Below are 57,671 nucleotides of genomic sequence, written 5' to 3'. Positions count from 1 at the left end.
ACGGGCGCCCGCCACCACCTGCGATGATGTTGGCGCCCGATCGCACCTGTTCGAACCTGTGGGGTCTTGATGTTGGAAATCGGCGCAGACGGCCGGACCTGGCTTCTCACGGGGCCCAGGAGCAGTTATGCCCTGCGGCTCACCGAGAACGACGAGCTGCTGCACCTGCACTGGGGTCCCCGGATCACGCTCGCCGACGCCGAGGAGCTGGCCGCCCGGCAGCAGTTGCCGTACTGGCCCTTCGAGGCCCCGCTGGACGGACACGAGGAGTACCCCGTCGAGGGCGGCCCTCGTTTCACCCGCCCCGCCCTCTCCGTGCGCACCGACGAGCGGCGAGGCACGGAGTGGACCTTCCAGGCGTACGAGGCCGAGGGCGACGAGCTGCGGCTGCGGTTCACCGACGGCGGCCTGGGGATCACCCTGCACTACCGGATGCGCGACGACGTGGTAGAGCGCTGGGTCGGCCTCGTCAACGAAGGACCGGCGGTGGAGCTGCTGCGGGCCGACTCGGCGACGTGGACGCTGCCGCGGCGCGAGGACGAGGCCTGGCGGCTGTCCCAGCTGCACGGGCGGTGGGCCGCCGAGTCCCGCCTGGTGCGTGGGGAGCTCACCTATGGCGAGAAGGTCATCGGCAGCCGGCGCGGCCACACCGGGCACCAGCACCTGCCCTGGGTCGCCCTCGACACCGACGCCACCGAGGAGCGCGGTGAGGTCTACGGCTGCGCCCTGGGCTGGTCCGGGTCGTGGCGGATCGCGGTCGCCCAACTCCCGGACGCGCGCGTGCAGATCACCGGTGGCGCCGGTTACGACGAGTCCGGGCTGCTGAGGCTGGGGACCGGTGGGACGTTCACCACGCCCGTCTTCGCCGGTCTGTGGAGCGACGGCGGCTTCGGCGGGGCGAGCCGAGCCTGGCACGCCTATCAGCGGGCGTACGTCATCCCGGACGCCGACCAGGACCGGCCGGTGCTCTTCAACTCCTGGGAGGCCACCGAGTTCGACATCTCGGAGGAGCAGCAGGGGGCGCTCGCGCGGCGAGCGGCGGCCATCGGGGTCGAGCTGTTCGTGGTGGACGACGGTTGGTTCGGGACGCGGACCAGCGACCGGGCCGGGCTCGGCGACTGGACCCCCAACCCGGACCGCTTCCCGAAAGGCCTGAAGCCACTCGCCGACTATGTGCACGCGCTCGACATGCGGTTCGGCATCTGGGTGGAGCCCGAGATGGTCAACCCGGACAGCGAGCTGTATCGGGCGCATCCCGAATGGGCGCAGTTCCAGTCAGGACGAAAGAGGACAGAACTACGCAATCAGCTCGTTCTCAATCTCGCACGCGAGGACGTCCAGGAGTACCTCTGGGAGCGGCTGGACGCCCTCCTGTCCAGCGCGCCGATCGACTATGTGAAGTGGGACTTCAACCGCTGCTTCACCGACGCCGGCTGGCCCGGGGAGCCGTATCCGCAGAAGCTGTGGGTCGAGCACGTGCACGCCTTCTACACCCTGCTGGACCGGCTGCGGGCCGCGCATCCCGGCGTCGCCTTCGAGTCGTGCTCGGGCGGTGGCGGCCGCATCGATCTCGGGGTCATGGCGCGGACGGACCAGGTGTGGACCTCCGACAACACCGACCCGCTCGACCGGCTCGCCATCCAGCACGGCTTCAGCCAGATCCACCCGGCCCGGGTCATGGCCGCATGGGTCACCGACAGCCCGAACAACCAGCTCAACGGCCGGGCCAGCTCGCTGCGGTTCCGTTTCGTCAGCGCCATGGCGGGTGTGCTGGGGGTCGGCGGCGACCTCACCGAGTGGACCGAGGAGGAGCTGGCCGAGGCGCGGGACTGGGTGGAGCTGTACAAGGAGATCCGGCCGGTCGTCCAGCGTGGCGACCTCTACCGGCTGCGTGCGCCGACGGGTGGGCTGAGCGCTGTGCAGTACGTCCACGGTGACGAGGTAGTCGTCCTGGCCTGGCTGCAGGCCCAGCACTACGGCGAGCCGCCGGCCCCGCTCCGGCTGCGTGGCCTCGACCCGACAAAACACTATGAATGCCGAGAAACGGGCGAAGTGTACCGAGGTGGCGTGCTGTTGCATCACGGGCTGCGGACGGGGTTGCGTGGCGACTTCGATGCGACGGTTATCCGCCTGTGTCGCAGATGAGTGAACTGTCCGAAATTGAGCGGTAATTCCAACAAGCCCTGAAATAAAGCCTACTGGCGCGTAGGTGCGTGAGCAGCGTCATATTCGTGACCCTCTGTCGCCGCCATGTCCACGTAATTCGTAGGTGGTTCCAGGGCGGTTGGAAAACGCCGAAGACCGGTCTTTTACGGAGCGTCATCATGAATTGAGGTAAGGATCAGAGGAAAAGACGCACAGGAAGTCCCAATGGTTGTCTCTGTAGGCACAAGTCGCTTACGTTCTGCGTCAATCCGGACGGACGCCCAATCCTGCCGCCGACCGGAGCCGCGTACCGACCCGATCCACGGCAGGAGCGGGGGACCCACAGGTAGTACCGCCTGTTCCGGTTCCCGGAACGGCTAGGGGTATAGCCGTGCGCAAGCACGGCCGGGCATCTCCAGCCCGCACCCGACAGCTCACCTCGCAGGCGCCGGAGAGGAATTCGTCATGCCCGCGAAGGGTAAGCACCGCCGTCCGAAGTCCCAGCGTTTCACCCGCTCGATCGCCGCGGCCGGCACCGGTGGCGCGGCACTCGCACTGCCGTTGATCGGGGCCGCCGGCGCCCATGCCGCGACCCCGACGGCCGCGGTCTCCGACGTCTCCGAGAAGACGGCCGCGGTGGCGCCCGAGAAGGCCGTGGCCCAGGCGGGCGCGCGGATCGAGCAGGCCGAGAAGGCCGCACAAGCGCAGAGGACCGCCACCAAGAAGGCGACGACCAGGACCTACTCGGTGAAGGTCGGCGACTACCTCTCGAAGATCGCGGACGAGCAGGACGTCGAAGGGGGCTGGAAGCGGCTCTACTCGGACAACCGTGAGGCCATCGGCTCCGACCCGTCGCTGATCCACCCGGGCCTGAAGCTCACGATCGGTGGCCAGGCCCCGTCGAGCGGCACGTCGAAGGCGCCGACGACCGGGTCGTCGCAGTCCTCGAAGTCCTCCCAGTCGTCCCAGTCCTCCCAGTCGTCGAAGTCCTCCGGCTCCTCGACGCAGAAGGCGAAGGACACCCAGGCGTCGACCTCCACGTCGAACAACCAGTCCTCCTCGTCCAACGGCTCCGGCTTCAGCTCGCCCATCCAGGGCGCCACTGTGGGCACCGCGTACAAGATCGCAGGCAGCATGTGGTCCAGCGGTTACCACACGGGTGTCGACTTCGTGGCTCCGACCGGTACGAGCCTCAGGGCCGTGGGCGCGGGCACCGTCGTCTCGGCCGGCTGGGGCGGCGCGTACGGCAACCAGGTCGTCGTCAAGCTCGCCGACGGCTACTACGCCCAGTACGCCCACCTCTCGTCGATCTCCGTCTCCGCGGGGCAGTCGGTGAGCGGCGGCCAGCAGATCGGCCTCTCCGGGGCGACCGGCAACGTCACCGGCCCGCACCTCCACTTCGAGATCCGCACCACGCCGAACTACGGCTCGGACATCGACCCGCTGGCCTACCTGCGGTCGAAGGGCGTCGGCGTCTGACGCGTCCGTCCGCACCACCGTTCGCCCCGAAGGCCGGGCCCCGTGATCCCCGGGGTCCGGCCTTCGGCGCGGGTGCCTCGGGGTGCGGGTCGTGAGGGCTGTGTCGCGGTTCTGTGGCTTGGCCGACCGGGGGCTCGACAGTGGGGTGTCAGTAGGGACACAGTGATCGCCGAAAGCGCTTTCTTCGATCTTTTGATCCCTGGAGAAGGAGTCTCATGACCACACGCAGAGCCTTCGGAGCCGTAGCCGCCGGTGCCGTCGTCGCGGCGCTCGCTCCCCCCGGGGCCGCGCGTGCGGCTTCGCGCCGGGGGAGGCGGCGGCTGTTCGCGGCGGACGACTTCCGGTGCGGACTGAGGCAGTGGGCCGTGGAGTTGGAGCGGGGTGGCTCGGTCACCGCTGCGGGCGGGGTGCTGGACGTCGATGTGCCGGCCGGGGCCACGGTGTGGTTCCGGCGAAGCCTGGAAGGGCCGTACGTCGTCGAGTACACGGCCACGCCGGTCTCCGAGGGCGGCGTCAACGACCGCGTCTCCGATCTCAACAACTTCTGGAACGCCGTCGACGTGCGCTCACCCGAAGATCTTTTCGCCACTCCGCGCGGTGGCGCACTCGCCGAGTACGACTATCTGAAGACGTACTACTCGGGCTACGGGGCCAACTACAACACCACGACACGGCTGCGTCGTTACGTCGGCGAGGCAGGGGTGCGGCCGCTGATCCACGACTACACCGAGCCGCTGCTCGTCGCCAACGAGCCGAACCAAGTCCGGATCGTGTCGGACGGTTCCACCGTGCGCTGGTGGAACAACGGGCGGCTCGTTTTCGACTACGTGGACCAGCAGCCGTACACACGGGGGCACTTCGCGTTCCGGACCACGTGGAGTCACTTCCGGATACAGGACTTCCGGGTCTGGACCTGGGGTATTCCAAGTTGACCAACACTTGACACGTGGTTTATCTCACCGTCCGTCAACCCCTTATTACGGTCGCGTAGGTCACATCCCACGGTGAATCATGGGGCGATGTGGCAGACGATTCGAATGACAGCAGATCAATGATCGGGTCGTACGTGGCGGTGGGGGACAGCTTCACCGAGGGCGTCGGCGACCCCGGGCCCGATGGGCGGTTCGTCGGCTGGGCCGACCGGTTCGCGGTGCTCCTCGCGGACCGGGTGCCCGAGGGCGGCTTCGACTACAGCAACCTCGCCGTGCGCGGAAAGCTCCTCGACCAGATCGTCGAGGACCAGGTGCCGCGTGCCCTGGAGCTCGCACCGGACCTCATCTCCTTCTGCGCGGGCGGCAATGACATTATCCGGCCCGGCACCGATCCGGACGAGGTCGCCGAGCGGTTCGAACGTGCGGTGTCGAAGCTGACCTCGGCCATCGGCACCGTCATGGTGACCACCGGGTTCGACACCCGTGATGTGCCGGTGCTCAGGCATCTGCGGGGCAAGATCGCCACGTACAACGGGCATGTGCGGGCCATCGCCGACCGGTACGGCTGCCCCGTGCTGGACCTGTGGTCCCTCAAGACCATTCAGGACCGGCGGGCCTGGGACCACGACCGGCTGCACCTCTCGCCCGAGGGGCACACGCGGGTCGCCCTGCGCGCCGGTCAGGTGCTCGGCGTCGAGATCCCGGCCGATCCCGACCAGCCGTGGCCTCCGCTGCCGCCGCGCGGCACGTTCGAGATGCGCCGCGACAACATCCAGTGGGCGCGGGAGTTCCTGGTGCCGTGGATCGGGCGCCGGCTGCGGGGCGAGTCCTCCGGGGACCATGTGTCGGCGAAGGGGCATCTGTCGCCGGGCGACATCAAGATGCGGATCGAGTCGGTCGCCTGAGCGGAGCCTGGTTGCCGCGGCAGGAAACGTTTGCCCGTCAAGGAGCGGTGTCCGGTGCGTGCTCTCGGCGTGCCGGTGCAAGCCCTCGTACTGGATGTGCTCGGGCTTGTGCCGGCGGTGGGAGCCGCTCCCGCTCGAGCGCAGCCGACACCGGGGGAGCATGCCGGGGGTCGCGCCGGAGCGCCCTGATAGCGGAGCCGTTCGGGCGTTTCGGCAACGTGGCGAGCGTGCGTGCCAGGCGTCGTGGGGCAGGCGGGACTTTTCGAAACACGTCCTGGGCCGCGGGGCGGCCGGGTTGCTCGTGGGCGGCCGCGGGTTCGTCACGGACTTGCCGCAGGTTGGTCGTGGGGGTGACGTCATGGCACGGGGTTCTGGGGGGCGTCAGCCCGTTGGCTGGTGTCCGACCGCCCTGAGGCCGGCGGGCCCAGCGCAAGGACGAGCACGTGGGATTGCCGCCGTCAGCGGGTCGCGGCTATCAGGGCCGCGCGGTCCAGGCCCAGTTCTCGGGCCAGGGCCTCCTCGGCCCATTCCTGGGCGCGGGTGCGGGGGACAGCTCCGTCGTAGGTCGTCAGTTGTACGGCCAGGCCGTCCAGGAGGGCGGTGAGGCGGAGGGCCGTCGCCGTGGGGTCCGGGCAGTGGAACTCGTCGGCCGCCACGCCGGCTTCGATGACCTCGGCGAGCGCGGCCTTCCACTGTCGGTCCAGGTCACGGGTGACCTCGCGCAGGGCGGGTTCGCGCAGGGACGCCGCCCAGCCCTCGATCCAGAGCCGCCAGCCCTTGGCCTGTCCGGTCGGGGCGTACCAGCGGACGGCCGTACGGAGTCGGCGCAGGGCGGTCGTGCGGCGGCTCAGTAGTTTGCGGAGACGGGCGAGGTCGTCCTCGGCGGCGTGGCGGAAGGCCTCGGCGACCAGTCGTTCCTTGGTCGAGAAGTGGTAGAGGACCAGCGCGTTGCTCACGCCGAGGACGGCGGCGACGTCGGCGATCCGTACCGCCGCGACGCCCCGCTCCTCGATCTGTTCGATGGTGGCCCGGAGCAGCTCCGCGCGCCGCTCGGCCACGGTCAACCGGACCCTGCCCACGCGGCCACCCTACCTACGTCCGTCGACGGCGCCGGGGTCCTCGCGCCATGCCGGAAGGGCCGGGAACGTGTCCGGACACCCTTAGCGGTGCCGACCGAAGCGTTGCTCGATCAGGGCGAGGCGGTCGGCGGCGACGGTGTGGGCGGCCGCCCGGGGGGTCGTGCCGTCGGTCTCGGCGCGGGCAAGGGTCAGCTCCACCAGGGTGCGCATGGAGCGGCGGACGTGGGTGAGGGCCTCCTCGGCGGCGGGACCGATGTCGCCGAAGAGGGTCCACCACCACCAGGCGTTCGTGCCGGAGTTGACCATGACGTCCGGAAGGACGGTGACTCCGCGTGCGGCGAGCAGTTCCTCGGCCTCCGGCAGGACGGGCATGTTGGCCGCCTCCGCGATCAGCCGGGCGGTGATGTGGCGCTGGTTGGCGGTGTCGATCGCGTAGGAGACCGCCGCGGGGACCAGTACGTCGACGTCGGCGGCGAGCCACGCGTCGCCGGGCGTCTCGTGGTCGTCGGGGCGCAGGACGGAGCGGTCGACCGTGCCGTGTGCGTCGCGGGCGGCGAGCAGCGCCTCGATGTCCAGGCCCGCGGGGTTGGTCACGGTGCCCTTGATGTCGGCGACGGCGACGATCGTGAGCCCGGCGCGCGAGAGGAAGCGGGCGGTGGCTCCGCCCATGGTGCCCAAGCCCTGCACGGCGACCCGTGTCCCGGCGTACGGCGTTCCCGCCCGGTCCAGGGCCGTGAGCACGGACTCGGCGACACCGCAGCCGCCGACCAGTTCGTCCAGGCCGATGCCGTCCACCTCGATCCGGAAGGCGTCCGCGAGCCTCTCGCGGGCCGTCTTCTCGTCGTCGAGGAGGGGGTACACGGCCTGGATCGTCGACACCAGGCCCGCCTCACGGGCCGCGCGGTCCACCAGGTCCTGGGTGAGCCCGAGGTCCTCGCCGGTCGCCCAGAAATGCTCGACGTAGGGGCGCACCGCGCGCAGGTAGCGGACCAGGACGCCGTACGCCTCCGGGTCCCGGGGGTCGCAGTCGATGCCCCCCTTGGCGCCGCCCAGCGGGACGTAGCGGCTCTCGGGGTCGTAGTGCAGCGCTTCTTTCATGGTCATGCCACGGGCGAGGCCGGTGACCTCGTCGAGCGTGCAGCCCGGCCGCATCCGTAGCCCGCCGCTGCAGACCCCGCGCACCAGCCGGTCCACGACGAGATGGCCCCGCTGCCCCGTGAGGGGATCGGTCCAGGTGAGCGACACGAAGGGGGCGGTGGTCATGAGAGGGCTCCTCGGGGTGGCCTGGTGAGGCGGAGAGGGCGAGGGCTGCGGGAACACAGAGGTCTACTGAATCGTTGGTCAGTATGGCATCGCTCGGCGACGGGTCGGACCCGGCGGTGTCGGAAGGGCGGACCATAATGGGATGCCTGAGCGAATCACCAGGAGGTGCCGTGTCCGGTCACGGATCCCGTTCTCTGAGCTCGGGGCTGCGCGCAGCGCGCCCCGCCGCCTTCGGCGCGGACCCGAGCGGTGCCCGGCTCGAGCGGATCCGTAGATCCCCGCACTTCGCGAACGGGGTCTTCGTGAACCCGGTCGGCGCCCGGATCCGTCCCTCCGGCAGCGCCGCGGCGGGGATGGCGAAGAGTCTCTTCCGCAAGGACGAGCGCGTAAGACGCGCCCCGGCCGGGTTGGTCCCCGTGCACTCCACGACCCTCGCAGACCTGGCCAAGCCGCCGGCGAGCGGTCTGCGGATCAGCTGGATGGGGCACTCCAGCGTGCTCGCCGAGATCGACGGACATCGGGTGCTCTTCGACCCGGTCTGGGGCGAGCGCTGCTCCCCGTTCGCCTTCGCCGGGCCCAAGCGGCTGCACCCCGTGCCGGTTCCGCTGGCCGCGCTGGGCCCGGTCGACGTCGTCGTCATCTCGCACGACCACTACGACCACCTGGACATGCCCACGATCAAGCAGTTGGCCGGCACGGACACGCTCTTCGCCGTTCCCCTCGGCGTCGGTGCCCATCTGGAGCACTGGGGCGTCTCCGAGGACCGGATCCGCGAGCTGGACTGGCACGAGGCGACGAAGGTCGGCGGCCTCACCCTCACCGCCACGCCCGCCCGGCACTTCTGCGGCCGTGGCCTGCGCAACACCCAGCACACGCTGTGGGCGTCCTGGGTCGTCGCCGGTGACGACCACCGGATTTACCACAGCGGCGACACCGGGTACTTCGAGGGCTTCAAGGACATCGGCGCCGAGCACGGCCCCTTCGACATCACGATGATCCAGGTCGGCGCCTACTCCGAGTTCTGGCCCAAGAATCACACGGACTATACGCCGCTGCCTGGAGCCTGGCCGGACATTCACATGTCGCCGGCCCAGGGGGTGCAGGCCCATCTTGACCTGCAGCGAGGCGGTCCGGGTGGGGTGCTGTTGCCGATCCACTGGGGGACCTTCAACCTGGCGTTGCACGCGTGGGCGGAGCCGGGGGAGTGGACGAAGTACGAGGCCGAGGAGGCTGGTCAGGCGGTGGCGTTCCCGCGGCCGGGTGAGCCGTTCGAGCCGGCGGGGAGGCTGCCGGTGGAGGCGTGGTGGCGGGCGGTGTCCGGTCCGATCGACCGTCCGTGGCGCCGTCCCCGACGTGCTGAGGGTGCGGCCGAGACGAGCAGGGGTGATCTCGACCTCGCGGGTGATCGATGACAGCGAGCGAGGTGCGGTTTCGTGATCTCTCCAGCAGATCCGTTGGTGGATCGTCGTCGGTAGTGGCTGCGTCGGGTTGTTGCCCGGTGGCGTCTGCGCCAGATCGACCAGTGCGGCAGCCTGGTCGTGGACGTGGACGGTGAGTTGAGGGCGACGGGGAGTAGGTGGCGGATCTCCGGGACGGTCAGGAAGGCCGGGGCGAGCATGGATACGTCTTCTTGACCAAGCCAAGAAGACGTATCCGACCATCGCCGAGAGCTGGGTCCATACCGGCTCCAAGAACGCCGTCATCGAGCACTGGCGCACGTCTCGGAATCGACGTGGAAGTTCTCAACACAAGCCCCCGGAGTTCGTGGGCGGTGATGTCAGCCGAGGCGCCACCGCTGGTTGCTGCCGCCGTTGCAGTCCCACAGTTGGGCCTGTGCGCCGCTGGCGGTGGAGGCACCGGTCACATCCAGGCACAGGCCTGACTGGACACCGGTGATGGTGCCGTTGGCGTTGAGGGTCCACTGCTGGTTGCTGCCGCCGTTGCAGTCCCATATCGCGACTTTGGCGCCGGCCCCGCTGCCGGCCGCGTCGAGGCACTTCGCGCCGCCGTAGACGGTGAGCTGCTTGGTCGACGTGCTCGTCCAGGTCTGGTTCGTCTGGCCGTTGCAGTCCCAGATCTGCGTCTGGGTGCCATTGGTCCGCGAAGAGCCGGGCACGTCCAGGCACTTGCCCGAACCGATGGCGTGGACCGGTCCTGTGGTGGTCCCGCCGTTCCCGCCGGAGCCGTCGAGTCCGAAGAAGGCGATGGCCCGGGCAGCCATACCGCTTTCGGGCAGGCTGTGTCCGACACCCTGGAAGCTGTTCGCCTCGACCGGTGCCTGCGCGCCGGCGGAGCCGTAGCGGGTGCGGGTCCAGTTGGACTGCGGGGAGTCGGTGAAGACCGGGGTCTGGCTCACCCCGAGCACGTTGGTCCACTGCTTGATCTCTTCACCGAAGTTCGGGTAGCGCAGCGCTTCGTCCTCGGTACCGTGCCACAGCTGCATCCGCGGCCGGGGGCCGGTGTAGCCCGGGTAGGCGTTGCGGACGAGGTCGCCCCACTCCTGCGGGGTCTTGCTGATCTGGCCGGTGGCGCAGGCAGTGTTCCAGCCGGAGCCGTCGGTGGTGGCGAAGCAGCCGAACGGCACGCCCATGAAGGCCGCCCCGGCCTTGAACAGGTCGGGGTACGCGCCGAGCATGACATTGGTCGTCATCGCGCCGGACGAGGCGCCGGTGACGTAGACCCGGTCGGGGTCGGCGTTCATGTTCTGCAGGGTGTACCGGACCATCTGGGCGATGCTCGTGGGGTCACTGCCCCCGTCATGCCTGAGCGCCTGGGGCGAGGAGACGTCGAAGCACTGCCCGCTGACGTTCGCGTCCGGGTAGACGACGATGAACCCGTGCTGGTCGGCCAGGCGGGCGAACTCCGTGTTGGAGTAGAAGGTGGGCCCCGTGCCGGTGCAGTAGTGCGCTGCCACCAGCACCGCCGGGCGTGCCGGAGCGCTGTCGGGCTTGTAGACGTACATCCGCAGGTTGCCGGGGTTGCTGCCGAAGTTGGTCACCTCGGCCAGTGACGCGGCCGACGCGGTGGTGGCCGAGGCGCCGGTCAGTACGAGCGCCGCGAATAGCGGCGAGATCCCCATCAGCAGGTTTACCAGTACATCCCTGACGCTTCTCTTCTTGGACTTGCGGAACATGACGCTGTCCTTTCTGGAATCCGGCGCGGCCGGGGCGATGCTCCCGGCCAGCCCCCCCCGAACGGAGGGGGCAGGCACGGTGGTTGATGTGGGTAAGGGCGTACGACGTCTCCGCAGCACGATCCGGGGACGGCCGCACCCGGGAAGCACACGTTCCAAGGAAGCAGCGACACGGGTGCCGTCTGTCCTCGGCCTTGCCCCGCCACCAAGTTCTCCCGGGAGCTGAGCCCGGAAAGGGTTCAGTTCCCGGGAGCGGGGTCATCCGGCGGTCAGAGTGGTCCACTTCTGGTTGGAGCCGCCGTTGCAGTCCCACAGCACGAGCTGCGTGCCGTCGGCCGTGGAGGAGCCCGGAACGTCGAGGCAGCGGCCGGAGGCGAGATTGCGGTAGCCGCCGTTGTGGGGCTGCCAGACCTGGTTGGCGCCGCCGTGGCAGGCCCAGATCTGCACCTTGGTGCCGTTGGCCGTGCTCCCGCCGGCGGCGTCGAGGCACTTGCCCATGGAGCGCAGGGTGCCGTCCGTGTAGGCGGACCACACCTGGTTGGCATTGCCGCTGCAGCTCCAGGTCTGGACAGCGGTCCCGTCGGCCGTGTTCGCGCCGTTGACGTCCAGGCACTTGCCGGCCACGCCGGACTGCACGCGTGCGGGGGCGGGGGCGGGGTTCTTCAGCCATCCGGCGTTGTCAGCGGCCTGGATGCCGCGGTGGAAGGCGTCGGCCATCTTCCGGTAGCCCGCGTCGTTGGGATGAAGAGGGTCGTCCAGGTCGGCCGTGGTCAGGCTGCTCATGTCCACGTATGCGACGCGTTTGCCCGCGGCCTGTGCGTCGCTCACGATCTGAGGGATGGCCCGGTTGTACGCGGGCCGGTGCTGCTCCTCCGAGGGGCTGGTGGACACGACCAGGGAGGCGACGAGGACGGTTGCGTCGGGGACGTCGGCGGTGACCTGGTTGACCAGCGACCTCAGCCGGGCGATGGCCGTGTTGGCCTCGGAAGCCCCCTGGAGGTCGTTGGTACCGATGTGCAGCGTCACTACGTTGGGCCGGTAGCGGGTCAGCGAGGCGTCGGCGAGGGCAGCGATCTGGTCGATGCGGTATCCCGAGTGGCCTTCGTTGTCCGGGTCGGACATCGAACCGCCCCGCACCGTGCCCACGAAGTCCAGCGGATGGCCGTCCGCCACAAGCTTGTCCCACAACGGGGCCCGGTAGCCGTTGCCCGTACTGCTTCCCACACCCCAGGTGATCGAGTCACCCAACGGCATGACCCGCAAGGGCGTGTCGGAGGCGGCCGAGGCAGGGGCCGCACCAACCGCTGTCACCCCGAACGCGGTGGCGACAACTGTGATCAGGGGTAGAATCCAAGACTTTCTCATGGGGTTTCCTGTCTTTTACGAGTGATTGCTGAATCAGCGAGGCTGATCGCCGCCAGGCCGTACGAGGGGGTGATGTATGACGACGACCCGTTCGGCGTTCGGGTCACCGAACGCGGGGGTGCCGGAGGTGAAGCAGTCCAGGGCCTGGGTCGAGTTTGCGCACGGAGTGGGGCAGGCGGGGCGGCACGATGTCGTCCCGGGTCTCCTCCGGCCACTGCTCCGGGTCGCGCGGATGGGGCATCAGACGGGTTCTCCGTACTGCACGCCGCGTCCGTTGGTGGAGACGTAGACCCGGCCGTACACGCGCGGGTCGCCGGTGATGGCGGCTCCGGTCCAGCCCCACTGGTGCTGGTCGTCGTTGATCCGCACCCAGGTCTTCGCCTCGTCGTCGGAGCGGTAGATGGCGTTGAAGCTCTCGATGGCGCCGACCATGTAGATCGCCGGGTAGGAAGCGCCCCTGGCGGCCTTGCCGAAGCCCAGGGTGTGCGAGGCCTGGCAGCTGCTGACCTTGGTGTAGGCCGCGCCCCCGTCGGTCGAGCGGTACAGCCCGTTCCCCTTGAGGCTGAGCCACAGGTCGCCGGTGCGGCCCGGGGCGGCCGTCAGCTGGAACTCGCTGTCGCCCGAGCTCAGGCCGGCGGCCCCCGCGGTGAAGGTCCGGCCGCTGTCGGTGCTGGCGAACACCGTGCCGGTCGTGGTGTCGAAGGCGTAGAAGCGGGTCGGGTCGACGGGGTCCGCGACCGGGGCGGCGCCCTTCGGGAAGGAGGCGACCTCGGACCAGGTGGCGCCGTTGTCGACCGAGCGGTATCCCGGGTTCGCCGTGCCGAAGGACCACAGCAGCACGCTGCCGTCGGCGTTGGTGGCGATCGGCCCCGGCGCGTCCTTGGCGACGGCGGGCTGCGCCTCGAAGGGAGCCCAGGTCTTACCGCCGTCGTTCGAGTAGGCGCCGTTGCCGTCGTTGCCCCAGCCCGCCCGGACCACGTACGACGGCTTGGCCGCGGCCAGCGACAGGCCGGTGGAGGTGCCGAACACCGGGTTCGACGCCATGCCGCGCGACGGGGATGCCGTGAGCCGCTCGTGGTACATCACACCGATGTCCCCGGACCCGCTGAGCAGGTGTGCCTCACCGGTCGGAGGCGAGACCAGCTGGCGGATGGACGCCTCCTCCAGACCGCGGATCTGCGGGGCCCAGCGCTTGAGGTCGCGGGTGCCGTAGATGGTCGCGCCGGTGCCGTAGACGATGTGCTTGGAGTCGTACGGGTCGAGGGCGAGGGCCTGGATCCACCAGCCGAACTTTGCCTTGTCTCCGCCCCACTTGAGGTACGGGGTCTCGGAGACGTCGAGGACGGCCCTGTCCTTCAGGGACGTCCAGGTGCGGCCGCCGTTCGTGGAGCGGAAGACGGTGTCGATCTCGGCCCACCGGTTGTTCGTGGAGACGACGAGCGTGCCGGGGTGGCGGGCGTCGACGGCCACACCGCCGTAGCCGAAGGTGTCGGCCGACCCGTCCGTCGCGGTTCCGCCCGGCTTCACCGGGGTGACATTCGTCCACCTGCCGTTGACGGTACGCAGTTTGTGGACGCTGCCGTCCGACTGGCCGTTGGGTCCGGGTGCGTTGGCGTACGTCACGTACAGCTCGCGCGTGTGGCGGTCGTACGCGGCGCGGATCGGTACCTTGGCGGCGGTGCCGGTGGGCCGGCCGGGGACGGGCTTCCAGGTCTTCCCGTCGAAGGTGCGGTACAGGTTCGGCTGGTCGGCCGTGCCGTCGGAGTCACCCCAGCCGGCGTAGACCGCACGGCCCGCGGCGACGAGGAGGGTGACGCCCTGGCCGGTGGCGCTCGGGACGGCCGGAAAGTCAGCGGGTTGCCACGTGGCGCCACGGTCGGTGGACTTGAGCAGCCCGTCGTGCCGGGTGCCCAGCCACAGGGTGTCGCTGTCGCGCGGGTCGACGAGCAGCCGCTCACCGGCACCGCGCCCGTCCTCGTTGCCGCCCAGCTTCACGGTGAGGTCGGTGCGCTTCCAGGTGGCACCGCGGTTCTCGGACCGCAGCACGGCCCCGTTGCCGGCCCAGGACTGCGTGTACGCGCCGAGGGTCAGGTACACCCGGTTCGGGTGGGCCGGGTCGACGGCCATGGCCTCCACACCGAGCAGGTTCCAGTCGTCCCAGCCGAGGTGGTCGGTCAGCGGGATCCAGCGGTCGGTCCGGTCGTCCCAGCGGTAGGCGCCGCCGATGTCGGTACGGGCGTAGGCCAGGCCACGGCAAGAGGGGTGGAAGAGGAGGCCGGTGACGAATCCGGTGCCGCCCTGGACGGCGTTGCGCCAGCGGTAGGCGGGGGCGGCGGTCTCGGTGCCGCTGTCGGCGGCCTGCGCACGTCCCTGGAGGACCGGCAGGGTGGCGACCGCGGCGGTGGCAGCGGTCCCGGCGAGTACAGCTCTTCTGCTGAGGGGGAAGGTGCGCATGACATACCTCTTCTTCCGCAGGACAAAGGGAGGGTGACGCCCACAGGGGCGCGGGGTGGTATCGCTGTGCGGCTCCGCCGCGTGGGCGCGAACAACGACAACGAGGTCGCGGACCCAGGACCGGCGGTTCTACGGCGCGGCGCGGCGCGGGGCGGGGCGGGGCGGGGCGAGGCGAGGGGGTCAGCCCTTGACCGCGCCCGTGAGCATGCCCTTCTTGAAGTGCCGCTGGACGAACGGGGAGGCGATCGTGACGGGGATCAGCGCGAGGACCATGACGGCCATCTGCAGTCCCAGCGCGGAGAGTTCGCCGGTGCGGACCGCCTGCTGGAGGCCCGTCGGGGCTTCGGTGTTCTTCTGGACCAGCTGGATGAGCACGTTCTGCAGGGGCATCATCTGCTGGTCGGTGAGGTAGATGGAGGCGTTGAACCATGCGCTCCAGTAGCCGACCGCGTAGAACAGGGAGATGACGGCCAGCACCGCGCGCGACAGCGGCATGATGACGGTCAGCAGGATGCGCAGGTCGCTGGCCCCGTCGATGCGGGCGGACTCGGTGAGTTCGGGCGAGATCCCCATGAAGAAGGCCCGCAGAACCAGGATGTTCAAGACGCTGACCGCGCTCGGCAGGATCAGCGACAGATAGGTGTCGGTGAGGCCCAGCGACTGCACCAGCAGGTACGTCGGAATGAGACCGGCGCCGAAGAACATCGTCGCCATCATGGTCATCAGGAAGAACCGGTGCCCCAGACTGCCCGGCCGGGACAGCCCGTAGGCCGCGAGCACCGACACCGTCATCGAGAACAGGGTGCCGACGAGCGTGACGCCGACCGAGACCAGCATCGCCCGGCTGACCTGGCCGCCGCTGAGCAGTTCCGTGTAGTTGACGAAGGTGATGCCCTGGGGGAGCACGACGAGTCCGCCGACCCGGTCGATCACCGGTTTCGGGGAGAGACTGGTGACGATCACGATCCACAGCGGACCGAGCACGCCCAGGCAGCACAGGACCAGGAAGCCGCCCTTCGCGGTGAGTCCGGTCTTGCTGGGCGGCTCCTCCCACACAGGGCGGGCGGGAGCCTTGAGGCTGCGGATGAGCTGCGTGTTGAGGCTCACTTCTTGTACACCCCCTGCTCGCCGAGCAGGTGCGCGACCTTGTTCGCGCCCAGGACGAGACACACTCCGATGGCTCCCTTGACGAGGCCGACCGCGGCCGCGTAGCTGAAGTCGCCGTTCTGGATACCCATGTTCCACACGTAGGTGTCGAGGACCTCGCTTGCTCCCGCACCGACGGCGTCGCGCTGGAGCAGGAACTGCTCGAACCCGACGCTCAGCGCGTCGCCCACCCTGAGGACCAGCAGCAGCGCGATCACCGGGCGCAGCGCGGGCAGGGTGACGTGCCACATGCGTCGCCAGCGCCCCGCGCCGTCCATGGCGGCGGCCTCGTACAGATCGGTGCTGACCGCGGCCAGCGCCGCGAGGAAGACGATGATGCCCCAGCCGGCGTCCTTCCAGACGGCCTGCGCGGTGACCAGGTACTTGAAGAGGTCCGCGTTGGTCATCAGGTCGAAGCCGCTCCACCCGTGGTCCTCCAGGGTCTGGGCGATGATGCCCGCGCCGCCGAAGATCTGCTGGAACACGGTGACGACGAGGACCCAGGAGAAGAAGTGCGGCAGATACATGATCGCCTGCGCCACGGCCCGCACCCTCGGCCGGATCACGCTGTTGATGAGCAGCGCGAGGGCGATGGGGACCGGGAAGAACAGCACCAGCTGGAGCACGAACAGCACGATGGTGTTCTTGGCCGCGCTCCAGAACAGCGGGTCGTCGACCATTCGCGAGAACTGCTCCACCCCGACCCAGGGGCTGTGGAAGATCGCCGCGACACCGTTGCTGGAGACGTACGGGTCGTAGTCCTGGAAGGCGACGACGTTGCCCAGCAGCGGGACGTAGTTGAAGAGCAGGAGCAGGACGATGACGGGCAGCGTCAGCAGGATGAGCGCGCGGTCACGGCGCCACCGGACCCGGAAGGGAACTTTTCCGGCCTTGCCGGCCCTGCGCGGCACGCTCTCCTTCGCGGTGGCTGAGGCGACCGCGGCCGTCGGCTCCTCGACGGCCGCGGGGGGACGGGGCCCGCCCGGCCTGCTCCCGGCCGTGAGGGACATCAGTTGCCACTGCCGTTCTTGTCGATGAGCTGCTTGTACCAGTCGCGCAGCTTGTCGCCGCCGGAGGACTTCCAGGTGGAGATGGCCTGCTGTATGTCGGACAGCTTCTTGTTGCCGCGCACGAAGTCGATCTCCAACTGCTCGAACTGGCTGGAGAGCGTGGCGTAGCGGCTCGGCTCGACGATGTTCATGCCGTAGGTGGACGTCTTCTTCATGAAGGCGCCCTGCCGCTGCTGCCACTCGACCTGCTTGCGGGCGATCTCGGGGAAGTCGGGGTGGGCGAGGTAGGGAGCCGGGGCCGCGAGCATCCCCCAGGCGTTGTTCACCTCTTGGTTACCCCGGTCGTTCTTGACCGGGACGCCGTCCCTGACCGAGTAGTGGGTGCCCTCGACGCCGTAGTCGACGGACATCCGCTCCTTGGTGCCGTACGGTGCTGCCGCGAAGTTGGCGGCGGCCAGCGCGTTCTCGATCGTCGCCTTCGAGGCGCCCTTGCGGATCATCGACCATATGGTGGCGGGCTGGCCCGCATACAGTGTCGGGTTGCCGCCGTCGGCGCCGAAATAGTCCATGCCCTCGATCTGGAACTCCGGGTTGGACTGGGCCTGTTCGGAGGTCTTGGCGTACCAGTCGGACATGTTCTGGTTGTAGACCAAAATCTGCCCGGCGGTGAACCGCTGGCCGGGATCGCCCGTGTTTGCTTTGTCGTCGGGGTGTACCACACCGGCGGCGAACAGCTTGCGAACCCACTCCAGATGTTCGAGGTACTCAGGATGCTCGATGCGGTACGTCAGCTTGCCGTCGTCCCCGATGTTCCAGCCGGGCGTCCCGGCGGGGAGGAGGCCGAAGATCGCCCCCGCCGCCCACCTCATGTCACCACAGGCCCACACCTTGGCCTTGGCACTGGTGGCCTCCTTGGCCCAGCTGAGGAACTCGTCGGGCGACTTGGGGACGGTGTAGCCCTTCTTGTCGAAGATGTCCTTGCGGTAGAAGGGCACGATGTTGGGTGCGGCGGCGGCTGGCATCGGGATGCCGCGCAGAGCGCCGCCGAAGATGGACATGCGCCAGGAGTCGGAGGGGATCGCGGCCAGGTTCGGGTACCTCTTGACCTTGTCGCCCGCCAGGTAGGGGCCGAGATCCATGAACTTCGCGGTGACCGCGCTCGCGATCTTGCCGACCAGCTCCCAGCCGGGCACGACCACCATGTCGGGTATGGAGCTGGAGGCGAGGACCGCGCCGAGCTTCTCGCCGTAGGTGTTGCCGTCCTGGTTCTGCCAGGTGATCTTGGTGCCCGCCGCCGCGTCGAGTGCCCTGTAGTAGGCGCAGTCGGGCTTCGGCGGGGTACCCCACAGCGGGGACATGATCTTCAGGGGTGCGCCGGTGCCGAGCTTGTCCGGGACCGAGGTGGCGAGGGCAGCGAGATCGACCTTGCCGGTATAGCCGGCCGCCGAACCGTTCTTCGCCGGAAGGTCCGGCTGGGCCACGTTGCTGGCGACGTACGTCGGCAGCAGCTTGTCGGCGGCCTTGCCCGATGTGGTGCCCTCGCGCGACCCACTGTCCGACCCGCCGCAGGCGGTGAGCAGCGGCATCCCGCCGGCGACCGCCGCGGTGGCGACCGCCGTGGAGGCGAGGAAGCTTCTTCGACTCGGTCCTGGGGAGGGGGAGGCGGCGTTCGGCGTCATTGCGTCAACCCTTCATTGCACACCTGGACACGCGGCGTGGGCCGTCGGCTGAGGTGTCGTGACTGGAACCGGCTGAGCTGAAAAGCAAACATCCCATCAATGTGACGCGATGCACAGTCGAAGCGCTTCGACGTGGCTGCGAGATTAAAGGAATGCATAGTGGCGCACAAGAGTCGCTTCCAAGATTCCTCCCATGTGTGCGAAAAGCAGCCTCGCTGCACGCCCTACATGGTGACGATGTTGACCTCTTGGCACTCCCCAAGTACAAGTGTCCTGTCGAGGCATCGAAGCGCTTCGAAATCATCCTCGGCTTCACGTCAGGGAATCCCATGTGTCTGCGCCCGCGCCGCACACACCACCGCCGTTCCGTGATCGCAGCTGCCGTTCGCGACGCACATCGCCGACCATCTGTCGCGGCTCGCCCTTGACGAAGGGTCGGATCTCCGCACCAGTTCACGCCCGCCGTCGAGCGCCTGGGCAGCGCTGCTTTCCGCAGCGCGGCCAGAAGGCCCTGCACGGCGTGGCCTGGTCGGGCCAGGCCGCCGTCTGCCCTGCACCTGGCGGTCAGTGGCGACGGCCGGGTGTGGACGCCGCTCAACGACAACAACCCGCACTCACCTGGTCCCTGTGGGGTGACGCCTTCTGCCCCAACGCGAAGTTCGACCTGTGTCAGGGCGACCTGGTGTCGGGGGCGTGGACCAAGGTCGGCCGCCGGTCGTACACCGCCCCGCTGAACGCCAGGTACAACACCGCTTCGCACCGAGCCGTCGCGGTGATTGACCGACAGAGCGCCGACGGGACCCTGGTCCGACCCGGTACTTCATCCAGGCGGAGCTGGATCGCGACGTCCGCCATCCGGACCCCGCCGGGTCTCTACGGGCCGGCGAAGGAGCCGCTCCGTGCGGCGTGACCGACGATCGCGGCTCCGACCAGCCGCCTCTCGAAGGACAGGAGTATCTGTTCGAGATCCGTCGCGTCGAACGACGTCGCATCCGTCCCGAGACTTATTCCGGCGGTCTCGGACATACCCCACACATCGAAGCAGAGCTTTCCGGAGTTCGTGTCGACGGGTTTGGGGAAGCGTCGGTAACGGCTGGATGCCATGGCTCGCTCGAGGTCCTGCTGTGCCCTGTCCGCGCGAGCCCGGATGAGCGTGCCGGGCGCTATGGGGCGGATGTTGACCACGTACGGGTTGTGTGCGGAGCGGCCCAGTTCGGCGGAGACCTCGTCCAGGGATCTGGCGTAGCGGTCGGGCTCTCGCATGCTGACGGAGGAGGATTTCTCGAGTGCCGCGTCGACGGCCCGGCACAGCGCCGGGAACCGGTCACTGCCGAGGGACGTGTCGACCGGGACGAGGGCCCTGCCGGCGATGTGGGCCACCGCCTCGCGGGCGAAGGCGGTCTGCCGGTTGGCCATCACGGTGTTGAACACGCAGGTGCCGATGCCGAGGTGCTCGGCGAGCGCGCACGCGTATGCGGTGTGCAGGACGGCGGCCACGGACGTCCGGTACTGCTTCGCAAGACGGGCTGCCGCGAGCGCGACCGCCGCCGAGTCGAGGCAGACGAAGTTGTAGACGGTGTCCCTGTGGCTCGCGGGCACCTGAAGTTCGGGCATGACGGACTGACGGAGCATGACACGGTCATGGGTGTCCACACGATGGGCATGCCGCAGCCCTGCGGAACTGGCTTCGAAGCTCGCGATCTGCCGCGGCTGCCACCCCGAACCGAGGTGGGCGCCCGGATCGGCGGCCAGTCGGGCTACGTGTTCGGCCACGATCCGGGCGGCCGTCGTGTCCGCCGAGAAATGGTGCAATGACAGCGCGATGTGGACGGGTCTGCCGTCCAGGGTGACGACGGCGGCCCGCAACGGCAGGTCCTCCGGGGCGAATCCGGGCTCGGCCAGTCGGAGGGTGAAGGCGCTCAGCTCGTCGTAGGTCGGCGGGGCGTCGGAGGCGTACTCGTCGACCTGGAGCACACCGGAAGCCACGACGACCGCGCGCGGGTGCCCGTCCGCGTTACGTGGGTACAGCGTGCGCAGCGCCTCGAAACGGGCCATGACCGCGGCGAAGGCACGCAGCACCGCGGCCATGTCGGGTCGGCCGTCAAGTGGCCGCCCCATCCGGACGTTCCTGTTGCGGGGCCCGTGGAGATGGGGGTGGCATCCCTCGCGTGCGTGGGCCTTCTGCGACCAGGTCAGTTCATGCTCTCCGGCGGAGCCGGAGACGAAGACGACTTCATGGCGTGCGATCTGTCGCATACCCGCCCCGGCCCTCCTGCGGTACGTGGAGGCCCCCGATCCTCCACTCCGTGCGGCGGTACGACGACGCGGCCGGAGCCCGGGCGCCCCATCTTCAGGCAGAGAATAGATCCGCGCGGACCACGTGCGTCAATGCTCGGAACACGTGCGTCAGTGTCGGGCGGTGTGGAGCGCGGCGGCGGACCGTTTTCCCACCGCGTCCCACCGGTCGTTCCCCGCGTCCCACCGGTTGTTACCGCGTCCCGCCGGCGATCGCGGCCAAGTGGACACCGCCCCGGAGAACGAGATACAGATCGTGCACCCCGGTCACCTCCGTCGGCAACGGTGCGCTGACCGCGCGCCAGTCGTACCGGCCGTCGGTGTCGGCGGGGACGTGGAGGCCGGCCAGCAGGGTGCCGGTACCGGGGCCGCCGTCGGCGTAGATGTCGACGGTCGCGGCCTCCTCCGTCGCGCGGGACACCTCGGCCGTGATGACGCGCGGTCCGTCTGCCGGGGCGCCCAGGTCGACCGAGCGGTAGCGCAGTCCGCAGTGTTCGTCACCGGTTGCCGGCGTGACCGCCTCTCCCTTCTCCCGGGTGGCGTCGACGAGCGTGCCGCCCACGCACTCGTCGAAGTCGACGGCCTCCAGTCGTCCGCCGATGAGGCTGCGGACGGGGAGGGCCGGCCCCGTCACGGTGAAGGGCGCTGTCAGGGCGATGGTTTCGGCCGAGTGCCCGATCAGGATCTCGTACTGTCCCGGGTCCACAGCGAAGGCGCCGGCTGAGACGGACCAATGGGCCAAGGCCGCGACGGGCACACCGAACTCCAGCCGCCGCCGTTCACCGGGGGCGAGGGAAACCTTGCGGAAGTCCGCCAGTCTGCGCCTGGGCGCGCGGTGGCAGGCGGCGAGCGCGCGGGTGTAGAGCTGCACGGTCTCTGTGCCCGGGCGCGTTCCGGTGTTGGTGAGCTCGACGCTCACGGTCAGAGTGTCGTCTTGCGCCGCTTCCCGGGCTGACAGCCGCAGGTCGGAGTAGGCGAAGCCGGTGTAGGACAGGCCGTGCCCGAAGGGGTACAGGGGTGCGGCCTCGTGGTACTGGTACGTCCAGCCGGAGGTGATGATGTCGTAGTCAAGGCGGCCGGGCAGCGGATCGTCGCCGCGGTACCAGGTCTGCGGCAGCCGTCCCGAGGGTTCGGCCTCGCCGAGCAGGATCGCGGCGAGTGCGCGGCCCGTCTCCTGCCCGCCGTGGGAGGTCCACAGCACGGCGGGCAGGTGCTCGTCCGCCCATTCGACGGCGTACGGGTAGCTGCTCATCACGACGAGCACCGACTCGGGGCGCTCGGTGGCGACGGCGCGCAGCAGGGCCTCTTGTGCGGGCGGCAGCGAGATGCCGGTACGGTCCTCAGTCTCGCGGCCGTTGATGTGCGGGTCGTTTCCGAGGGCGACCACGGCGACGTCCGCCGAGGCGGCGGCTGCGACGGCTTCGGTGATTCCGTGCCTGACGACCGTTCGGGTCCAGCGTTCCGCCTTCTCGGGGGCTTCGGCGGAGCAGGTGACCCGGCCGGTGGCGGGGTCCACGGCGGCGTAACGGCCGTTGCTGATGTTGCGCAGCAGTTCCGTGCCGTCCGGCTGGGGTTCCAGCCGGACGGTCTCGTGGACGAACCAGCCGTTCGGCTGCGTCTGGTCGGCGGCGAGGGTGAGGTCGCCGTCCTTGAGCGTGACGTAGCGCTCGGTGCGCGCGTTGCGGAGGGTCAACACGCCTTCGCCCCAGTCGAACAGGTCATGGCAGGCGCTGTCGCCGGACTCCTGCTCGTCGGTGGAGGCGCCGGCCACCATCGGCCCGCCGGGGTCGACCGCCGGGACGCGCAGGAGGCCTCCGGTGGATGCGGCTCGCAGGGTGATCCGGTCCACTCCCTCCACACAGACCAGCTCGGCGCCACCCTCCTTGAGCGCCGTCTCCAGGCCGGTGGCGACCGTGATCCGGTACGGCATGGTGCCGCTGTACCAGTCCTCGAAGAGGGTGTCCGCCAGCGGTCCGACGAGCGCCACACGCCGGCCGGCGGCCGGTGTCAGCGGCAGTGCCCCGTCGTTCTTCAGCAGCACCACCGACTCCGTGGCGGCGCGCAGGGCAAGCGCACGGTGTGCGGGGCTGTCCACGACGTCGTCACGGACGCCGGCGTAGGGGTCGAGGCCGGGATCGAACTCGCCGAGGCGGAAGCGGATCGACAGGTGGCGTCGCGCGGCGCGGTCGATGTCGGACTCGGTGAGCAGCCCGCGGTCGACCGCCGTGCGGAGTCTGCCGAGGGTGATGCTGCCGTCCTCGCCCATCTCAGTGATGCTGTCGACGCCGGCGCGTACCGTCGCCGCGTGGGAGGTGGGGTGGTCGTCGAAGTAGTGCTCCGAGTCGACCAGGTTGGTCACGGCTCCGGCGTCGCTGCAGACGAACAGCTCGTGGCCGGTGGGCTCGGCCCAGCGCCGTACCTCGGTCTCGATCAGCGGACTGACATGGCAGGGGCGGCCGTTGATGAGGTTGTAGGCCGGCATGACGCCGGTGGCGGCGCCGGACTCGATGGCCGGGCGGAAGGCGGCGAGGTCGTATTCGTGCAGCACCCTGGGCGGCACCACGGAGGAGGTGAGGTCGCGCTCGTCCTCGTTGTTGTAGGCGAGGAAGTGCTTGAGAAGGGGTGCCGTCCGCAGGTAGACCGGGTGGTCCCCGGCCAGCCCACGGCAGTAGCTGACGGAGAGCCGGCCGGTGAGCAGTGGATCCTCCGCGTACCCCTCCTCGTTGCGGCCCCAGCGGGGGTCGCGCAGCAGGTTCACCACGGGGGCCCAGATCTGGAGGCTGTGCGGGTAGCCGTCGTCGGAGGGGCGCCGGTGGAAGGCGCGGGCCTCGGTGCCGACGGCCGTGGCGACCTCTTGCAGCAGTTCCTCGTCCCAGGTGGCACCCAGGCCTACCGCCTGCGGGAACACGGTGGCCGGCCCCAGCCAGGACACGCCGTGCAGGCCTTCGGTGCCGGTCTTGAAGGGGGCCAGCCCGAGGCGCGGGACCCCTGGTGAGTACTGGTAGAGCAGCGCGATGCGCTCGTCGAGCGTCAGCCGGGAGATCAGGTCGTCGACTCGCTGTGCGAGGGGGAGCGCGGGGTCGCGGAACGGCAGGTCGGTGGTGGTCGGCTCGGAGGGTGTGGCGGCGGTACTCACCTGAGATGTCCCTTGCAGGAGGTCGAAGGAGAAGGCGTGGAAAGCGTGGGCGACTCGGGGCCCGGGGCGGCATACGGCCTTCCTCGATCGCACTGTCGTGCAGTCGAAGCGCTTCGACGTTGGCATGGCGCTGAGTCGCGTGTCAATCACCGGCCGCCCAGCCGTCACAAGTCGTCCTCCAGCGTTGGTGTTCCCCGCTGGTGGTTAGCCCAGAACGCCAGCTCACCTGGGGCAAAGCCGCATGAGGGGCGGGGCGCGCCGCCACCCTCGGCCGTGTCTGTTACCGGAAAGTGACCTGTACGGCCCGTTGCCGCCCCCGGAAACACAGTCTTAGTGTCACCGCAACGTCGAAGCGCATCGATGCTTCGAATTCGGATATGTCCCTCCCTCCCTCCCTCCCTCCCTCCCCCTCCCTGCAGCAGGTCACCGGACGACTCAGCGTCGGCTGCCCGCCGGTCGGATCCACGAAAGCGAAGGGCTGCAACGACATGAGCATGGAGACGAATCGCCGAGCCGCCCTGCGAACAGCCACCGGCGCAGCGGGCGCCGCCTCTCTCACCGCTGCCGGACGCCCGGGGCGGCAGCGCCTCTGGTGCCGGCAAGGACGGCACCAGCAGCAAGAAGGGCCTGGCCGCCGCTGTGCCCGCCCATGTGCCCAGCACGGCCGGCAGTCCGGACATCGCGTCGTCAGACTCCCCGGCAAAGGGGTTGCGGTGGCGGGTTACCTCACTTTTCCCGCGCACCCGAAAGGCAAGGACCCGTCATGACCCATGTCCCGCACCTCTCCCGCCGAGGACTGCTGGCCGCCGGTGCGGCCGCGGCCGCACTCCCTGTGCTCGCCCCGTCCGCTGCCTCCGCCGGCGCGACCGGCAAGGTCTCACGCTTGCCGTACACCTTCCGCAACGCGGAGATGGTCGGCGGCGGCTTCGTCCCCGGCATCGTCTTCAACCAGAGCGAGCCCGGACTGGTGTACGCCCGTACCGACATCGGCGGCGCCTACCGCCTCGACACGGCGTCCCGGCGGTGGATCCCCCTCACCGACTGGATCGGCTGGGACGAGTACGGGCACACCGGCATCATCAGCATCGCCACCGACGAGGTCGACCCCGATCGCGTCTACCTGGCGGCGGGCACCTACACCATGCCCGAGTGGGACCCGAGCATGGCGGCGATCCTGCGCTCGACCGACCGCGGCCGCACCTGGAAGACCACGCCCCTGCCGTTCCGGCTGGGCGGCAACATGCCCGGCCGGGGCATCGGCGAGCGGCTGGTGATCGACCCCAACCGCAACAAGATCCTCTACCTCGGAGTGCGCGGGGGCCACGGACTGTGGCGCAGCACCGACCACGGCAAGACCTTCACGAAGGTGACGAGCTTCCCGAACGCGGGCAACTTCGTCATCGACCCCACCGACCCCGACGGCTACAACGGCGACAACCTGGGCGTACTGCAAGTCGTCTTCGACAAGCGCACCGGCAGAGCGGGCAGGGCCACGCGGACCCTCTACGTCACCGTCGCCGACAAGGACAACATCCTGTACCGGTCCACCGACGCCGGAGCGACCTGGGAACGCGTACCCGGGCAGCCCACCGGCTACATCCCGCACCACGCGGTCTTCGACCACGTCGGCGGCTACCTGTACCTGGCGACCAGCGACACCGCCGGCCCGTACGAAGGCTTCAAGGGCGACGTGTGGAAGCTGGACACCGCCACCGACACCTGGACCCGCATCAGCCCGGTCCCGTCCACCAGCGCCGAGAACGAGTGGGGTTACAGCGGTCTGACCATCGACCGGCAGAACCCGGACACCCTGATGGTGTCCACCCAGCTCAAGTGGTGGCCCGACTGCATCCTCTTCCGCTCCACCGACGGCGGCGCGAGTTGGACCCGCGCGTGGGACATGGACGAGAACTCCGGGCGCACCCTGCGCTACGACATCGACATCTCCGACGCCCCCTGGCTGACCTGGAACGCCTCGCCGTCGCTGCCAGAGATGACCCCCAAGCTGGGCTGGATGATGGAGTCCGTCCAGATCGACCCCTTCGACTCCGACCACTTCATGTACGGAACCGGCGCGACGATCTACGGCGCCGACAACCTGACCGACTGGGACAGCGGCGGCACGGTGCACCTGTCCGTGCGGGCCCAGGGGCTGGAGGAAACCGCTGTCATCAGTGTGATCAGCCCGCCCGTCGGCGCGGCGCACCTCTTCTCCGGCGTGGGCGATGTCGGCGGCTTCCGGCACACGGATTTCCACAAGGCGCCGAAGATGTACGACAGCCCGACCTTCGGCGGCACCCCGGCCCTGGACTACGCGGAGCTGGCGCCCCACACCATCGTGCGGGTCGGCCACCCCACCAGCGGCTGGACGCAGCACTTCGCCATCTCCACCGACAGCGGCGACACCTGGACGCCGTCGCGCAGTGAGCCGGCCGGCGTCACCGGGCCCGGCGTCGAGGACCAGGCCGTCGCCATCAGCGCCGACGGCAGACGGATCGTCTGGTCACCGGCCGGTGCGTCGGTCAGCTGGTCCGACGACCACGGAGCGACCTGGACGGCGTCGAAGGGGCTGCCGGCCGGGGCCCCCGTGCGCTCCGACCGGGTGAACCCGGCGAAGTTCTACGCCTACGACGCCGGCGTCTTCTACCTCAGCACGGACGGCGGCAAGAGCTTCGAGGCCACGGCGGCGACCGGTCTGCCCACCGCGGGGAACGTCCGGTTCAAGCCGGTACCGGGCCACGAGGGCGACATCTGGCTGGCCGGCGGCACCACCAAGCCCACCACCCCCACACCGTACGGGCTGTGGCGGTCGACCGACTCCGGAGCGTCCTTCACCAGGTTCGAGGCGGTGGACGAGGGCGACGTCGTCGGATTCGGCAAGGCCGCACCCGGCGCCAAGTACCCCTCCGTGTACACCAGCTCCAAGATCCGCGGCGTGCGCGGCATCTTCCGGTCCGACGACGCGGGCCGGCGCTGGGTCCGTATCAACGACGACCGGCACCAGTACGCCTGGACCGGCAGCACCATGACCGGAGACCCTCGGGTCCACGGTCGCGTCTACTTCGGGACGAACGGACGAGGAGTCATCTACGGCGACCCCAAGTGAGGTTCGGCTCCGGCTGCCTCGCTCCGCACCCGCCGTCCCGAAGGGGAGACCGACGTGGCCCTGCCACCAGGGCAGGGCGACCGACTGCTCCTCTCCTGTGTGATCCCCCCACTCGGCACACAATCCGGAGGGCTGATGAAATTCCGAATCGGCTGGGCCGCGCTACTCGCGGCTCTGGCTCTCGTCCTCACCCTGCCGAACTCGGCAGTGGCAGCGTCACAGACGTACTGGTTCAAGCACTACTCGACCGGCGGCAACGCCTCGACGTGGTACGCCAACGACAACTCCTGGGGTGTGAACTCCCAGACCGGCACCGGCTTCGTCGCCATGGTCAACGGCAAGGACTGGGGCTGGTCGTCCCCGGTGACCACACTCCCCAAGAAGATCGGCGCCGTAAGCCCCAACAACAACTCGTGGTTCAGCCAGTCGGCGTGGCCGAAGTCGGGCTCGCGCTACAACGCCACGTACGACATCTTCATCGACCCGCTCCCCGAGCCGAACAACCGCAACTCCAAGACCGAGCTGATGATCTGGCTCAACTGGCACAACACGCAGCCGCTGGCCGACCGCTACGACGCGAACGGCGACGCGATCCCGACCGTGACCAACGTCAGCCTGGGCGGCCGCAGCTGGGACATCTACGACTACAGCTGGCCGAACGGCGACCACACCCTCAGCTTCCTGGACAGGAGCAGGTCCGGCTGGTGGTCCGGCAGTCTCACCCCGTTCTTCAACTACGGTCTGAACAAGGGCCTCTACACCAACGACCACTACCTCAACAGCGTCATGGCCGGCTGGGAGTTCGGGCCGGGTGACTACACCGCCCACTCCTGGGGCGCCGTGGGCTTCTGACGCCGCCACAAGCAGAAGGGCGGACCGGCGACCGGCCGCCCTCTGGCCGACAGTGCCGCCCGACTCTCCGTACGGAGAGTCGGGCGGCCCCGGAAGCAGCGCCCGACGCTCCGCAGGGAGGCACCGTCATGACCACACGCAGCATCACCGACCGCCTGGGCGGACTCGCCTTCGGCGGGGACTACAACCCCGAGCAGTGGGACGAGCCGATCTGGAAGGAGGACGACGAGCTCATGCGCCGGGCCAGGGTCAACCTGGCCACCGTCGGTGTCTTCTCCTGGGCCCTGCTGGAACCGGAAGAACGGCGCTACGACTTCGCCTGGCTGGACGCCCACATCGACCGCCTGCACGCAGGCGGCGTGGCCGTCGACCTCGCCACTCCGACGGCCTCCCCGCCGCCCTGGTTCAGCGTGGCCCACCCCGACGCGCTTCCGGTCACCCCCGACGGCAACCGCCTCACCCACGGCAGCCGCGACACGTACTGCCTCACCGCGCCCGCCTACCGCAGTGCGGCCCGCCGGATCGCCTCCGCCCTGGCCGAGCGGTACGGCGACCACCCCGCCCTCGCTCTGTGGCACGTGCACAACGAGTACGGCACGCTCTGCTACTGCGACCACACGGCCGCTGCCTTCCGGGTGTGGCTGCGCGCCCGCCACGGCTCGCTGGACGCCCTCAACGAGGCCTGGGCCACGGCCTTCTGGAGCCAGCGTTACTCCTCCTGGGAGCAGGTGATGCCGCCGCGCGCGACACAGTGGCACAAGAACCCCGGCCAAGCACTTGACTTCCGCCGCTTCTGGTCGGACGAGATCATCGCCGCCTACCGCGAGCAGCGCGACGCGATCCGCGCGCACAGCGACCGGCCGGTGACAACCAACCTGATGCTCCCCGCCTACCAGAACATCGACCTGTGGGTCCTCGCCCGCGAACTCGACGTGGTCAGCTCCGACCAGTACCCCAGCTCACCCGGTCCGGACGCCGCCGCCGACGTCGCCTTCCACGCCGACCGCACCCGCTCCCTGGCCGGCGGCAGTCCCTGGCTGCTGATGGAACAGGGCACCAATACCGTCTACGACCGCGACCGGACCCTCGCCAAGGAGCCCGGGGACATCCTGCGCCACACCCTCGGCCACATCGCCCGCGGTTCGGAGGGCGCCCTGTTCTTCCAGTGGCGGCAGTCCCGGGCCGGCGCCGAGATGTGGCACTCGGCGATGGTCCCGCACGCGGGGCCCGACAGCCGTGTCTTCCGCGAGGTCACGCAGGTCGGCGAGGCGGTCGCCCGGCTCGGGGAACTGGCGGGATCGACGGTCACCGCCCCGGTGGCCGTCCTTCACGACTCGGACGCCTGGTGGGCGCTGAGCATGGACGGCCTGCCCTCCCCCGACCTCGACTACCACGCGGAACTGGGCCGAGCACACCGAGCTCTGTGGAACGCCGGTGCCACGGTCGACTTCGCCCACCCCGAACACGAGCTGGGCCGCTATCTGCTGGTCATCGCACCGGCCCTGTTCCTGATGTCCGACGCGGGCGCCGAGAATCTGCGCCGTTACGTCGAGGGTGGTGGGACGCTGCTCGTCCAGCACGCGAGCGGATTCGTCGACGAGCGCCCGCACGCCCGGCTGGGCGGCTACCCCGCCGGGCCACTGCGCGAGGCGCTGGGCATCCGCGTGGAGGAGTACCGGCCCCTGCGGCGGGCCGAGCGGATCGCCCTGTCGGACGGATCACACGGCACCGTCTGGAGCGAGTCCCTGCGCACCGAGGGCGCGGAAACGCTCGCCACCTACACCCACGGCATGCTCACGGACAGCCCCGCGCTCACCCGGCATCGCTTCGGCACCGGGCAGGGCTGGTACCTCTCAGCCCGCCTGGAGGAGACCGACTACGGCGCCCTGGTCCACCGGCTGTTGAAGGAGGCCGGCGTCGAGCCCGAACTGCCTGGTCTGCCGCCCGGTGTCGAAGCCGTCACACGGCACGCGCCCGACGGGCGCCGCTGGCACGCCCTGATCAACCACCGCACCGCCACCCTGCACCTGCCGGAGCCCGCGCACGACCTGCTCACCGGGGCCGTCGCACACGAGGTCCCGCCTGGTGGCTGCGCGGTGCTGCGCAAGCCCTGACCTGGAAAGGCCACCATGACCAAGGAACAGCAGACCATCCGCTGGGGGCACGAGGCCCTCCAGTTGGAGATCCTCCTCGATGACAACGGCAGCCCGCGCCTGACACACTTCGGGCTGCCCGGCGAGGCGGACAGCAGCCCCGGTACACCCGTGCCCCTGGTTGAGGTGACGGCCGCGGGCCACGGCCGCAGCTGGTCGGGCAGCCGCCTCGTCGACACCGGCCTCGGCGGGCGGCTGCGCCACCGGGCCCACCACGCGACCCGCGACGGCGACTGGCACGCACTGACCGTCCACCTCCACGACCCGGAGACAGGGTTGGCCGCGGAGGTGACCTACCGGTCGCCGGACGGCGTGCCCGCACTCCGCAGCGAGGTGACCCTGCGCAACGAAGGGCAGGCCACGCTGCACCTGGAGTCGGTCAGCTCGCTCGTGGTGGGATGCCTCACCCCGGACGGGCCCGCGGCCATCGACGCCGCGGACCTGCTCTGGGCGGAGAACGACTGGCTCGCCGAGTGCCGCTGGCAGCGACAGCCGATGCGCCGGACCACACCCGCCCTCAGCGGACGCGTGAAGTACGGCCACGGCAAGGCGGGCTTCGCCCTCAACGGGCAGGGCACCTGGTCCAGTTGCGGACACCTGCCGATGGGCGGCGTCACGGACCGCCGTTCCGGCCGCACCTGGGCGTGGCAGATCGAGCACAACGGTGGCGGCTGGCGCTGGGAGTGCCAAGAGCACGACCAGGCGGCCTACGTGGCTCTGTTCGGGCCCACCGACACCCACCACGGCTGGCGGCACCCCCTGGAACCCGGCGCCGCCTTCCGCACCGTACCCGCCGCGCTGGCCTTCAGCGCCGACGGCGGGCCCGACGCCGCGTTCGCCGCGCTGACCCGCTACCGCCGCGTCCTCAGGCGCCCGCACACCGACCACCAACGCCTGCCCGTCATCTTCAACGACTACATGAACTGCCTGATGGGCGACCCCACCACCGACAAGCTCCTGCCGCTCATCGACGCGGCCGCCGACGCGGGCGCCGAGTACTTCGTCATCGATGCCGGCTGGTACGACGACGACAACGGCGGCTGGTGGAACTCCGTCGGCGCCTGGGAGCCTGCCGCCTCCCGATTCCCCGGGGAGAAGGGGATCCACGAGGTGCTGGACCACATCCGCGAGCGCGGCATGGTCCCCGGCCTCTGGCTGGAGCCCGAAGTGATCGGCGTACGCAGCCCCATGGCCGGGTCCCTGCCCGACGAGGCGTTCTTCCGCCGCGACGGCGTCCGCATCGTGGAAGTGGACCGGCACCACCTGGATCTCCGCCACCCCGCCGCCCGTGCCCACCTGGACCGCGTGGTGGACCGCCTGGTCGGCGAGTGGGGCGTCGGCTATCTCAAGCTCGACCACAACATCGACCCCGGCTCCGGCACCAGCGCCCACCCCGGCGAGACCCCGGGCGCCGGCCTGCTCGGCCACAACCGGGCGCACCTCGACTGGCTCGACGGCATCCTGGACCGCTACCCGCACCTGGTGGTGGAGAACTGCTCCTCCGGCGGCATGCGCTGGGACCACGCCCTGCTGTCCCGGCTGCAGCTGCAGTCCACCAGCGACCAGCAGAACCTTCAGCTGTACGCGCCCATCGCGGCCTCCGCCCCCACCGCCGTCACCCCCGAGCAGAGCGCCGTCTGGGCCTACCCGCTGCCGGAGGACTCCCCGGACGAGGTGGCCTTCACCATGGCCAACGCGCTCCTCGGCCGCATCCACCTCTCCGGCCACATCCCGGAACTCGAACCGGAGGCCCGCGCCCTGGTCCACGAGGCGGTCGCCGTGTACAAGGCCATCCGCACCGACCTGCCGCAGACCGTGCCGTCCTGGCCACTCGGCCTCCCCGCCTGGGACGACCCCTGGATCGCCCTGGCCCTGCACACCCCCACCACCACCTACCTCACAGCGTGGCGCCGACCCGGCGCCGCCCCCTCCACAACCCTCCACCTGCCCCACCTGCGCGGCTCGCACATCCGCGCGGACCTGCTCTACCCGTCCGCCAGCCCGGCCACCACCACCTGGAACCCCGCCACCGGCGACCTCTCCCTGGCCCTGCCCACCGCACCTTCCGCCGTCCTGCTCCGCCTCGCCCGCCGGGAGACGAGCGCCGCTTAGTACCCCAGTGCGTTTCGTGATGGACCTGGTGGGGTTCGTCGGCGGACCGTCGTCACCCTCCAACGCGCGGGCTGCACCCTCCTGATGGAGCGCCACAAGGTCCCCGGCGGCTGCGCCACCCCCTTCTGCCGAGGCCGCTTCGAGTTCGAGACGGCGCTGCACCAGCTGCGGTTGCGGGCTCAGGGCGGCCGTCGAGGATGCGGTCCTCCTGGCGCAGTCCGTCGAGGGTCAGGCCCTTGGGCAGGAGGTGTTGCAGGCTGTTCCTGCGCAGAACTCTTGGGGTTCTCGTACTCGCCGTCGACGGAGACGGCGGACTCGCAGCCGGTCGGCGGCTGGGCGGCCTGGCCGCCGGTGGGGGAGCGACTGGACCTCGTGGCGGACAGCGGGAAAACTTGGTGAATTCTCCCGACAGGGTGATTTCTGGATTGACGGAGAGGGCCGGGGCGCGCAAAGCGCCCCGGCCCTCTCCGCTTGTTATCGACCTATTCTGATCAGCTCTGATCAAAATCAGACCGCAAAAGGATTTCGTCAGGAACGTGCGTTCGGAACATTGTCGGACTGTCGCACGAAGCCTCATACCAGAGCGGGACGCATTGCGGTTCTCTTTGTCAACTGCGCGCCGAGCTCGATGCGTTGGCGACTACTGTGAGTCGCCGTCGGACGACGCAGAGCCGAATTCTTCGACTCTCACGACCGACACGCGATGGCGCATGCCCAAGCCGCCCAGCCGCGGCACCCCCCACACCCCAGACGGACCAGTACGAGGACGCTGATGTCTCACCTTCGCGCACCGGCCGCACGCGCAGACCGCCGTGAGGGCGGGCGGCACGGGCGATCGGCCCCCCGCGCCGTCCCCACGCCGCCCGATATCCACATACGGCCACAGTTGCTGCGCCTGGCGGTCCTGCCCCCCACCGCCGTGGCCCTCAGCGCCTGCGCCGCCGTGCTCTTCACCGTCCGGGCCGGCGGAGCCCGCTTCAGCCTCACCCTCTGGGCGGTACTCGCCGGGACCGCCCTGGTGGCCCTCGCCGGCATCGCCATCGCCGCCGTCGCCGCCGACCGCACCGCCAGGTCCCTGCGCGAACGCCTGGGTGCCCTGCGGAAGATCAGCACCAGGAGCGAGGACGACCTGCGCGCCCTCGTCGAGGCACTTCGCCGCGGCGAGCAGCCACCGGCACGCGGGCCGAGGGCCAAGGCCGCGGTGGGCGCCGACGACTTCGAGCAGCTCACCTCCGACCTGACCCGTGCCCACGACAGCGCCGTCACCGCCGTCCTCCAGGCCTCGCAGCTCTCCAGCCACGCAGGCAGCGAACAGAAGCTCGAAGTCTTCGTGAACCTGGCGCGCCGTCTGCAGTCCCTGGTGCAGCGCGAGATCTCCATCCTCGACGACCTCGAGAACGAGATCGAGGACCCCGACCTCCTCAAGGGCCTCTTCCACATCGACCACCTCGCCACCCGCATCCGCCGCCACGCCGAGAACCTGGCCGTCCTCGGCGGCGCTGTCTCCCGTCGTCAGTGGAGCAACCCCGTCTCCATGACCGAGGTGCTGCGCTCCGCGATCGCCGAGGTCGAGCAGTACTCACGGGTCAAGCTGGTGCCCCCGGTCGACGGCACCCTGCGCGGCCACGCCGTCGCCGACGTCATCCACCTCCTGGCCGAACTCGTCGAGAACGCCACGGTGTTCTCCGCCCCGCACACCCAGGTCCTGCTCCGCGCCAACCTCGTCACCTCCGGGCTCGCCGTCGAGGTCGAGGACCGAGGGCTCGGCATGCCCGTCACCGAGCAGAACAAGATGAACGCCCTGCTCGCCGACCCCGACCAGGTGAACGTCGCCAGCCTCCTCCAGGACGGCCGTATCGGCCTCTTCGTGGTCTCCCAGCTCGCCCGCCGCCACGGCATCCAGGTCCGCCTCCAGACCAACATCTACGGCGGAGTCCAGGCCGCCTTCGTCGTCCCCCAGGACCTGCTCGGCACCGACTCCGGCGACGAAACCGCCTCCCAGCCCCACATCCCGCAGATCGGCGGCGCGCGACGTCCCACCGCCGGGCCCCGCCAGGCACAACCCGCCACCGCCCAGCGGGCGTCCGCCCCCGGCCCCGCCGAGCGCCCGGCGACCGACCGGGCCACCCGGACCGCGACCGACCGGCCGGGCCGACCGGCATCCACGCAGCCCACGCGCACCGAGCGCGGCCACCGTCCCACCCCGGCCCCGGCGGCCCCGGCGCGTGCCTCCGTGCCCCGCCAGCAGGGCCCGGTCCGGGCCGGCGGTCAGCAGAGTCCCGGCAGAAGCAGCGGCCCTGCCCCCCTGCCCGTACGCGGCGCCCGCGCGGAGCGGCCCAACCCGGCCGAGGCCGTGCCCGGCATCCGCCCCGACGACCGCCGGACTGTCGCGGAGAACGCCACGACACCCCCGGTCCCACGCGTCGCCGGCGCCGTGCGCGGCACCATGGGCAAGCCGCAACTGCCCCGCCGACGCGCCCAGCAGCACATCGTGCCCCAGCTCCGCGGTGGCCCCCCGCCCGTGTCCCGTCAGGACCCCGACCACTACATCGGCCACGACCCCGGTCTGATGGCCGCCTTCCAGCGCGGCATCGGACTCGCCGAGGCCCGCCAGATGGAGAGCTCCGACTGGGACACCTCGACCCTCGACACGGCGTCCGAGGACCTGACACCCCCGGCCCCGGACGCCGCCTCACGCATCGACACGGGCCGACTGGACACAAGCCGGCTCGACTCGGGTCGGCTCGACTCGGGTCGGCTCGACTCGGGTCGGCTGGACACCGGCGGCCTACCGGCCGCGGCCATGCCACAGGACGGCACGAGCCGCGCGGACGCACTCCACATGGAGCCGGCCCCCATGGACGCGCCCCCCGAGGACGCCGCCCAGCCCCTGGGTGGACACCCCGGGGACGCCGCCCAGCCCCTGGGTGGACACCCCGCGGACGTCGCCCCCACAGCCGTACCGCCGTCGGCCCTCGACGCGGCACGACTCACGCCCCGGCAGGAAGGGAGCACACCGGCCGGATGACCACCCCCCTCACCCCCGCAGCGGTCCCCACCCCCTCCGCTCCCTCAGACCTTCGTACCCCAAGGAGTCGATCCACCATGGCGAGCGATGCGCCGACCGGCCATGTATCCGATCTCGACTGGCTGATGAGCGGCCTCGTCCAGCGCGTACCGCACACCACCAGCGCGGTACTGCTCTCCTGCGACGGGCTCGTGAAGTCGGTCCACGGCCTCGACCCCGACAGCGCCGACCACATGGCGGCCCTGGCCTCCGGGCTCTACTCCCTGGGGCGCAGCGCTGGCGTCCGCTTCGGCGACGGCGGCGACGTCCGCCAGGTCGTCGTCGAACTGGACTCGAGCCTGCTGTTCGTCTCCACCGCGGGCTCCGGCACCTGCCTCGCCGTGCTCGCCGGACGCGAGGCCGACGCCGCCGTGCTCGGCTACGAGATGGCGATGCTCGTCAAGAGCGTCCGCCCCTACCTGGTCACCCAGCCCCGTCAGACCGTCGAACCCTCAGCGATGAGGCCTTGAGCGTGCCCGCGGCCGGCGACGGGCCCCTGTACGACGACGCCGCCGGGCGGCTGGTACGCCCCTACACCGTCATCAACGGCCGGACCCGGCCGACCACCGCGCTCGACCTCCTCTCGCAGGTGATGGCCACCGGGGCGACCCCCCTCGGCTATCTCGGCCCCGAGCACACGACCGCACTCGACCTGTGCCGGGCACCGATCTCGGTCGCCGAGGTCGCCGCCCACCTCAAGCTGCCGGCGGCGGTCACCAAGGTGCTGCTGTCCGACCTGGTCGACTGCGGAGCCCTCACCACCAAGCCCCCGGTTTTCCACCACAACCCGACAGACCGGTCTCTTCTGGAGGCAGTGCTCGATGGACTACGACGACAGCTCTGACCCCTTCCCCACCGCACTGAAGATCTTGGTGGCGGGAGGGTTCGGGGTCGGCAAGACGACCTTCGTCGGCGCGGTGAGTGAGATCGCGCCGCTGAGCACGGAGGAACTGCTCACCACAGTGAGCGCCGCCACCGACAATCTCGACGGCATCGAGAACAAGGTCGAGACGACCGTCGCGATGGACTTCGGCCGCATCACCCTTGATCCGAGGCATGTGCTCTATCTGTTCGGCACCCCCGGACAGCAGCGGTTCTGGTTCATGTGGGACGAACTGTCCGAGGGCGCCCTCGGAGCGGTCATCCTCGCCGACACCCGTCGCCTGGAGGACTGCTTCGCCGCGGTCGACTTCTTCGAGCAGCGCGGCCTCGGCTTCATCGTCGCCATCAACGAGTTCGACAGCTCCTTCCGCTACGACGCCGACGAAGTGCGCGCGGCCCTCGACCTCGACCCGGAGATCCCCGTCGTCTGCTGCGACGCCCGGATCTCCAGTTCGGGCGTGCAGACCCTGCTCACCCTCGTACGGCACCTCCTCGCCCACACCCCGGCACAGCTGCCGAGCCACGGAGCCCACACGTGACGTACGACCCGCCGCGTCCGGTCGGCCGGCTGCTCCTGACGCCCGATGACCGGGACGCCCCCGAGCGGGTGGTGCGGCTGCGGACACTGGGACTCGGTGAGTACGCCGAACCGGCCTTCGACGCCTTCGCGGACCGGCTCGCCGAGGTCGGCGCGGTGCCGTACGCGATGGTCAACTTCATCGACGAGAAACGGCAGTTCTTCGCGGGTCTGCATGTGTCGGCGGTGCCGACGGCGGACACCTCGGTGCTCGGGGTGGACCGTCAGCTCGCCCGGGACCACGGCTTCTGTCCCTACGTGGTGGTCCGCCGCAAGGCCCTCGTCCTCGAGGACGTGCGCGAATACCCGAAGTTCGCGGGGAACCCCGTCGTCGACGACCACGGCATCCGCTCCTACCTCGGCGCGCCGCTCATCGACCGCACGGGCATCGCCCTCGGCACCGTCTGCGTCCTCGACGTGCGGCCACGCCCCTGGGGCAGGGAGGGCCTGCGGACCATCAAGGCGATGGCAGCGGAACTGGCCGCGCGGATCGAGGGGCGGGAGGCGTTCCCGTGACGCCCAGCGCGGTCGGCAGATCATGGCGGATGCCGCGGCCCGGCGGGGTGTGAAGGAAAGCTGCGGCGGAGGTTAAGAAAACCTCGATGGACCCGGGGCGCCGCCGTACGGCAGATTGCTCAGCGATCCCACCCCTCTCCCCGGTACGGGTCTCATCGTCGTGCTCCGCGCCGGGACCTCACCCACAGGAGCCGTAGCGTGAAGGCACTGGTCAAGGAGAAGGCGGAGCCCGGACTGTGGCTCGTGGACGTCCCGGAGCCCGAGATCGGCCCCGGCGACGTACTGATCAAGGTCCTCCGGACCGGGATCTGCGGCACGGACCTGCACATCCGGTCCTGGGACGGCTGGGCCCGGCAGGCCGTCCGTACACCGCTCGTGGTCGGCCACGAGTTCGTCGGCGAGGTCGTCGGGACCGGCCGTGACGTCGCCGACATCCAGGTCGGCGACCGGGTCAGCGGCGAGGGCCACCTGGTGTGCGGCAGGTGCCGCAACTGTCTCGCCGGCCGCCGTCACCTGTGCCGTGCCACGGTCGGCCTGGGCGTGGGTCGCGACGGTGCCTTCGCCGAGTACGTCGCCCTGCCGGCAGGCAACGTCTGGGTCCATCGTGTGCCCGTCGACCTCGACGTGGCCGCCGTCTTCGACCCGTTCGGCAACGCCGTGCACACCGCGCTGTCCTTCCCGCTGGTCGGCGAGGACGTCCTGATCACCGGCGCCGGGCCCATCGGTCTGATGGCGGCGGCGGTGGCCCGGCACGCGGGCGCCCGCAATGTCGTGATCACCGATGTCAGCGAGGAACGGCTCGCGCTCGCCCGCAAGATCGGAGTGAGCCTCGCGCTCAACGTGGCGGAGTCGTCCATCGCCGACGGGCAGCGGGAGTTGGGCCTGCGTGAGGGCTTCGACATCGGCCTGGAGATGTCCGGTCGCCCGGAAGCCATGCGCGACATGATCGCCAACATGACGCATGGCGGCCGGATCGCGATGCTCGGACTGCCCGCCGAGGAGTTCTCGGTCGACTGGTCCAGGATCGTCACCTCCATGATCACCATCAAGGGGATCTACGGCCGTGAGATGTTCGAGACCTGGTACGCGATGACGGTGCTTCTGGAGCGCGGACTCGACCTCGCCCCCGTGATCACCGGCCGGTACGGGTACCGCGACCACGAGGCGGCATTCGCGGACGCGGCGAGCGGCAGCGGCGGCAAGGTCATCCTCGACTGGACTGTCTGAATTTCGGCTCGGTTCGCCTCCGCGGCGCCAAAGCCTGCGTCGGGCGGCCGATCGTGCTCGACCCTCCTCCGTCGGGCCTGCGCGCGTTCGCCCTCTCGACACAGGCGCGCCCCTTCGGCTCACTCGCTCTCTCATCGCACCCTAGGAGCCCTCTGATGTTCGACTCCGTGCGCGACGACCTCCGCGCCACCCTCGACGAGATCCGTGCCGCCGGTCTGCACAAGCCCGAGCGGGTCATCGGCACCCCGCAGTCCAGGGCCGTAGCCGTCACCGCCGGCGGTCGCCCCGGCGAGGTCCTCAACTTCTGCGCGAACAACTACCTCGGTCTCGCCGACCACCCCGAGGTGATCACCGCCGCCCACGAGGCCCTCGACCGCTGGGGCTACGGCATGGCGTCCGTCCGCTTCATCTGCGGCACGCAGGAGGTGCACAAGGAACTGGAGGCCCGGCTGTCGGCGTTCCTCGGTCAGGAGGACACGATTCTGTACTCCTCCTGCTTCGACGCCAACGGGGGTGTCTTCGAGACGCTGCTCGGCCCCGAGGACGCGGTGATCTCCGACGCCCTCAACCACGCCTCGGTCATCGACGGCATCCGGCTGTCGAAGGCCCGCCGTTTCCGGTACGCCAACCGCGATCTGGCCGATCTGGAACGGCAGTTGAAGGAGGCCGACGAGGGCGGCGCCCGCCGCAAGCTGATCGTCACCGACGGCGTCTTCTCCATGGACGGCTATGTGGCCCCCCTCCGGGAGATCTGCGACCTCGCCGACCGCCACGACGCCATGGTCATGGTCGACGACTCCCACGCCGTCGGCTTCACGGGCCCCGGCGGCCGCGGCACCCCCGAACTGCACGGTGTCATGGACCGCGTCGACATCATCACCGGCACCCTCGGCAAGGCCCTCGGCGGCGCCTCCGGCGGTTACGTCGCCGCCCGCGCCGAGATCGTCGCCCTGCTGCGCCAGCGCTCCCGCCCGTACCTCTTCTCCAACACGCTCGCCCCGGTGATCGCGGCGGCCTCGCTCAAGGTCCTCGACCTCCTGGAGTCCGCCGACGACCTGCGCGTCCGCCTCGCCGAGAACACCGCGCTGTTCCGCCGCCGGATGACCGAGGAGGGCTTCGACATCCTCCCGGGCGACCACCCCATCGCCCCTGTCATGATCGGCGACGCGGCGAAGGCGGGACGCCTGGCCGAGCTGCTCCTGGAACGCGGCGTCTATGTGATCGGCTTCTCCTACCCGGTCGTCCCGCAGGGCCAGGCCCGCATCCGCGTCCAGCTCTCCGCCGCGCACTCGACGGACGACGTGCACCGGGCCGTGGACGCGTTCGTGGCCGCACGCGCCGAGCTGGAGGCCTGAGCCGTGCCCGAGCAGGGAAAAGCGCGCATTTGAGAGAATCGATCCCATGATCGAAGCACGGCGGCTCCACATCCTCCGTGCGGTGGCCGACCACCGCACGGTGACGGCGGCTGCCGCCGCGCTCTATCTCACCCCCTCCGCCGTCTCCCAGCAGCTCACCGCCCTGGAGCAGGAGACGGGCCACCGCCTGGTCGAGCGTGGCGCGAAGGGCGTACGGCTGACCCCGGCCGGCGAGATCCTGCTCGGCCACACCAACGCGGTCCTCGCCCAGCTGGAGCGGGCGGCGGCGGAACTGGCCGCGTACGGCTCGGGCGCGGCCGGCACGGTGACGGTCGCCTCCTTCGCCACCGGCATCGCCCAGGTCGTCGCGCCCGCGCTGGCCCGTCTCGCCGACTCCGCGCCCGGCATCCGTATCCGTGTCCAGGACGCGGAGGGGGACGCCAGCCTCCCGATGGTCCTGGACCGGCAGGTCGACATCGCCGTCGCCGTCGAGTACCGGGGCGCCCCGGCCGCCGACGACCCACGCCTGACCCATGTCCCGCTGTACGCCGAGCCCTTCGACGCGGTGGTGCCCGTCAGGCACCGTCTCGCCGACACGGCCGAGGTGCCACTCGCCGAGCTGGCCAAGGACCCGTGGATCGGCCCGTACCCCGGCAACCCCTGTCACGACGTGGTCGTCCTGGCCTGCGAGAACGCAGGCTTCCAGCCTCGCCTCGAACACTCCTCCGACGACTTCCGCGCCGTCGTCGCCCTCGCCTCCGCCGACGCGGGCGTCGCCCTCGTGCCCCGCTCGGCCCTGCGAGCCATGGACCTCACGGGCGTCGTCGTACGCCCCGTCGACGGCGTCGCCCCCACCCGCCGGGTCTTCGCCGCCGTTCGCCGGGGCGCGGAGGGGCATCCGCTGATCCGGCCGGTGCTGGAGGCGTTGGGGGAGGCGGCGGAGTGAGAGCGGCACCCCCCGGGTGACCGACCATGAGGCCGGGCACCGGCCTGCCACCGGGGACTGTCCTGCGGATGCGGTGCGGATGCGGATGCGGATGCGGATGCGGATGCGGATGCGCATGCGGATGGGGGACCCGAGACCTCTACGGCGGGAGCGGCCGGACCTGCACGGGACGATTCCCGGACCACGCGGCGAACCCCATGGGACCCCGAGGCCATGTCGATCCACCACAAGCGGTGGGGCCGGGAAACCTGCCAGGTGATTGTCGGTGGCGACCGATACCGTGCGTCCCATGCCCGATGCAGAAGACGTACGCAGAGTCGCCCTCTCCCTGCCCGACACCACGGAGAAGGTCGCCTGGAGCATGCCCACGTTCCGGGTGGCGGAGAAGATGTTCGCGACCCTGCCGGAAGACGAGACGTCCATGGCCGTGCGCTGCCCGAAGGACGAGCGCGACGAACTGGTCCTCGCGGAGCCCGAGAAGTTCTGGATCGCCGACCACGAGGCGGGCTTCGCATGGGTACGGGTACGGCTGGCCGCCCTGGAGGACGAGCCGGAGCTGCGCGACATCCTCGCCGACTCCTGGCGCCAGGCGGCCCCGCCCCGACTCCTCGACTCATACCCGGAGTTGGGGCTCCCGGCCGCCGACTGACACATCCGCCGACCGGCCCAGGAGCCCGCTGATCCATCAATCCATCCATCAGGAAGGTTCCTGGCCCAGGAACCCACCGATCCGTTCCCGTAGCGAGGCCGCGTCCACCCGTGCGCGGCCACGTGCTCCTCGACCTGCCCGTACCGCCGTAGTTGCCGCCGTCCGACCTTCAGTCCGAGCACGCGGTGCGGTACGTCGGCGAGCGCGTCGTTCGCGGCGGCCGTCGAGGTGCCCGCCAGGTACGGCTCGACGAGGACGACATCCGTGCCCGCCGTCCGAGTGGCCCGGCGCAGCGCGGCCGAGTCGAAGGGCCGGACGGTGGTCTCGTAGAGCACGGTCACCTCCAGCCCCTCCGTGGCGGCGAGGACGGGGTCGAGCATCGGCCCCACGGCGACGACGACCCCGTGCACATCCAGCGTGGACGGGGCCGCCGGCCCGTGCTTCTCGCCACCGTCATCAGGCCCATCAGTCCGGGCAGGTCAGTGAACCCGTATGCACGCTCCGCGGTCGTCGTCATACAGAACACCGTGCAACCTCAACCAAATTTCAGGTCAAGCGCCACCGGTGTGGCGGCCTCCCGCCGCCCCCGTAAACCGGTGCGCGATCACCGGCCCGAGTGCGGTATTGTTTCCGTGCGCGTTCAGCCAGGGGAAACCCCAGGTCAGACGGGCAACGGGACGTGGCGCAGCTTGGTAGCGCACTTGACTGGGGGTCAAGGGGTCGCAGGTTCAAATCCTGTCGTCCCGACTTGCGAAAGCGCAGGTCGAAGGCCGTACCGAAGGATTCGGTACGGCCTTCGTCATGTTTTGTTGCCGGGTCCGTGGGCGGTCCGTGCGCATCACCGACGAGCGAGCGGAACCACTGGCGAGCGCGATGGTGGCGCAGTCGTTCGTACCCTGGCCGGCCGCCGTGAACTGATCCGGCGTCATATCGCGCGGACCCGTTCGGAAATCGACATGCGGGGTGCGACAGAGGACGGGCATGGTCCTGCCCGGCGGCCCGCTCAGTCAGTACCCTCGCCTGAAAAGGCGGCCGAACGGCGGTCGACGTGTTCGAGCACGAGCCGCTGACCGAGACCGGGCGGCCCCGTTGCCGCGGCTGCCGAACACCCTGTGCGCACCGCACCTCGGATTCGTCGGGCGCGGTCACCAGGAGTTCGTCCACGGCGACGCCTCCCACATCACGCGACGCCGGGTCCCCGCGACTGATTTCGAAACTCTCGGCAGGGTCGAACGCCGAGGATCCGGGCACCGATGGATGGACGAGCTCACGAAACCACGGGCGGACGGACCCGACGCCAGGACGTCGGTCGGGACGTCGGCGAGGAGAGAGGAAGAGGCAGACGATGGTCCCATCGGAACGGGAACCGGCAACGGAGGGGGAACCGGCGACGGTCCCCCAGCGGATCGGCATACCCGCCGAGTCCACCGCGGGCGAGACCAGGGTGGCGGCGACACCGGCCACCGTGGGCAGACTCCTCGCCCTGGGGTACCAGGTGGTCGTGGAACCGGGGGCGGGAGAACTGTCCCGTTTCTCCGACGCGGCCTACGAGGAGGCGGGCGCCCGTCTCGGCGACCCCTGGCCGGCGGAGATCGTACTGAAGGTCAACGCGCCCTCGAACGAGGAGGTCGGCCGACTGCGTGACGGGGCGACGCTGGTCGCGCTCGTCGGACCCGCGCTGAACCCGGAACTCGTCGACGAACTGGCGCGACGGCCGATCACCGTGCTCGCCATGGACGCCGTCCCGCGCATCTCGCGCGCCCAGTCCCTGGACGTCCTCAGCTCGATGGCGAACATCGCCGGATACCGGGCCGTGGTCGAGGCCGCCCACGCCTTCGGCCGCTTCTTCACCGGTCAGGTCACCGCCGCCGGCAAGGTGCCGCCGGCCAAGGTCCTCGTGGCCGGTGCCGGGGTCGCCGGACTCGCGGCGATCGGCGCGGCACACAGCCTCGGTGCCGTGGTCCGTGCCACCGACCCGCGCCCCGAGGTCGCCGAGCAGGTGCGCTCGCTCGGCGGGGAGTTCCTGGAGGTACGCCTCGAACAGGACGAACGAGATGAACAGGAGACCAGCACCGACGGGTACGCCAAGGCCACCTCGGACGACTACAACCGGCTGGCCGCACGGCTCTACGCCGAGCAGGCCGCCGACGTCGACATCATCATCACCACCGCGCTGATTCCGGGCAGGCCGGCGCCACGACTCATCACCGCCCAGGACGTCGCGCGCATGAAGCCCGGCAGCGTGATCGTCGACATGGCCGCGGCACAGGGCGGCAACGTCGAGGGGACGGTCGCCGGGAAGGCGGTCGTCACCGACAACGACGTGACGATCATCGGCTACACCGACCTGCCCGGCAGGCTCCCCGCCCAGGCCTCGCAGCTCTACGGCACCAACCTCGTGAACCTGATGAAACTGCTCACCCCCGACAAGGACGGTCGGCTCGTCCTCGACTTCGACGACGTGGTACAGCGGTCGATGACCGTGGTCCGCGACGGCCGGAAAACCTGGCCGCCGCCCCCGGTGCAGGTGTCCGCCGCGCCCGCCCTCACCGGGGCACCGGAGGCCCCCGCGCCCGCCGGGACGGCCGCGAAACCCGCCCGCTCCGCGCGGTCCTCGTACGCTCTCGTGGGCGCTGGAGCGCTCGCGCTCTTCCTGGTGACCGCCTTCTCGCCGAGCGAGCTCATCGGCCACTTCACCGTCTTCGTCCTGGCGATCGTCATCGGCTTCTACGTCATCGGCCAGGTGCATCACGCGCTGCACACCCCGCTGATGTCGGTCACCAACGCGATCTCCGGGATCGTCGTGGTCGGCGCGCTGCTGCAGATCGGGCACGGGAACACCGCCGTCACCGTGCTGTCGTTCGCCGCGATCCTGCTGGCGAGCATCAACATCTTCGGCGGATTCGCCGTCACCCGCCGCATGCTCGGCATGTTCTCGAAAGGCTGATCACGGATGACCACCGCCACGGCCGCACAGGCCGCCTACGTCGTCGCCGCGCTGCTGTTCGTCCTCAGCCTCGCCGGACTCTCGCGGCACCGGACCTCCCGCTCGGGAGTCGTCTGGGGCATCGCGGGCATGGTCATCGCGTCGGCCGCCACCATCGGTCTCGCCTCCCGGAGCCTCACCGCCACCGGTCTCGCCCTGATCGGCGTCGCCACCGCCGTCGGCGCGGGCATCGGACTGTGGCGTGCCCGGGTGGTCGAGATGACCGGCATGCCGGAACTGATCGCCATCATGCACAGCCTCGTCGGGCTCGCCGCCGCGTTCGTCGGCTGGAACGGCTATCTCGACGTCGACGCCGAGCTCAGCGGATCCCTGCTGGGCATACATCACGCGGAGGTCTTCATCGGGGTCTTCATCGGCGCCGTCACCTTCACGGGCTCGGTCGTCGCGTACCTGAAGCTCTCGGCACGCATCGACTCCCGACCGCTCACGCTGCCCGGCAAGCACGTCCTCAACGTCGGCGCGCTGGTCGCGTTCGCCGGGCTCACCGTGGCGTTCGTCGTACGGCCCCACATGGGCCTGCTCATCGCGGTCACCGTGATCGCCCTCGCCCTGGGCGCGCACCTCGTCGCCTCCATCGGCGGTGGTGACATGCCGGTGGTCGTCTCCATGCTCAACAGCTACTCGGGCTGGGCCGCGGCGGCCTCGGGCTTCCTGCTCGCCAACAACCTGCTGATCGTCACGGGCGCACTGGTCGGCTCTTCGGGTGCCTACCTCTCGTACATCATGTGCAAGGCGATGAACCGTTCCTTCATCTCGGTGATCGCGGGCGGCTTCGGGGCCCCGGCCGTGGCGAGCGACGACCGGGATCACGGAGAGCACCGGGAGATCAGCGCGGAGGACACCGCGGAACTGCTGCGCGAGGCCTCCTCGGTGATCATCACCCCGGGCTACGGCATGGCGGTCGCGCAGGCCCAGTACCCGGTCGCCGAGCTGGCGCGCAAGCTGCGCGAGCGCGGTGTCGAGGTGCGCTTCGGCATCCATCCGGTCGCCGGCCGGCTGCCCGGCCACATGAACGTGCTGCTCGCCGAGGCCAATGTGCCGTACGACATCGTCCTGGAGATGGACGAGATCAACGACGACTTCGCCTCCACCTCGGTCGTGCTGGTCATCGGCGCCAACGACACCGTCAACCCGGCCGCCACCGAGGACCCCGCCAGCCCCATCGCCGGGATGCCGGTGCTGCACGTGTGGGAGGCGGCCGACGTCGTCGTCTTCAAGCGGTCCATGGCCACCGGGTACGCGGGCGTGCAGAACCCGCTCTTCTTCCGGGAGAACAGCCAGATGCTCTTCGGCGACGCCAAGCAGCGGGTCGAGGACATCCTGCGCAGCCTCGACGCGACCGAGGCGCCGGCCCCGGCCATGGTCGGCACGGCGCGGTGAGCGGCGCACGGTGGTGATTCCGGGTGTGTCGGGGGTGCTCGGTGGACCGGACGGACCACCGGTCGCTTTGATGGGGAGGGCGCGGTGCCCCGTGCCCCCAGGGTCGCCGGCCACGACGACCGACGGGCGACGACCCTCGACACGCGCCGGAGATGAGCCGCCATGGTGACCGACCGCTACGGCAACCCCCTGCACGAGTGCACCGCCGAGGGCGCGGCGCATCTGGACCGGGCCGTGGAGGGGCTGTTGTTCTTCCGGCCCGAGTTCCCGACCGCCGTCACGGACGCGGTGGCCGCGTGTCCGACCTCGCCGCTGGCGCAGGCGTTCGCCGCCTATCTGGGGGTGTTGGGGACCGAATGGCGTGACGCCGACGAGGCACGCCGCCGGTTCGTGGACTTCGCCGCCGGGCTGGACCGTTCGGCGCTGCCCCGGCGGGAGCGTATGCACATGGCGGCGGCGGAGGCCTGGCTCGCGGGTGATCTCGGCAGGGCCGGGCAGGTGCTGGAGGAGCTGGTCGTGGAGTGCCCTCGTGATCCGCTGGCCCTGGCCGTGGGGCACCAGCTCGACTTCTTCACCGGCGACGCGACACGCCTGCGGGACCGGATCGGCGGCGCGCTGCCCGCCTGGGCGGCGGACGAACCCCACCGCGGCCCGCTGATGGGCATGTACGCGTTCGGCCTGGAGGAGTCGGGACACTACGACCGGGCCGAGGAGGTGGCCCGTACCGCCGTCGAACGGAACGCCGGTGACATCTGGGCCATCCACGCCGTGGCCCATGTGCACGAGATGCGGGGGCGTTTCGCCGAGGGCATCGCCTTCCTCGACGCCCGCCTCGACGACTGGGCGAGCGGCAGCCTACTGACGGTGCACAGTTGGTGGCACTACGCCCTGTACGCGCTGGAGGCCGGTGACACCGGGACGGCCCTGCGGATCTACGACACCGTGCTGCACCACGAGAACTCGACGGGGTTCGTCATGGAACTCCTCGACGCCGCCTCACTGCTGTGGCGGTTCCTCCTGGCCGACCTCGACCAGGACGCCCGCTGGCAGAAACTCGCCGACGCGTGGGCCGCGCGCGAGGACCCGCCGTTCTACGCCTTCAACGATGTGCACGCCGTCATGGCCTTCGCCGGGGCGGGGCGACTGGACACGGCGGACGAGTTCGTCGCCGACCGGCGGCGCTGGCTACGGGCCCAGGACGGGGGCCGGCCGCACACCAACAGGGTGATGACCGGCGAGATCGGCCTGCCCGTCTGCGAGGCGCTGGTGGCGTACGCCCGTGGCGACCATCCGGCGGTGGTGGAGCTGCTGTGGCCGATCCGCCGCCGACTGCACACCTTCGGCGGCAGCCACGCCCAGCGGGACGCCATCCAGCGCACGCTGCTGGAGGCGACCCTCCGCGCGCGCCGTGACGACCTCGCCCGGCTGCTGCTCGGCGAGCGCACCGGCCTGAGCCCCCACAGCCCCTACAACTGGCTCGGCCAGGCCCGTCTCGCCGAGGCGTTGGGCGAGGCGGGCCGCGCCGCCGTCGCCCGCGACACGGCGACCGAACTGGCGGCGCCCGCCGCGGAGACACTGCGGACGGCCACCCGCCGCCCCGCTCACGACAGGCGCCACTCTCGCAACAGGCCCAGCTAGGCCAGGCACCCCACATGGGCCAGCGCCTGCTTCAGCAGGACCCCCTGCCCGCCGGGCATCTCGCTCTGGACGGATGCCGACGCCGCCTCCTGCGGGCTGAACCACACCAGGTCGAGCGCGTCCTGCCGGGGACGGCAGTCGCCGGACACCGGCACGATGTAGGCGAGGGACACCGCGTGCTGACGCGGGTCGTGGAACGGGGTGATGCCCTGGGTCGGGAAGTACTCGGCGACGGTGAAGGGCTGCAGCGAGGCCGGGACACGGGGCAGCGCCACCGGGCCGAGGTCCTTCTCCAGATGACGCAGGAGGGCGTCACGCACCCGCTCATGGTGCATCACGCGGCCGGAGACCAGGTTGCGGCTGACCGCTCCGTCCGGGCCGATGCGCAGCAGCAGGCCGATGCTCGTGACTTCGCCGCTGTCGTCGACGCGCACGGGCACCGCCTCGACGTACAGGATCGGCATCCGGGCGCGCGCCGACTCGAGTTCGTCGGACGGCAGCCAGCCAGGCGTGGTATCGGTCATGTCAGACATTGGCCGATCATACGTTCCACGTCACCGGGAGTGCGCGTCGCTCCGATCACATCTGCCCCGTCGCCCCGGCTCCATGCGCCCTTCCGCGATCCCTTCCGCGACCTCGTCCGGGGATCAGTCGTGGGCGGCCCACAGCCCCCGCACATGACCGAGATGGCGGGTCATCACCGCGTGCACGGCGGCCTCGTCCCGGTCGAGGAGGGCGTCCAGGAGTTCCAGGTGCTCCTTGGCCGAGGACAGCAGCCGGCCGGACTCGGCGAGCGCGGTCAAACCGTAGAGGCGGGCGCGTTTGCGCAGGTCGCCGACCACCTCGACGAGGTGCGCGTTGCCCGCGAGGGCGAGCAGACCGAGGTGGAAGCGGGTGTCCGCCTCGACGTACGCGATGAGGTCCCCGGCGGCCGCCGCGGCGACGATCTCCCGCGCGGCCGGCCGCAGCGCCTCCAGCGAGACCGGGTCGGCGGTCCGGGCAAGTGCGACGGTGGTCGGGACCTCGATGAGCGAGCGGACATGGGTGTACTCGTCGAGCTGTCTCTCCGTGACGGCGGTGACCCGGAACCCCTTGTTGGGCACGGTGTCGACCAGGCCCTCCTTGGCCAGATCCAGCATGGCCTCGCGCACCGGCGTCGCCGAGACACCGAAGCGGCCGGCGAGCGCGGGCGCGGAGTACACCTCGCCCGGCCGCAGCTCCCCGGCGATCAGTGCGGCCCGCAGCGCGTCGGCGACCCGCTCGCGGTAGCTGCTCTTCTTGCCGCCGAGCACCGGCAGGGCGGGAGCCGGAGAAGCGGGGGCGGTAGCCGTCGAGGCGGACGGGGCGCCGTTGCGCTGCGAGGCCATGGGGGACATGAGGTCTCTCCTGGAGTCCCGGAATCCTAGAGGACGAATCCGGAGGGGAACGGGTCGGACGGGTCGAGCAGGTACTGGGCGGTGCCGGTGATCCAGGCGCGACCGGTGAAGCTGGGCAGCACGGCCGGGACACCGGCGACCTCGGTCTCCCCGAGCAGCCGCCCGGTGAAGTGGGTGCCGATGAAGGACTCGTTCACGAACTCGGTGTGCAACGGCAGTTCTCCCCGCGCGTGCAGTTGTGCCATGCGCGCGCTGGTGCCCGTACCGCAGGGCGAGCGGTCGAACCAGCCGGGGTGGATGGCCATCGCGTGCCGCGAGTGCCGGGCGGTGGCACCCGGGGCGTACAGGTGGACGTGGTGGAGACCGCGGATCGACGGGTCTTCCGGATGAACGGGTTCCGCTTCGGCGTTGACGGCGTCCATCAGGGCGAGGCCGGCACGGAGGATGTCGTCCTTGCGGCCGCGGTCGAAGGGCAGACCGAACTGCTCCAGCGGCAGGATGGCGTAGAAGTTGCCGCCGTACGCGAGGTCGTAGGTCACCGTCCGCCCGTCGGCGAGGGAGGCCTTGCGGTCCAGGCCGACCGAGAAGGACGGCACGTTCCGCAAGGTGACCGCCTTCGCCGCGCCGTCCTCCACCGCCACCTCGGCCACGACGACGCCCGCCGGGGTGTCGAGCCGGACGGTGGTGACCGGCTCCACGACCTCGACCATGCCCGTCTCGACGAGCACGGTGGCGACCCCGATCGTCCCGTGGCCGCACATGGGCAGATAGCCGGAGACCTCGATGTAGACGACGCCGTAGTCGCAGTCGGGGCGGGTCGGTGGCTGGAGGATCGCACCGCTCATCGCCGCGTGCCCGCGTGGCTCGTTCATCAGCAACTGCCTGACGTCGTCGCGGTGTTCACGGAACCACAGCCGGCGTTCGTTCATGGTCGCGCCGGGGATCGTGCCGATCCCGCCCGTGATCACCCGGGTGGGCATGCCCTCGGTGTGCGAGTCGACGGCGTGCAGGACGAGTTTGCTGCGCATGACCGGTCTCCCTTCCCGCCGGGCTTACGCGAGCCCCGCCGCGACGGCCTTCTCGGTGGCCGCGCGGATCACGGCCTCCTGCTCCGGCAGCAGCTCCACCCGGGGCGGACGGCAGCGGCCCCCGTGCCGGCCCACGATGTCCATGGACAACTTGATCGCCTGCACGAACTCGACCTTGGAGTCCCAGCGCAGCAACGGGTGCAACTGCTCGTAGAGTGCCTTGGCCGTGGCGAGATCACCGTCCACCGCCGCGTGGTACAGCTCCACCGTCGCGGCGGGCAGTGCGTTCGGATAGCCGGCCACCCAGCCCTTGGCGCCCGCCAGCGCCAGCTCCAGCAGGACATCGTCGGCACCGATCAACAGGTCGAGTTCCGGAGCGAGTTCGGCGAGCTGGTAGGCCCGGCGGACATCACCGGAGAACTCCTTCACGGCCCGGATGCACCCCTCGCCGTGCAGTTTCGCGAGCAGTTCGGGGACGAGGTCGACCTTGGTGTCGATCGGGTTGTTGTACGCCACGACCGGGACACCTGCCTTCGCGACCTCCGCGTAGTGCGCGAGCACGGACCGCTCGTCGGCGCGGTACGCGTTCGGCGGCAGCAGCATCACCGACGCGCAGCCAGCGTCCCGCGCCTGCTCGGCCCAGCGGCGGGACTCGGCGGACCCGTACGCCGCGACCCCGGGCATCACCCGTGTGCCGCCGATCGCGGCGACGGCCGTCTCGACGACCTTGGTGCGCTCCTCGGACGTCAGCACCTGGTACTCGCCGAGCGAGCCGTTCGGTACGACACCGTCGCAGCCGTTCTCGACCAGCCAGGCGCAGTGCTCGGCGTACTTGTCGTAGTCGATCGACAGGTCCTCGCGCAGGGGCAGGGCGGTGGCGACGAGGACGCCACGCCAGGGACGGTTCTCGGAGATCGGCACGGTGGATTCCCTCTCGACGGTGTGTGACATGGCACTGGGTGCGGGGGGCGGCTCGCCGGACTGTGGGGTACCGGCCGCCCGGCCTCGGTCCGGCTGTGGGGTGCCGGCCGCCCGGCCCCAGTCCGGCTGTGGGGTGCCGGCCGCCCGGCCTCAGTCCGGGGACCGGCCCTCCGGATGCTCGGGATCCTCGGCCCGTCCGGCGCCTCCCGCTCGGGCCAGTACCCCCAGCGGCACCGGCCGGGCGAACGGTCGTCGGGCCACGCTCTCCGCGCATCCGGCGACCCCCGCGACCGCGGGTCCGCACATGCGGCCCTGGCACCACCCCATCCCCGCGCGGGTGAGCAGCTTCACCGTCCGGACGTCCCCGGCGCCCAGTTCCCCGACGGCCTCGCGGACCGCCCCGGCGGTGACCTCCTCGCACCGGCAGACGACCGTGCCGTCGGTGACCTGCTCGGTCCAGTGCGCCGGCGGTACGAACACTGCGTCGAGCACACGGAAGAACTCCCGCAGCTCTTCCCGGGACCCGGCGGCCGACGCCCACTCGCCCGTATCCGGTTCCCGGCCCCGGAGCCGGGCGGCGGCCGACCGTCCCGCGATGTGCCCCTCGGTCAGGGAGAGGGCCGCGCCCCCGATCCCGGTGGTCTCACCGGCCGCCCAGACGCCGGCGACGTCGGTGCGCTGCTCGTCGTCGACCCATACGCGTGGGCCGTCGGACTCGACACGGCAGCCGAGGGCTTCGGCCAGGTCGGTGTGCGGGAGCATGCCGTGCCCGACGGCGAGCGTGTCGCAGGGGATCCGCAGCCTGTCACCGGGCCGCACCCGCCCCTCGGCGTCCAGCGCGGCGACGGTCACGGCCTCCAGCCGGTCGCCGCCGTGCGCCTCGACGACGGTGTGCCGTACGAGGGTGGGCACCCGGTGACGCAGCAACCGCGCCGCGTACCCGGCCCCTTCGGCGAGCTTGTCCGCGCGGCCCACCAGCGCTCCGGCCCGCCGCACCAGGGCCGTGGGCGCCGCGGACTCCACCAGCGCGGCCACCGTGACACCCGCCGCCGCGAGCCCGGTCGCCACCGGCAGCAGCAGCGGACCGGTCCCGGCGACGACCGCCCTCCGGCCGGACACCACGAGCCCGCCCTTCAGCATGGCCTGCGCACCTCCGGCGGTGACCACGCCCGGCAGGGTCCAGCCGGGGAAGGGCAGCACCTTCTCGTAGCCGCCGGTCGCGAGCAGGACGGCGTCCGCACGCACCTCGACGGGGTCCTCCTGCAGGGGGCCGCGCAGCGCGTGCACCGTGAGGCGCCGGGGGCCGCTCGCCCGCCGCTCCACGCACCACACGTGGTGGTCGGGGCGCAGGGTGACGAGCCCTGCGGCGACCTGCCGTTCCAGGCCGTCGCGCAGCCGCCGCCATGTCCGCCACCGGTGGTGCAGCGCCTGCGGACGCCGTGCGCCGAGGCCGGCCGAGGGCTGCCGGTAGAACTGGCCACCGGGCGCCTCCGCCGAGTCGACCACGGTGACCCGCACACCCTGCCCGGCCGCCGCCAGGGCCGCGGCGAGTCCGGCGGGGCCCGCGCCGATGATCGCGAAGTGTGGGAGTGAAGGCTCACGGTCAGTGCTCATGGCCCGTCCCCTCCTGGGTGCGGATCGTGTCTCCGGGCCGGACCGGCACCAGGCAAGCCCGTTGGTTGGGTCGGTCGTTGACGGTGACGAGGCAGTCGAAGCAGACGCCGATGCCGCAGAAGATCCCGCGCGGCCGGCCCTCGCCCCGGGTGGTGCGCCAGGATGTCACCCCGGCGGTCCAGAGCGCTGCGGCGACCGTCTGGCCGGGCAGAGCGTTGATCTCGGTGCCGTCCCATGTGACGGTGAAGGCCGGTCCCGGTCCCGGTTCCGCCTCGGCGAGTTCCAACGGATTCATGCCGTGTCCCCCTCGTACGCGTCGAACCGGTCCGGGCGGAACGGCGCGAGGTCCAGGTCGGGCCTCCGGCCCCCGAGCGCCTGGGCGATCAACTGTCCGGTGCCGGGGGCGAGTCCGATCCCCGCACCCTCGTGGCCACAGGCGTGGAACAGTCCCGGGACGCGGGGGTCCGGCCCGATCGCCGGTAGATGGTCGGGCATGTACGGCCGAAAGCCGACGTACGTCCGTATCGCCCGCACGCGCTCCAGGAACGGGAACAGCCGGGTCGCGCCGGCCGCCAGCGCCCGTACGACGGGCAGCGAGAACGACCGGTCGAAGCCGACGCGTTCGCGGCTCGCGCCGATCAGCACCGGCCCGCCGGCCGTGCCCTCGACGACCGGCGAGGTCTGGAGCGCCGCCGAGTCGCTGGCCACGTCGGCCACGTAGTCGGCGGCGTACACCTTGTGCCGCACCAGGGGCGGCAGCGGTTCGGTGACCAGGACGAAACCGCGCCGGGGGAGGACGGGCAGGCAGACTCCGGCGAGCGCGGCCACTTCTCCACCCCAGGTGCCGGCGGCGTTCACGACCGCCGGGGTGTGGATGTCGCCCCGGTCCGTCCGTACCCCGCGTACGGCACCGTCCGGTGTGCGCAGCACCTCGGTCACCGTCCGGCCGGTGAGCAGACGGGCGCCGGAGGCCCGTACGAGATGGGCGGCGGCGAGGGTGGGCATGACCTGGGCGTCCTGCGGGTAGTGCACGCCGCCCGCCAGTCCGGGCGCCAAGTGCGGTTCCAGGTCGGACAGTTGCCGCGCGGCCACCGTGACCGCCCGGACTCCGGCGGCGCGCTGTCCGGCGGCGAACTCCTCCAGCGCGGCGAGGCCTTCCGGCGCGGTGGCGACGACGACCCCGCCCTTCGGCTCGTACTCGAACGCCTTGCCCAGGTTCCCTTCGGCGGCCAGCTCCGCCCACAGGCGGTTGGACAGCAGGGCGAGTTCGAGTTCGGGACCCGGCTTCTTGTCGGAGACCAGGAGGTTGCCCTCACCGGCGCCCGTCGTGCCGCCGGCCACCGGGCCACGGTCCACCACGGCGACGGAAAGGCCCGCCCGGGCCGCGTACAGCGCACAGGCCGCGCCCACCATTCCCGCTCCGACAACCACGACGTCGCAGGTCAGTCGCTCGGTCACGCCAGTACTATGTCACATGGCGCAGTGCGGTGGAATACCTCGGCCGGCGCCTTCGGGGCGCCAGGTGTGCCGACCGGTTCAGCCCCGACTTCCCGTGCCGCGCCCCGCTGCCAACCCTCCTGCTGCCCCGTCAGGGCCGGTCGTCGAACGGTGTACCGCCCTGACCCGGCGGTCGAACTCGCGGTTGAGCAGCGGCATGAGCACGCAGGCGAAGCGGGCTGGTGCCAGGGTGCCCGAGTCCGGGCAGATCATGAAACGCCGCTGGTCGATGCCCTGCACAATGGCCGCCGCGACCTTCTCCGCCGTGAGGGGCTTGATCGTGCCGCCGATCCCCCGGGTCTCCGCCGGCTTCCACCGGTTCTCCTCGGCGAACTGCGGGTGTCCACGTCCGGCGGGAAGACGACGAGCAGACCGGCGGACGACACCGCGACCACACTGCCGCGCCCACGCTCCACCATGCCGGGCGCGACGGCCCGTACGGCGTGGAGCGTGCCGAAGTAGTCGATCTCGATCATCTGCCGGAAGACGTCGTCGGGCAGGTCGAGGAAGTGTCCCGGGCGGGCGAGCCCGGCCGAGGCGATCAGGATGTCGCAGGCTGCGCCTGCTCGTCCTCGAGTTCGGCGAGTGCCTGGGTGAGGGACGTCCGGCCGGCCACGTCGGCGGCGAGCGTGGCGACCGACCCCCGCGTCGCACCGGCCGCCACCCTGTGCTGTGGACCTCGCGCCCTTGGCCGTGGACCTCGCGCCCTTGGCCGTGGACCTCGCTGCCGCCGCCGCGGCCGACACCTCCTGCGCCGCCGTCGCCCGGGGGTTACGCGCCCCGCGCGATGAGCGAGAGTTTGCACCACGTGCAGCGAGGAGCCGGGCCGTGGCCGGGCCGATTCCGCTCGACCCGCCGGTGACGACGACATGGGCCGAACCGATGCCCATGGGGCGGGTGTTCCGCGGTCTCATGGCGGGGGAGCGCAGGGTTGAGGAAAGCGATGAGGGTAGGCCGGGAAGACGGATACGCCGCACGCCTCCCAGGTCAGAGCCCGAGCCCTTGGACCATCTCGTCCACGACGACCCGGCACCGGGGCAGGGGACGCCGCCGACCCTCCTCGTGCGAGGGTGCCGGGGCGCGGGTCCCCGGGGCGGCAGGCCGGTCCGTCGACGTCGTGGCCACCGGGATCTCCCGCAGCCACTGCTGGACGACCCGCACCGGGATGCCGTGGTGGCGGGCGGCGTCTTCGACCGTGAGCCTGCCGGAGAGGATGTCCGCGAGGAGACGGATCCGCTCGGTCGGGGAGATCTCCGAGGCCTTCAAAAGCCGGTCCTTTCCGTGGGACGTGCACGGGCGTTCACCGATGTCGCGGTCGAGCCGTCGGAACAAGGCCGTCGTCCCGGTCCCGCGCGGGCCGAGTACCGGGATGGCGCAAGGCCAGTCGTCCCACGCACGGGCCTGTGGGGCCGGGCGCCGAGACGACGTGGGTCGGCGGGAGCGCCCCTCCAGGGTGGTGGGGAACCGCGCCACCAACCACGTACGACGCGCGGCGGAACCCATCGCCCGGACCCGACGAACCGTCCGTATCCGATGACGGCAACTCGAACGCCCCACCCCACATGCTCTCGCCCCCGCACCCGCCGAAACTGACCCCATGCCAGGACCCGCCCCCGGCCCGCCCACCACCACACCGGGCCGTATCGAGGACTACGCCCTCATCGGCGACCTCCTCAGCGCCGCCCTCGTGGGCAAGGACGGCAGCGTCGACTGGCTCTGTCTCCCCCGCTTCGACTCACCCGCCTGCTTCGCCGCCCTCCTCGGCGACGAGGACAACGGCCGCTGGCGCATCGCGCCGGCGGACGAGAACGGCCCGTACGCCCGCCGCCGCTACCGGGACGACACCCTGGTCCTGGAGACGGAGTGGGAGACGGCCGCGGGCCAGGTCCTGGTCACCGACTTCATGCCGTGCCGCAAGTCCGGCGCCCCCTGCGTCGTACGCATCGTCGAAGGCCTCTCCGGTACCGTTGACATGCGCATGGAGCTGCGGCTCCGCTTCGACTACGGCCGGGTCCTGCCCTGGATGCGCCGACGTGACGGCCGGTTGACGGGCATCGCGGGACCCGAGTCGGTGTGGCTGCGCACCCCCGTCCGGCCGGTCGCCCACGGCACCGCCCACACCGCCGTCTTCCCGGTCACGGCGGGCGAACGCATCCCTTTCGTGCTGACCTGGCACCCCTCCCACCTGCCCGCTCCCGAACAGGTGGACGCGTTCGAGGCACTGCGCACCACGGAGTCGTACTGGCGGCGCTGGCTGCGCAGGCTGACGTACGACGGGCCGTACCGCGACGCCGTGGCCCGCTCCCTGATCACCCTCAAGGCGCTGACGTACCAGCCGACCGGTGGCATCGTCGCCGCCCCGACCACCTCTCTGCCCGAGGAGATCGGGGGCGTCCGGAACTGGGACTACCGCTTCTGCTGGCTACGGGACGCGGGCATGACCCTGGAGGCGCTGTTGCGCAGCGGGTTCACCGCCGAGGCGGACGCCTGGCGGGGCTGGCTGGAGCGGGCGGTGGCGGGGCGGCCCGAGGACGTGCAGATCATGTACGGCATCGCGGGGGAGCGGCGGCTCACCGAGTGGGAGGCCGACTGGCTGCCCGGCTACGAGGGTTCGCGCCCGGTGCGGATCGGGAACGCCGCGGCCGGTCAGCGACAACTCGACGTCCCCGGCGAGGTGATGGACGCCATTCACCTGGCCGTCGGCTGCGGATTGCGCCCCCGACAGCACCTGTACTCCCTGCAGTCGGTCTTCCTGGAACACCTGGAGCGGGTATGGGGTGAGCCCGACCAGGGGCTGTGGGAGATGCGCGGCGCCCCACGCCACTACACCCACTCCAAGGTGATGTGCTGGGTCGCCTTCGACCGGGCGGTCCGGTTGGCCGAGGACCACGGCCGAGCCGGCCCGGTGGGGCGGTGGCGGGCGGTCCGCGACCGTATCCATCGCGAGGTATGCGAGAACGCGTTCGACCCGGTACGGGGGACGTTCACCCAGTCGTACGGCTCCCGCGCACTCGACGCCGCGCTGCTGCAGATCCCGCAGACCGGGTTTCTGCCGCCGGACGACCCACGTGTGATCGGCACCATCGAGGCCGTCCGGCGTGAACTCGTCACCGGAGGGCTCGTGGCCCGCTATTCGGTCGGCACCGCCGACTCACCGGACGGCCTCGTCGGCGGCGAGGGCGCCTTCCTCGCCTGCTCGTTCTGGCTCGCGGACGCCCTGCGGCTGATCGGCCGCGAGGACGAGGCCCGTGCCCTGTACGAGCGGCTGCTGGGGCTGCGCAACGACGTCGGGCTGCTCGCCGAGGAGTACGACCCGCGGGCCGGCCGTCAACTGGGCAACTTTCCGCAGGCGTTCACCCATGTCCCGCTGATCCGGGTCGCCTACGAGCTCGACCACCACGCCCTCCACGCCCGCCGGGGCGAACCGAAAGCGCCACCCCGGGTCACTCCGTGGGCACCCCCTCGGCGCGGGACGTCAGCACCCTGACACCCAGATCGGGGCGGCCTTCGGCGCCGAACGCGCCCGGGTCGACGCCGACTGCCGACAGGCCGACCTTCTACCTGGTCGCCCTCGACGCCGCCGCGCTCAACATGGCGCCCGTGCACGACGCGGTGGCCGCGCACACAGCGCTCGTGGTGGCGGCCCCGGGCCGGGGGGGGCCCCCCCGTCGAGTGGACCCCTGTCCCCCCCCCGGGGGCCCCCCCCGGGCTAACACGGGCGGGGGGGGTGGGGGCCCCCGGGGGACA

42 protein-coding genes, 1 tRNA gene, 2 pseudogenes and 1 riboswitch are annotated in these 57,671 nt (G+C 70.8%); of the genes and pseudogenes, 24 read left to right on the top strand and 21 right to left on the bottom strand.

Annotated elements, in window-relative coordinates; all coding sequences use genetic code 11:
- Positions 1 to 69: 69 nt before the first annotated feature.
- The 4 genes from ACFY9I_RS00225 to ACFY9I_RS00210 all read left to right on the top strand — a co-directional run bounded on the left by ACFY9I_RS00225 (position 70) and on the right by ACFY9I_RS00210 (position 5,461).
- Entirely contained in the window at positions 70 to 2,145 is a 2,076-nt protein-coding gene (locus tag ACFY9I_RS00225; RefSeq protein WP_390995655.1) for an alpha-galactosidase, read from the top strand.
- A gap of 302 nt (positions 2,146 to 2,447) precedes the next feature.
- A riboswitch (cyclic di-AMP (ydaO/yuaA leader) is annotated at positions 2,448 to 2,606 on the top strand.
- A gap of 4 nt (positions 2,607 to 2,610) precedes the next feature.
- Complete coding sequence (locus tag ACFY9I_RS00220; protein ID WP_390994472.1) at positions 2,611 to 3,624, top strand: peptidoglycan DD-metalloendopeptidase family protein; 1,014 nt, start codon at positions 2,611 to 2,613, stop codon at positions 3,622 to 3,624.
- 215 nt (positions 3,625 to 3,839) lie between these two features.
- The gene (locus ACFY9I_RS00215; protein WP_390994469.1) at positions 3,840 to 4,556 is read left to right on the top strand and encodes a DUF6250 domain-containing protein; all 717 of its coding nucleotides are present in this window, start codon (positions 3,840 to 3,842) and stop codon (positions 4,554 to 4,556) included.
- A 119-nt stretch (positions 4,557 to 4,675) separates the two neighbouring features.
- Complete coding sequence (locus ACFY9I_RS00210) at positions 4,676 to 5,461, top strand: GDSL-type esterase/lipase family protein (RefSeq protein WP_390994467.1); 786 nt, start codon at positions 4,676 to 4,678, stop codon at positions 5,459 to 5,461.
- Between the two features lie 458 nt (positions 5,462 to 5,919).
- Here the strand turns inward: ACFY9I_RS00210 and ACFY9I_RS00205 are convergent, their stop codons facing one another.
- Positions 5,920 to 6,540, bottom strand: a complete 621-nt coding sequence (locus ACFY9I_RS00205; RefSeq protein ID WP_390994465.1) for a TetR family transcriptional regulator C-terminal domain-containing protein — start codon at positions 6,538 to 6,540, stop codon at positions 5,920 to 5,922.
- 81 nt (positions 6,541 to 6,621) lie between these two features.
- The gene (locus ACFY9I_RS00200) at positions 6,622 to 7,803 is read right to left on the bottom strand and encodes a Glu/Leu/Phe/Val dehydrogenase dimerization domain-containing protein (RefSeq protein WP_390994462.1); all 1,182 of its coding nucleotides are present in this window, start codon (positions 7,801 to 7,803) and stop codon (positions 6,622 to 6,624) included.
- 170 nt (positions 7,804 to 7,973) lie between these two features.
- Here ACFY9I_RS00200 and ACFY9I_RS00195 point away from each other — a divergent pair, with 170 nt between their 5' ends.
- Together ACFY9I_RS00195 and ACFY9I_RS00190 are read left to right on the top strand one after the other, a co-directional pair.
- Positions 7,974 to 9,215: an MBL fold metallo-hydrolase gene (locus tag ACFY9I_RS00195; protein ID WP_390994460.1), complete on the top strand. Its 1,242-nt coding sequence runs from the start codon at positions 7,974 to 7,976 to the stop codon at positions 9,213 to 9,215.
- A gap of 208 nt (positions 9,216 to 9,423) precedes the next feature.
- Positions 9,424 to 9,559 (top strand): annotated as a pseudogene (locus ACFY9I_RS00190) (IS5/IS1182 family transposase); the annotation flags it as partial.
- Positions 9,560 to 9,580: 21 nt separating this feature from the next.
- Here the strand turns inward: ACFY9I_RS00190 and ACFY9I_RS00185 are convergent.
- The 8 genes from ACFY9I_RS00185 to ACFY9I_RS00150 form a co-directional block, all read right to left on the bottom strand.
- Complete coding sequence (locus tag ACFY9I_RS00185; RefSeq protein ID WP_390994457.1) at positions 9,581 to 10,936, bottom strand: PHB depolymerase family esterase; 1,356 nt, start codon at positions 10,934 to 10,936, stop codon at positions 9,581 to 9,583.
- Between the two features lie 258 nt (positions 10,937 to 11,194).
- Positions 11,195 to 12,301 carry a ricin-type beta-trefoil lectin domain protein gene (locus ACFY9I_RS00180; RefSeq protein WP_390994454.1) on the bottom strand — a complete coding sequence of 369 codons (1,107 nt, stop codon included), beginning with the start codon at positions 12,299 to 12,301 and terminating at the stop codon, positions 11,195 to 11,197.
- Between the two features lie 240 nt (positions 12,302 to 12,541).
- On the bottom strand, positions 12,542 to 14,755 hold the full coding sequence (locus tag ACFY9I_RS00175) for a 1,4-beta-glucanase (protein WP_390994452.1): 2,214 nt from the start codon (positions 14,753 to 14,755) through the stop codon (positions 12,542 to 12,544).
- Positions 14,756 to 14,935: 180 nt separating this feature from the next.
- Positions 14,936 to 15,862: an ABC transporter permease subunit gene (locus tag ACFY9I_RS00170; RefSeq protein ID WP_390994449.1), complete on the bottom strand. Its 927-nt coding sequence runs from the start codon at positions 15,860 to 15,862 to the stop codon at positions 14,936 to 14,938.
- Entirely contained in the window at positions 15,859 to 16,911 is a 1,053-nt protein-coding gene (locus tag ACFY9I_RS00165) for an ABC transporter permease subunit (protein ID WP_390994446.1), read from the bottom strand. Before ACFY9I_RS00165 ends, ACFY9I_RS00170 begins: the two co-directional genes overlap by 4 nt.
- Positions 16,911 to 18,590: an extracellular solute-binding protein gene (locus ACFY9I_RS00160; protein WP_390994444.1), complete on the bottom strand. Its 1,680-nt coding sequence runs from the start codon at positions 18,588 to 18,590 to the stop codon at positions 16,911 to 16,913. The genes ACFY9I_RS00165 and ACFY9I_RS00160 overlap by 1 nt, the downstream gene beginning before the upstream one ends.
- An 873-nt stretch (positions 18,591 to 19,463) precedes the next feature.
- Positions 19,464 to 20,846, bottom strand: coding sequence for a condensation domain-containing protein (locus tag ACFY9I_RS00155; RefSeq protein ID WP_390994441.1), 1,383 nt, complete (start codon positions 20,844 to 20,846; stop codon positions 19,464 to 19,466).
- A gap of 232 nt (positions 20,847 to 21,078) precedes the next feature.
- Positions 21,079 to 24,021 carry a glycoside hydrolase family 3 C-terminal domain-containing protein gene (locus ACFY9I_RS00150; protein ID WP_390994438.1) on the bottom strand — a complete coding sequence of 981 codons (2,943 nt, stop codon included), beginning with the start codon at positions 24,019 to 24,021 and terminating at the stop codon, positions 21,079 to 21,081.
- A gap of 763 nt (positions 24,022 to 24,784) precedes the next feature.
- Here ACFY9I_RS00150 and ACFY9I_RS00145 point away from each other — a divergent pair.
- From ACFY9I_RS00145 to ACFY9I_RS00085, 13 genes are all read left to right on the top strand, one after another.
- Positions 24,785 to 27,127: a xyloglucanase gene (locus tag ACFY9I_RS00145; protein WP_390994435.1), complete on the top strand. Its 2,343-nt coding sequence runs from the start codon at positions 24,785 to 24,787 to the stop codon at positions 27,125 to 27,127.
- 135 nt (positions 27,128 to 27,262) lie between these two features.
- Positions 27,263 to 27,979 (top strand): cellulase B precursor, encoded by a 717-nt coding sequence (locus tag ACFY9I_RS00140; RefSeq protein ID WP_390994432.1) that lies wholly within the window; start codon positions 27,263 to 27,265, stop codon positions 27,977 to 27,979.
- A gap of 128 nt (positions 27,980 to 28,107) precedes the next feature.
- Positions 28,108 to 30,093, top strand: a complete 1,986-nt coding sequence (locus ACFY9I_RS00135; RefSeq protein ID WP_390994429.1) for a beta-galactosidase — start codon at positions 28,108 to 28,110, stop codon at positions 30,091 to 30,093.
- Positions 30,094 to 30,108: 15 nt separating this feature from the next.
- Entirely contained in the window at positions 30,109 to 32,244 is a 2,136-nt protein-coding gene (locus ACFY9I_RS00130) for an alpha-galactosidase (RefSeq protein ID WP_390994427.1), read from the top strand.
- A 772-nt stretch (positions 32,245 to 33,016) separates the two neighbouring features.
- On the top strand, positions 33,017 to 35,272 hold the full coding sequence (locus tag ACFY9I_RS00125; RefSeq protein WP_390994425.1) for an ATP-binding protein: 2,256 nt from the start codon (positions 33,017 to 33,019) through the stop codon (positions 35,270 to 35,272).
- 77 nt (positions 35,273 to 35,349) lie between these two features.
- On the top strand, positions 35,350 to 35,781 hold the full coding sequence (locus ACFY9I_RS00120; protein ID WP_390994422.1) for a roadblock/LC7 domain-containing protein: 432 nt from the start codon (positions 35,350 to 35,352) through the stop codon (positions 35,779 to 35,781).
- 2 nt (positions 35,782 to 35,783) lie between these two features.
- Positions 35,784 to 36,155: a DUF742 domain-containing protein gene (locus tag ACFY9I_RS00115; protein WP_390995653.1), complete on the top strand. Its 372-nt coding sequence runs from the start codon at positions 35,784 to 35,786 to the stop codon at positions 36,153 to 36,155.
- Positions 36,133 to 36,732, top strand: a complete 600-nt coding sequence (locus ACFY9I_RS00110) for an ATP/GTP-binding protein (RefSeq protein ID WP_390994420.1) — start codon at positions 36,133 to 36,135, stop codon at positions 36,730 to 36,732. Before ACFY9I_RS00115 ends, ACFY9I_RS00110 begins: the two co-directional genes overlap by 23 nt.
- Positions 36,729 to 37,286, top strand: a complete 558-nt coding sequence (locus ACFY9I_RS00105; RefSeq protein ID WP_390994417.1) for a GAF domain-containing protein — start codon at positions 36,729 to 36,731, stop codon at positions 37,284 to 37,286. Before ACFY9I_RS00110 ends, ACFY9I_RS00105 begins: the two co-directional genes overlap by 4 nt.
- A 198-nt stretch (positions 37,287 to 37,484) precedes the next feature.
- The gene (gene tdh / locus ACFY9I_RS00100) at positions 37,485 to 38,513 is read left to right on the top strand and encodes an L-threonine 3-dehydrogenase (protein WP_390994414.1); all 1,029 of its coding nucleotides are present in this window, start codon (positions 37,485 to 37,487) and stop codon (positions 38,511 to 38,513) included.
- A gap of 155 nt (positions 38,514 to 38,668) precedes the next feature.
- On the top strand, positions 38,669 to 39,868 hold the full coding sequence (locus tag ACFY9I_RS00095) for a glycine C-acetyltransferase (protein ID WP_390994411.1): 1,200 nt from the start codon (positions 38,669 to 38,671) through the stop codon (positions 39,866 to 39,868).
- Between the two features lie 46 nt (positions 39,869 to 39,914).
- Positions 39,915 to 40,814, top strand: coding sequence for a LysR substrate-binding domain-containing protein (locus ACFY9I_RS00090; RefSeq protein WP_390994409.1), 900 nt, complete (start codon positions 39,915 to 39,917; stop codon positions 40,812 to 40,814).
- Between the two features lie 289 nt (positions 40,815 to 41,103).
- The gene (locus tag ACFY9I_RS00085) at positions 41,104 to 41,463 is read left to right on the top strand and encodes an MmcQ/YjbR family DNA-binding protein (protein WP_390994406.1); all 360 of its coding nucleotides are present in this window, start codon (positions 41,104 to 41,106) and stop codon (positions 41,461 to 41,463) included.
- A gap of 48 nt (positions 41,464 to 41,511) precedes the next feature.
- Here the strand turns inward: ACFY9I_RS00085 and ACFY9I_RS00080 are convergent.
- A pseudogene (locus ACFY9I_RS00080) lies at positions 41,512 to 41,867 on the bottom strand (transketolase); the annotation flags it as partial.
- A 269-nt stretch (positions 41,868 to 42,136) separates the two neighbouring features.
- Here ACFY9I_RS00080 and ACFY9I_RS00075 point away from each other — a divergent pair.
- The 4 genes from ACFY9I_RS00075 to ACFY9I_RS00060 all read left to right on the top strand — a co-directional run bounded on the left by ACFY9I_RS00075 (position 42,137) and on the right by ACFY9I_RS00060 (position 47,488).
- Positions 42,137 to 42,210: transfer RNA gene (locus ACFY9I_RS00075), tRNA-Pro, on the top strand.
- A gap of 598 nt (positions 42,211 to 42,808) precedes the next feature.
- Positions 42,809 to 44,410: a Re/Si-specific NAD(P)(+) transhydrogenase subunit alpha gene (locus tag ACFY9I_RS00070; RefSeq protein WP_390994403.1), complete on the top strand. Its 1,602-nt coding sequence runs from the start codon at positions 42,809 to 42,811 to the stop codon at positions 44,408 to 44,410.
- Positions 44,411 to 44,416: 6 nt separating this feature from the next.
- Positions 44,417 to 45,850 (top strand): Re/Si-specific NAD(P)(+) transhydrogenase subunit beta, encoded by a 1,434-nt coding sequence (pntB, locus tag ACFY9I_RS00065; protein ID WP_390994401.1) that lies wholly within the window; start codon positions 44,417 to 44,419, stop codon positions 45,848 to 45,850.
- A 162-nt stretch (positions 45,851 to 46,012) separates the two neighbouring features.
- Positions 46,013 to 47,488, top strand: coding sequence for a tetratricopeptide repeat protein (locus ACFY9I_RS00060; RefSeq protein WP_390994398.1), 1,476 nt, complete (start codon positions 46,013 to 46,015; stop codon positions 47,486 to 47,488).
- Here the strand turns inward: ACFY9I_RS00060 and ACFY9I_RS00055 are convergent.
- The 10 genes from ACFY9I_RS00055 to ACFY9I_RS00010 form a co-directional block, all read right to left on the bottom strand.
- Complete coding sequence (locus ACFY9I_RS00055) at positions 47,485 to 48,012, bottom strand: DUF4916 domain-containing protein (protein WP_390995650.1); 528 nt, start codon at positions 48,010 to 48,012, stop codon at positions 47,485 to 47,487. The two genes, ACFY9I_RS00060 and ACFY9I_RS00055, sit on opposite strands and share 4 nt — an antisense overlap.
- 123 nt (positions 48,013 to 48,135) lie before the next feature.
- On the bottom strand, positions 48,136 to 48,855 hold the full coding sequence (locus ACFY9I_RS00050) for an FCD domain-containing protein (protein ID WP_390995648.1): 720 nt from the start codon (positions 48,853 to 48,855) through the stop codon (positions 48,136 to 48,138).
- Between the two features lie 35 nt (positions 48,856 to 48,890).
- Positions 48,891 to 49,892, bottom strand: a complete 1,002-nt coding sequence (locus ACFY9I_RS00045; protein WP_390994396.1) for a proline racemase family protein — start codon at positions 49,890 to 49,892, stop codon at positions 48,891 to 48,893.
- A 24-nt stretch (positions 49,893 to 49,916) separates the two neighbouring features.
- Positions 49,917 to 50,843 (bottom strand): dihydrodipicolinate synthase family protein, encoded by a 927-nt coding sequence (locus ACFY9I_RS00040; protein ID WP_390994394.1) that lies wholly within the window; start codon positions 50,841 to 50,843, stop codon positions 49,917 to 49,919.
- Between the two features lie 120 nt (positions 50,844 to 50,963).
- Positions 50,964 to 52,427 carry an FAD-dependent oxidoreductase gene (locus tag ACFY9I_RS00035; protein WP_390994392.1) on the bottom strand — a complete coding sequence of 488 codons (1,464 nt, stop codon included), beginning with the start codon at positions 52,425 to 52,427 and terminating at the stop codon, positions 50,964 to 50,966.
- The gene (locus tag ACFY9I_RS00030) at positions 52,417 to 52,722 is read right to left on the bottom strand and encodes a 2Fe-2S iron-sulfur cluster-binding protein (RefSeq protein ID WP_390994389.1); all 306 of its coding nucleotides are present in this window, start codon (positions 52,720 to 52,722) and stop codon (positions 52,417 to 52,419) included. Before ACFY9I_RS00030 ends, ACFY9I_RS00035 begins: the two co-directional genes overlap by 11 nt.
- Entirely contained in the window at positions 52,719 to 53,885 is a 1,167-nt protein-coding gene (locus ACFY9I_RS00025; RefSeq protein WP_390994386.1) for an FAD-dependent oxidoreductase, read from the bottom strand. Before ACFY9I_RS00025 ends, ACFY9I_RS00030 begins: the two co-directional genes overlap by 4 nt.
- Positions 53,886 to 54,133: 248 nt before the next feature.
- Complete coding sequence (locus ACFY9I_RS00020; protein WP_390995645.1) at positions 54,134 to 54,424, bottom strand: SDR family NAD(P)-dependent oxidoreductase; 291 nt, start codon at positions 54,422 to 54,424, stop codon at positions 54,134 to 54,136.
- A 41-nt stretch (positions 54,425 to 54,465) separates the two neighbouring features.
- Positions 54,466 to 54,588, bottom strand: a complete 123-nt coding sequence (locus ACFY9I_RS00015; RefSeq protein WP_390995771.1) for a hypothetical protein — start codon at positions 54,586 to 54,588, stop codon at positions 54,466 to 54,468.
- Between the two features lie 323 nt (positions 54,589 to 54,911).
- Positions 54,912 to 55,190, bottom strand: coding sequence for a hypothetical protein (locus ACFY9I_RS00010; protein WP_390994383.1), 279 nt, complete (start codon positions 55,188 to 55,190; stop codon positions 54,912 to 54,914).
- 331 nt (positions 55,191 to 55,521) lie between these two features.
- Between ACFY9I_RS00010 and ACFY9I_RS00005 the strand changes: the two genes are divergently transcribed.
- The gene (locus ACFY9I_RS00005) at positions 55,522 to 57,411 is read left to right on the top strand and encodes a glycoside hydrolase family 15 protein (protein WP_390994380.1); all 1,890 of its coding nucleotides are present in this window, start codon (positions 55,522 to 55,524) and stop codon (positions 57,409 to 57,411) included.
- The last annotated feature ends 260 nt before the right edge of the window (positions 57,412 to 57,671 follow it).

The organism is Streptomyces sp. NPDC012510 (assembly GCF_042955065.1).
In the GTDB taxonomy this organism is placed as follows: Bacteria; Actinomycetota; Actinomycetes; order Streptomycetales; family Streptomycetaceae; genus Streptomyces.
This window is presented reverse-complemented; position numbering and strand designations above follow the sequence as displayed.

Excerpts from the sequence above, each read along its gene's own strand:
- ACFY9I_RS00225 (WP_390995655.1), top strand. The coding sequence starts at position 70 with ATGTTGGAAATCGGCGCAGACGGCCGGACCTGGCTTCTCACGGGGCCC.
- ACFY9I_RS00220 (WP_390994472.1), top strand. The coding sequence starts at position 2,611 with ATGCCCGCGAAGGGTAAGCACCGCCGTCCGAAGTCCCAGCGTTTCACC.
- ACFY9I_RS00215 (WP_390994469.1), top strand. The coding sequence starts at position 3,840 with ATGACCACACGCAGAGCCTTCGGAGCCGTAGCCGCCGGTGCCGTCGTC.
- ACFY9I_RS00210 (WP_390994467.1), top strand. The coding sequence starts at position 4,676 with ATGATCGGGTCGTACGTGGCGGTGGGGGACAGCTTCACCGAGGGCGTC.
- ACFY9I_RS00200 (WP_390994462.1), bottom strand. The coding sequence starts at position 7,803 with ATGACCACCGCCCCCTTCGTGTCGCTCACCTGGACCGATCCCCTCACG.
- ACFY9I_RS00185 (WP_390994457.1), bottom strand. The coding sequence starts at position 10,936 with ATGTTCCGCAAGTCCAAGAAGAGAAGCGTCAGGGATGTACTGGTAAAC.
- ACFY9I_RS00180 (WP_390994454.1), bottom strand. The coding sequence starts at position 12,301 with ATGAGAAAGTCTTGGATTCTACCCCTGATCACAGTTGTCGCCACCGCG.
- ACFY9I_RS00175 (WP_390994452.1), bottom strand. The coding sequence starts at position 14,755 with ATGCGCACCTTCCCCCTCAGCAGAAGAGCTGTACTCGCCGGGACCGCT.
- ACFY9I_RS00165 (WP_390994446.1), bottom strand. The coding sequence starts at position 16,911 with ATGTCCCTCACGGCCGGGAGCAGGCCGGGCGGGCCCCGTCCCCCCGCG.
- ACFY9I_RS00160 (WP_390994444.1), bottom strand. The coding sequence starts at position 18,590 with ATGACGCCGAACGCCGCCTCCCCCTCCCCAGGACCGAGTCGAAGAAGC.
- ACFY9I_RS00155 (WP_390994441.1), bottom strand. The coding sequence starts at position 20,846 with ATGCGACAGATCGCACGCCATGAAGTCGTCTTCGTCTCCGGCTCCGCC.
- ACFY9I_RS00145 (WP_390994435.1), top strand. The coding sequence starts at position 24,785 with ATGACCCATGTCCCGCACCTCTCCCGCCGAGGACTGCTGGCCGCCGGT.
- ACFY9I_RS00140 (WP_390994432.1), top strand. The coding sequence starts at position 27,263 with ATGAAATTCCGAATCGGCTGGGCCGCGCTACTCGCGGCTCTGGCTCTC.
- ACFY9I_RS00135 (WP_390994429.1), top strand. The coding sequence starts at position 28,108 with ATGACCACACGCAGCATCACCGACCGCCTGGGCGGACTCGCCTTCGGC.
- ACFY9I_RS00130 (WP_390994427.1), top strand. The coding sequence starts at position 30,109 with ATGACCAAGGAACAGCAGACCATCCGCTGGGGGCACGAGGCCCTCCAG.
- ACFY9I_RS00125 (WP_390994425.1), top strand. The coding sequence starts at position 33,017 with ATGTCTCACCTTCGCGCACCGGCCGCACGCGCAGACCGCCGTGAGGGC.
- ACFY9I_RS00120 (WP_390994422.1), top strand. The coding sequence starts at position 35,350 with ATGGCGAGCGATGCGCCGACCGGCCATGTATCCGATCTCGACTGGCTG.
- ACFY9I_RS00110 (WP_390994420.1), top strand. The coding sequence starts at position 36,133 with ATGGACTACGACGACAGCTCTGACCCCTTCCCCACCGCACTGAAGATC.
- ACFY9I_RS00095 (WP_390994411.1), top strand. The coding sequence starts at position 38,669 with ATGTTCGACTCCGTGCGCGACGACCTCCGCGCCACCCTCGACGAGATC.
- ACFY9I_RS00090 (WP_390994409.1), top strand. The coding sequence starts at position 39,915 with ATGATCGAAGCACGGCGGCTCCACATCCTCCGTGCGGTGGCCGACCAC.
- ACFY9I_RS00085 (WP_390994406.1), top strand. The coding sequence starts at position 41,104 with ATGCCCGATGCAGAAGACGTACGCAGAGTCGCCCTCTCCCTGCCCGAC.
- ACFY9I_RS00070 (WP_390994403.1), top strand. The coding sequence starts at position 42,809 with ATGGTCCCATCGGAACGGGAACCGGCAACGGAGGGGGAACCGGCGACG.
- pntB (WP_390994401.1), top strand. The coding sequence starts at position 44,417 with ATGACCACCGCCACGGCCGCACAGGCCGCCTACGTCGTCGCCGCGCTG.
- ACFY9I_RS00060 (WP_390994398.1), top strand. The coding sequence starts at position 46,013 with ATGGTGACCGACCGCTACGGCAACCCCCTGCACGAGTGCACCGCCGAG.
- ACFY9I_RS00055 (WP_390995650.1), bottom strand. The coding sequence starts at position 48,012 with ATGACCGATACCACGCCTGGCTGGCTGCCGTCCGACGAACTCGAGTCG.
- ACFY9I_RS00050 (WP_390995648.1), bottom strand. The coding sequence starts at position 48,855 with ATGGCCTCGCAGCGCAACGGCGCCCCGTCCGCCTCGACGGCTACCGCC.
- ACFY9I_RS00045 (WP_390994396.1), bottom strand. The coding sequence starts at position 49,892 with ATGCGCAGCAAACTCGTCCTGCACGCCGTCGACTCGCACACCGAGGGC.
- ACFY9I_RS00040 (WP_390994394.1), bottom strand. The coding sequence starts at position 50,843 with ATGTCACACACCGTCGAGAGGGAATCCACCGTGCCGATCTCCGAGAAC.
- ACFY9I_RS00035 (WP_390994392.1), bottom strand. The coding sequence starts at position 52,427 with ATGAGCACTGACCGTGAGCCTTCACTCCCACACTTCGCGATCATCGGC.
- ACFY9I_RS00030 (WP_390994389.1), bottom strand. The coding sequence starts at position 52,722 with ATGAATCCGTTGGAACTCGCCGAGGCGGAACCGGGACCGGGACCGGCC.
- ACFY9I_RS00005 (WP_390994380.1), top strand. The coding sequence starts at position 55,522 with ATGCCAGGACCCGCCCCCGGCCCGCCCACCACCACACCGGGCCGTATC.